47 protein-coding genes and 1 tRNA gene (2 of these 48 cut by a window edge) are annotated in these 57,671 nt (G+C 35.8%); 40 read left to right on the forward strand and 8 right to left on the reverse strand.

All coding sequences use genetic code 11. The features are described 5' to 3' along the window. The 3 genes in view from leuS to holA are tightly spaced (at most 9 nt apart) and all read left to right on the forward strand, a layout consistent with a single transcriptional unit that may run on beyond the window. Positions 1–697, forward strand: partial view of a leucine--tRNA ligase gene (leuS, locus tag LBD46_07285; GenBank protein ID MDR2426959.1) — the final stretch only. Its footprint begins 1,742 nt before the window's first position; the window shows 697 of its 2,439 coding nt (coding positions 1,743–2,439); its start codon lies beyond the left edge, outside the window; the stop codon is at positions 695–697. A 9-nt stretch (positions 698–706) separates the two neighbouring features. Continuing rightward, complete coding sequence (lptE, locus tag LBD46_07290; protein MDR2426960.1) at positions 707–1,261, forward strand: LPS assembly lipoprotein LptE; 555 nt, start codon at positions 707–709, stop codon at positions 1,259–1,261. A 6-nt stretch (positions 1,262–1,267) separates the two neighbouring features. Next, positions 1,268–2,287: a DNA polymerase III subunit delta gene (gene holA / locus LBD46_07295; GenBank protein MDR2426961.1), complete on the forward strand. Its 1,020-nt coding sequence runs from the start codon at positions 1,268–1,270 to the stop codon at positions 2,285–2,287. Positions 2,288–2,483: 196 nt separating this feature from the next. On the opposite strand, the gene rpsT is transcribed toward holA, so the two are convergent. Beyond that, the gene (gene rpsT, locus LBD46_07300; protein MDR2426962.1) at positions 2,484–2,765 is read right to left on the reverse strand and encodes a 30S ribosomal protein S20; all 282 of its coding nucleotides are present in this window, start codon (positions 2,763–2,765) and stop codon (positions 2,484–2,486) included. 140 nt (positions 2,766–2,905) lie between these two features. Between rpsT and alaS the strand changes: the two genes are divergently transcribed. The 25 genes from alaS to LBD46_07425 all read left to right on the forward strand — a co-directional run bounded on the left by alaS (position 2,906) and on the right by LBD46_07425 (position 33,994). After that, on the forward strand, positions 2,906–5,551 hold the full coding sequence (gene alaS, locus LBD46_07305; GenBank protein MDR2426963.1) for an alanine--tRNA ligase: 2,646 nt from the start codon (positions 2,906–2,908) through the stop codon (positions 5,549–5,551). A 43-nt stretch (positions 5,552–5,594) separates the two neighbouring features. After that, entirely contained in the window at positions 5,595–7,517 is a 1,923-nt protein-coding gene (locus LBD46_07310; protein MDR2426964.1) for an SAM-dependent methyltransferase, read from the forward strand. Further along, positions 7,510–8,052, forward strand: a complete 543-nt coding sequence (locus tag LBD46_07315) for a restriction endonuclease subunit S (protein ID MDR2426965.1) — start codon at positions 7,510–7,512, stop codon at positions 8,050–8,052. Before LBD46_07310 ends, LBD46_07315 begins: the two co-directional genes overlap by 8 nt. Beyond that, positions 8,027–8,533 carry a restriction endonuclease subunit S gene (locus LBD46_07320; GenBank protein MDR2426966.1) on the forward strand — a complete coding sequence of 169 codons (507 nt, stop codon included), beginning with the start codon at positions 8,027–8,029 and terminating at the stop codon, positions 8,531–8,533. Before LBD46_07315 ends, LBD46_07320 begins: the two co-directional genes overlap by 26 nt. Before the next feature lie 30 nt (positions 8,534–8,563). Then, positions 8,564–9,106, forward strand: coding sequence for a hypothetical protein (locus LBD46_07325; GenBank protein ID MDR2426967.1), 543 nt, complete (start codon positions 8,564–8,566; stop codon positions 9,104–9,106). Further along, positions 9,106–9,600, forward strand: coding sequence for a peptide deformylase (gene def, locus LBD46_07330; GenBank protein MDR2426968.1), 495 nt, complete (start codon positions 9,106–9,108; stop codon positions 9,598–9,600). The genes LBD46_07325 and def overlap by 1 nt, the downstream gene beginning before the upstream one ends. Positions 9,601–9,632: 32 nt before the next feature. After that, positions 9,633–9,705, forward strand: a tRNA-Arg gene (locus tag LBD46_07335). A 39-nt stretch (positions 9,706–9,744) separates the two neighbouring features. After that, positions 9,745–10,191 (forward strand): D-tyrosyl-tRNA(Tyr) deacylase, encoded by a 447-nt coding sequence (dtd, locus tag LBD46_07340; GenBank protein MDR2426969.1) that lies wholly within the window; start codon positions 9,745–9,747, stop codon positions 10,189–10,191. Then, positions 10,188–11,069, forward strand: coding sequence for a radical SAM protein (locus LBD46_07345; protein ID MDR2426970.1), 882 nt, complete (start codon positions 10,188–10,190; stop codon positions 11,067–11,069). The genes dtd and LBD46_07345 overlap by 4 nt, the downstream gene beginning before the upstream one ends. After that, entirely contained in the window at positions 11,066–11,854 is a 789-nt protein-coding gene (gene amrB / locus LBD46_07350) for an AmmeMemoRadiSam system protein B (GenBank protein MDR2426971.1), read from the forward strand. The genes LBD46_07345 and amrB overlap by 4 nt, the downstream gene beginning before the upstream one ends. A 19-nt stretch (positions 11,855–11,873) precedes the next feature. Then, positions 11,874–12,209, forward strand: coding sequence for a hypothetical protein (locus LBD46_07355; GenBank protein MDR2426972.1), 336 nt, complete (start codon positions 11,874–11,876; stop codon positions 12,207–12,209). Next, a complete protein-coding gene (locus LBD46_07360) occupies positions 12,196–12,879 on the forward strand; it encodes an NAD(P)H-hydrate epimerase (GenBank protein MDR2426973.1) in 684 nt (227 codons plus the stop codon). The genes LBD46_07355 and LBD46_07360 overlap by 14 nt, the downstream gene beginning before the upstream one ends. After that, positions 12,866–14,170 (forward strand): insulinase family protein, encoded by a 1,305-nt coding sequence (locus tag LBD46_07365; GenBank protein MDR2426974.1) that lies wholly within the window; start codon positions 12,866–12,868, stop codon positions 14,168–14,170. The genes LBD46_07360 and LBD46_07365 overlap by 14 nt, the downstream gene beginning before the upstream one ends. A 1-nt stretch (position 14,171) precedes the next feature. Next, positions 14,172–15,461 (forward strand): insulinase family protein, encoded by a 1,290-nt coding sequence (locus tag LBD46_07370; protein MDR2426975.1) that lies wholly within the window; start codon positions 14,172–14,174, stop codon positions 15,459–15,461. Then, positions 15,451–17,064 carry a peptide-binding protein gene (locus tag LBD46_07375; protein MDR2426976.1) on the forward strand — a complete coding sequence of 538 codons (1,614 nt, stop codon included), beginning with the start codon at positions 15,451–15,453 and terminating at the stop codon, positions 17,062–17,064. Before LBD46_07370 ends, LBD46_07375 begins: the two co-directional genes overlap by 11 nt. Positions 17,065–17,066: 2 nt before the next feature. Then, positions 17,067–18,038, forward strand: coding sequence for an ABC transporter permease (locus LBD46_07380; protein MDR2426977.1), 972 nt, complete (start codon positions 17,067–17,069; stop codon positions 18,036–18,038). Further along, on the forward strand, positions 18,035–18,856 hold the full coding sequence (locus LBD46_07385) for an ABC transporter permease (protein ID MDR2426978.1): 822 nt from the start codon (positions 18,035–18,037) through the stop codon (positions 18,854–18,856). The genes LBD46_07380 and LBD46_07385 overlap by 4 nt, the downstream gene beginning before the upstream one ends. Next, positions 18,856–19,632 carry an ABC transporter ATP-binding protein gene (locus LBD46_07390; GenBank protein MDR2426979.1) on the forward strand — a complete coding sequence of 259 codons (777 nt, stop codon included), beginning with the start codon at positions 18,856–18,858 and terminating at the stop codon, positions 19,630–19,632. Before LBD46_07385 ends, LBD46_07390 begins: the two co-directional genes overlap by 1 nt. Next, positions 19,633–20,382 (forward strand): dipeptide/oligopeptide/nickel ABC transporter ATP-binding protein, encoded by a 750-nt coding sequence (locus tag LBD46_07395; protein MDR2426980.1) that lies wholly within the window; start codon positions 19,633–19,635, stop codon positions 20,380–20,382. Position 20,383: 1 nt separating this feature from the next. Then, positions 20,384–21,832: an HD domain-containing protein gene (locus LBD46_07400; protein MDR2426981.1), complete on the forward strand. Its 1,449-nt coding sequence runs from the start codon at positions 20,384–20,386 to the stop codon at positions 21,830–21,832. Between the two features lie 375 nt (positions 21,833–22,207). After that, positions 22,208–30,835 (forward strand): hypothetical protein, encoded by an 8,628-nt coding sequence (locus tag LBD46_07405; GenBank protein ID MDR2426982.1) that lies wholly within the window; start codon positions 22,208–22,210, stop codon positions 30,833–30,835. Positions 30,836–30,922: 87 nt separating this feature from the next. Continuing rightward, the gene (ychF, locus tag LBD46_07410) at positions 30,923–32,020 is read left to right on the forward strand and encodes a redox-regulated ATPase YchF (GenBank protein MDR2426983.1); all 1,098 of its coding nucleotides are present in this window, start codon (positions 30,923–30,925) and stop codon (positions 32,018–32,020) included. A gap of 19 nt (positions 32,021–32,039) precedes the next feature. Then, a complete protein-coding gene (locus LBD46_07415; GenBank protein ID MDR2426984.1) occupies positions 32,040–32,579 on the forward strand; it encodes a nitroreductase family protein in 540 nt (179 codons plus the stop codon). Positions 32,580–32,582: 3 nt separating this feature from the next. Further along, entirely contained in the window at positions 32,583–33,077 is a 495-nt protein-coding gene (locus tag LBD46_07420) for a GNAT family N-acetyltransferase (protein ID MDR2426985.1), read from the forward strand. Positions 33,078–33,094: 17 nt separating this feature from the next. Further along, positions 33,095–33,994, forward strand: a complete 900-nt coding sequence (locus LBD46_07425) for a TerC/Alx family metal homeostasis membrane protein (GenBank protein ID MDR2426986.1) — start codon at positions 33,095–33,097, stop codon at positions 33,992–33,994. Positions 33,995–34,548: 554 nt separating this feature from the next. On the opposite strand, the gene LBD46_07430 is transcribed toward LBD46_07425, so the two are convergent. From LBD46_07430 to LBD46_07455, 6 genes are all read right to left on the reverse strand, one after another. Further along, positions 34,549–35,490 (reverse strand): radical SAM protein, encoded by a 942-nt coding sequence (locus LBD46_07430; protein MDR2426987.1) that lies wholly within the window; start codon positions 35,488–35,490, stop codon positions 34,549–34,551. Between the two features lie 74 nt (positions 35,491–35,564). Further along, complete coding sequence (locus tag LBD46_07435; protein MDR2426988.1) at positions 35,565–36,674, reverse strand: glycosyltransferase; 1,110 nt, start codon at positions 36,672–36,674, stop codon at positions 35,565–35,567. Then, positions 36,628–39,087 (reverse strand): glycosyltransferase, encoded by a 2,460-nt coding sequence (locus tag LBD46_07440; GenBank protein ID MDR2426989.1) that lies wholly within the window; start codon positions 39,085–39,087, stop codon positions 36,628–36,630. The genes LBD46_07435 and LBD46_07440 overlap by 47 nt, the downstream gene beginning before the upstream one ends. 93 nt (positions 39,088–39,180) lie before the next feature. Next, positions 39,181–39,999: a response regulator gene (locus LBD46_07445; GenBank protein ID MDR2426990.1), complete on the reverse strand. Its 819-nt coding sequence runs from the start codon at positions 39,997–39,999 to the stop codon at positions 39,181–39,183. A gap of 860 nt (positions 40,000–40,859) precedes the next feature. Next, positions 40,860–42,611 carry an ABC transporter ATP-binding protein/permease gene (locus LBD46_07450; protein ID MDR2426991.1) on the reverse strand — a complete coding sequence of 584 codons (1,752 nt, stop codon included), beginning with the start codon at positions 42,609–42,611 and terminating at the stop codon, positions 40,860–40,862. Positions 42,612–42,656: 45 nt separating this feature from the next. After that, positions 42,657–44,468: an ABC transporter ATP-binding protein/permease gene (locus LBD46_07455; GenBank protein ID MDR2426992.1), complete on the reverse strand. Its 1,812-nt coding sequence runs from the start codon at positions 44,466–44,468 to the stop codon at positions 42,657–42,659. 257 nt (positions 44,469–44,725) lie between these two features. On the opposite strand from LBD46_07455, the gene LBD46_07460 reads away from it, so the two are divergent. The 12 genes from LBD46_07460 to LBD46_07515 all read left to right on the forward strand — a co-directional run bounded on the left by LBD46_07460 (position 44,726) and on the right by LBD46_07515 (position 57,437). Further along, the gene (locus LBD46_07460) at positions 44,726–45,526 is read left to right on the forward strand and encodes a class I SAM-dependent methyltransferase (protein ID MDR2426993.1); all 801 of its coding nucleotides are present in this window, start codon (positions 44,726–44,728) and stop codon (positions 45,524–45,526) included. A gap of 174 nt (positions 45,527–45,700) precedes the next feature. Continuing rightward, complete coding sequence (locus LBD46_07465; GenBank protein ID MDR2426994.1) at positions 45,701–46,894, forward strand: FTR1 family iron permease; 1,194 nt, start codon at positions 45,701–45,703, stop codon at positions 46,892–46,894. A 62-nt stretch (positions 46,895–46,956) separates the two neighbouring features. After that, positions 46,957–47,565: an iron transporter gene (locus tag LBD46_07470; protein MDR2426995.1), complete on the forward strand. Its 609-nt coding sequence runs from the start codon at positions 46,957–46,959 to the stop codon at positions 47,563–47,565. A 169-nt stretch (positions 47,566–47,734) separates the two neighbouring features. Further along, a complete protein-coding gene (locus LBD46_07475) occupies positions 47,735–49,021 on the forward strand; it encodes a Fe-S-containing protein (GenBank protein ID MDR2426996.1) in 1,287 nt (428 codons plus the stop codon). Then, the gene (locus LBD46_07480; GenBank protein MDR2426997.1) at positions 49,021–50,301 is read left to right on the forward strand and encodes an ABC transporter permease; all 1,281 of its coding nucleotides are present in this window, start codon (positions 49,021–49,023) and stop codon (positions 50,299–50,301) included. Before LBD46_07475 ends, LBD46_07480 begins: the two co-directional genes overlap by 1 nt. 105 nt (positions 50,302–50,406) lie before the next feature. After that, positions 50,407–51,543, forward strand: a complete 1,137-nt coding sequence (locus LBD46_07485) for an ABC transporter permease (protein MDR2426998.1) — start codon at positions 50,407–50,409, stop codon at positions 51,541–51,543. 171 nt (positions 51,544–51,714) lie between these two features. Continuing rightward, positions 51,715–52,380, forward strand: a complete 666-nt coding sequence (locus LBD46_07490) for an ABC transporter ATP-binding protein (GenBank protein MDR2426999.1) — start codon at positions 51,715–51,717, stop codon at positions 52,378–52,380. A 16-nt stretch (positions 52,381–52,396) separates the two neighbouring features. Continuing rightward, positions 52,397–52,837 carry an FMN-binding protein gene (locus LBD46_07495; protein MDR2427000.1) on the forward strand — a complete coding sequence of 147 codons (441 nt, stop codon included), beginning with the start codon at positions 52,397–52,399 and terminating at the stop codon, positions 52,835–52,837. Beyond that, a complete protein-coding gene (locus tag LBD46_07500) occupies positions 52,834–53,826 on the forward strand; it encodes an FAD:protein FMN transferase (GenBank protein ID MDR2427001.1) in 993 nt (330 codons plus the stop codon). The genes LBD46_07495 and LBD46_07500 overlap by 4 nt, the downstream gene beginning before the upstream one ends. Positions 53,827–54,057: 231 nt before the next feature. Beyond that, on the forward strand, positions 54,058–56,070 hold the full coding sequence (locus LBD46_07505) for a TonB-dependent copper receptor (GenBank protein MDR2427002.1): 2,013 nt from the start codon (positions 54,058–54,060) through the stop codon (positions 56,068–56,070). Further along, complete coding sequence (locus LBD46_07510; protein MDR2427003.1) at positions 56,057–56,755, forward strand: TonB family protein; 699 nt, start codon at positions 56,057–56,059, stop codon at positions 56,753–56,755. Before LBD46_07505 ends, LBD46_07510 begins: the two co-directional genes overlap by 14 nt. A gap of 154 nt (positions 56,756–56,909) precedes the next feature. Then, positions 56,910–57,437, forward strand: coding sequence for a restriction endonuclease subunit S (locus tag LBD46_07515; GenBank protein ID MDR2427004.1), 528 nt, complete (start codon positions 56,910–56,912; stop codon positions 57,435–57,437). On the opposite strand, the gene LBD46_07520 is transcribed toward LBD46_07515, so the two are convergent. Then, a protein-coding gene (locus LBD46_07520) for a restriction endonuclease subunit S (GenBank protein ID MDR2427005.1) crosses the window boundary here: on the reverse strand, positions 57,402–57,671 show its 3' portion. It continues 165 nt past the right edge of the window; the window shows 270 of its 435 coding nt (coding positions 166–435); the start codon falls outside the window, past its right edge — the gene reads right to left on this strand; its stop codon occupies positions 57,402–57,404. The genes LBD46_07515 and LBD46_07520 overlap by 36 nt on opposite strands.

Consider the following 57,671-nt stretch of genomic DNA (forward strand, 5'->3'; position numbering starts at 1 on the left):
TAAAGGGAACATAGTAAGTCCAGACGAAATAATCGAAAAATACGGAGCGGACACAGCAAGACTTTTTATTCTTTTTGCGGCTCCTCCGCAAAAACAGCTTGATTGGTCTGTGGACGGCGTCGAAGGCTGCTGGAGATTTATCAACAGAGTGTGGAGACTATATGATTTGGTAGCTGTCAAATCTCAAAATACTGCGTCTGACAAAGATAAAGCCGAGCTGCTGAGAATAACTCATCAAACGATAAAAAAAGTTACAGATGATATAGAAAAAGAATTTCAGTTTAATACGGCCATTTCTTCGGTTATGGAACTTGTAAACGCTTTATACTCCTATAAATATCACGGGAACGACATTGGAGTTTCGCTTCAGGCTTATAAAACCGTCATTTTGCTTTTAGCTCCTTTTACTCCGCATTTATGCGAGGAAATATGGGAAAAGCTTGGCAATAAAGATTTTATTTCTTCTTGTGGATGGCCTGAATTTGATGAAAAGTTTTTGAAGCGGGATATAATCGAACTTCCCGTGCAGATAAACGGAAAACTCAAAGGAAGAATTACGGTTTCTGCTGAATCTGGCGAAGATGAAGTGAAGAAATCTGTTTTATCGGATGAAAGAATATCTCAAAGTCTTAAAGATAAGCAAATCGTTAAGTTCATATATGTAAAAAATAAAATTATTACACTTGTCATAAAATAGGAGGAATATATGAAAAAGATTTTGTTTTGCGCGGTATTCGCATTATTTTTGATGTCATGCGCAGGCGTTTATGACCCGGCTCCGCAAATTTTGCCAGAACACATAAAGAAAGTTTATGTGAAGCCTATAACAAACAATACGAATCAATATGGGCTTGAAGCGAAATTCACAAATGCGGTAGTGGATGAAATTTTAAGAGACGGAAGACTTTCGCTTGTAAATTCTCCCACTGAAGCGGACGGAGTTATAGCTGGAACAATAAAGAAATATATATTACAGCCTTTGACTTATGATGCCAATATGGTAACCGAACAGTATAAACTTTGGATTATAGTAAGTGTTTCTCTTGTGGACAGGGAAAATAATGTTACACTGTGGACCGAACCAAATCTTGAAGGCATACAGATATATCTTGACGCCACAAAAGGATCTATAGGCGAAGGCATGACTGAAGAAGAAGCCAGAGAAATTATATGGGAAAAACTATCCCGCGACATAGTAAAACGCACGATCAAAGGTTTCGGTTCAGTAACAAGCACTTCTGAGAAAAAAGTGCCGAATTAATAAAAAATGGCTTTTACAAAATTTCAAGATTTCAATAAACATACTGCTTTAAAAAACGTTTTTCCTGTATATCTGTTTGCTGGAGAAGAATCTTATCTTATTGATTCCTGTGTTAAGAAAATTAATTCCATTCTTACCGCTGACGATTTAAACAAAGAAGTTTTCTATGCTTCCGATTCGTCTGCAGAAGATATTTTAAATGCTGTTCAGACTCTTCCTTTTTTAAGCGAAAAAAGGATGGTGATAGTAAAAGCGGTTAATAAAATGAAAGCTGCAGATGCGGAAAGGATTTCGGGTTATCTTTCTAATGTTATCGACACGTCCTGCCTGATATTATTATATCCCGACAATTACAAAAAAGAGGGAACTGCCAAAAGAAAAGAATTGATAAACAAATGTGTTTCTTCAGAAAGCTGTGTGGCTGTAGACTGCCGCAAACAATATGAGAATGAAGTAAAAGAGTTTATTAAATCAGAATTTGCCGCAAGGGGAAAGAACGTTTCATATAATGCGATTTCAACAATAATAGATGAAAATGGCGTTGACTTAATGAACATTGAAAATGAAATAGAAAAGCTGTGCATTTATACGGGAAGAGATAAAAAAGTGATTACAGAAGAAGATATAGAACAAATAAGCGGTTATACCAAAGAAGTCAGCATATACGCTTTAGGTTCAGAAATCGAGAGCAAGAACTTGAAAAAGGCCATGTTCATTTTGGAAAAACTTTTTGCGGAAGGCAGCGATGCCGTGATGATATTGTCGCAAATATCGTCGGCGATTAGAAAACTTCTTAATGCTAAAAGCATGATTGAAGAAAAAGGAATGTCAAATGCTGAAACTGCATCAGCGCTGAGAATCCACAACTATTTTGCAAAAGCTTTTTTTTCAAATTTGTCAAAACATAATGTAAAAAGTCTTAAAAACAGCTTAAAAGTGACGTTAAAAGCCGATATAGCAATCAAAACAGGGTCTTCCGATGCGATATCCGCTCTAGAAAAAATCATACTTTCCGTATGCAGATAAAATCAGAAGCTTAAAGACTTGGAAATGTGACATCCAATGCAGCGCAACCTGCCCGTAGTGTTTTAATACTGGATAACAATCTTTCTGAGTTCCTGTCAAGACTGTATGACTAAACTTCTCAGCTTTTTTAAATGCCAAAATAAAAACCCCCGCTTTGCTTAATATAGGCAAAGCGGAATTTTCTATGTGTTTTATTTTATTTTGAAATTCCGGCGACTAATCTTGAAAGTCTTGCTTTTTGATTTGCGGCCGCTTTGTAATGAATTATATTTTTCTTTGCGGCTTTGTCCCATTTCGAAAAAGCTATGTTGAGCTGATCTTGGGCAAGTGTTGTATCTTTATTTTTTACTGCGGTCTCAACTTTTTTTACCATAGTCTTAATTTTGCTCTTTACCGAAGCGTTTCTTGCGGTTCTTTTTTCAGCTTTTCTTGCTTCTTTAAGAGCGGAAGTATGTCTTCCTGTTTTAAGCTTTGCCATTACTTTATTCCTCCAAAAATTATAAAAAATTATATTATTTAAATGATTTAATAATTCTACCTTATTGTTTTTATATAGTCAAATATTTATAAGCTGAGTCGTTTGAGTTGGGTCTTTTTTTTTGCTAGAATCATAATATTATGAATATAAAAAGTATTAGACAATCTGCACAAATCAGGGCAGAATTTTTGCGTTTTTTTCAGGATAAAGGGTGTGTCTCTGTCGCTTCGGATTCCCTTATGCCTTCGGGAGACAAAACTCTACTTTTTACATCTGCCGGAATGGTACAGTTTAAACAGCATTTTTTAGGACAAAGTAAAGATACTTTTACGAAAGCGACCAGTTGTCAAAAATGTTTTAGAACGTCAGACATAGAACAGGTCGGAATTACTACGAGGCATTTGACGTTTTTTGAAATGCTGGGCAATTTTTCGTTCGGCGACTATTTTAAAAAAGAAGCTGTCGAATGGGCATGGGAATTTTTAACGAAAAATATGTCTCTGCCGCAGAACAAACTTTACATAACGATTTATAAAGACGATGATGAAGCGGCCGAAATATGGAAAAAAATAGTTCCAGAGAATAAAATTATGAGGATGGGCGATGATACAAATTTTTGGAATATGGGTGATATCGGGCCCTGTGGACCATGTTCCGAAATTCTTATAGATTTAGGTGCGGAAATGAGCTGCGGAAAGCCTACATGCGGCCCGTCATGCGATTGTGACAGATATCTGGAAATATGGAATCTCGTTTTTACACAGTTCGATAAGCAGGCAGACGGTTCGCTTAAAAACTTGCCTAGAAAAAATATAGATACGGGAATGGGATTGGAAAGGCTTGTTGCGGCGGCTAACGGAAAAAAAAGTGTTTTTGAAACGGATTTGTTTGTGCCGATAATGGAAAAAGCTTCAAAAATTTTAAACGTAAAATATGAGGGCAAAAACATATCTAAATTGAGAATGATAGCAGACCATTCCAGAGCCGTGACATTTTTAATATCCGATGGTATTCTGCCGGCGAATGAAGGAAGAGGTTACGTTTTAAGAAGGATATTGAGAAGAGCCGTGAGGCAGGGAAAGATGTACGGTTATGATAAACCGTTTATAAACGAGCTTGCGGCTGTCGTGTTTAAAATAATGGAACCGGCATACCCGGAATTGTCGTCAAAACTTGCCAATATCAAAGCGATAATAAAAGTCGAAGAGGAAAAGTTTCTCGAAACTCTTGAAGCCGGCTCAGTGCTGCTTTCGGATATGATAAATTCTTATAAAACAAAAGCAATCGCCGCTATAAAAGGAGAAGATGTTTTTAAACTTTATGACACTTACGGGTTTCCTCATGATCTGACAAAAGAAATAGCCGCAGAAAACGGTATGTCCATTGATGAAGAAGGCTTTAAAAACGAACAGAGAAAAGCTCAGGAAAAATCACGCTCGGCGTGGGGCGGTTCAGGAGAAAAAGATATAACTTTTTATTCCATTCTGCATAAAAAGTACGGAGATACGTTTTTTGCAGGATACGACAATTTTGAATTTTCTGGAAAAGTTTTGTCAATAATTAAAAACGGAAAAGAAGTAGGTGAATTAAACGAAGGAGATGAAGGCGAAATTATTCTTTCGCAGACTCCGTTTTACGCCGAATCCGGCGGTCAAAGCGCGGATAAGGGCAAAATATTTATGCCTTCTTTTAACGCTGAAGCTGAAGTGTATGACGTTTTTAAGCCCATAGGAAATTTGTTTGTTCATAAAATAAAAATTTTAAAAAGTTGTTTTAGAAAAGAAATCGAAATTCTTTCTATTATAGACAAAAAGCACCGACTTCAGATTCAGCGTCATCACACAGCGACCCATCTTCTTCATAAAGCTTTAAGAGAATTGTTAGGTGGACATATTACGCAGGCAGGTTCTTTGGTTACGTCGGATTATCTGCGTTTTGATTTTACCCATTTTTCTGCGATAAAAAAAGACGATTTAAAAAAAATCGAGAGCAATATTAACGCCGTAATAAGAGCAGATACTCCAGTATGCATCGCAAATATGACGATAAATGAAGCAAGAAATGCAGGAGCTACGGCATTATTTGGCGAAAAGTACGGCGATATTGTCAGGACGGTTTCTGTAAAAAATGAGGATGGAAACTCAAATTATTCTATGGAACTCTGCGGCGGAACGCATATTTCAAGAACAGGAGAGATAGGATTCTTAAAAATTCTTTCCGAATCTTCCGCAGCAGCAGGTATAAGACGCATAGAAGCAGTTGCGGGAGAAGCAGCCGAACTTTATGTTTCCGAACAGGAACGCAGTTATCAAAAAATATTGGAATTATTTAATGTTTCAAAAACCGATTTAATGATAAAAATACAAAAATATTTTGACGATTATAAAAAGCTTGAACAAGAGCTTAACTCGTTAAAAAGTCTTTTAATATCTAGCGAAATAGATAATTACGTTAAAAACGTAAAAGAAGTCAAAGGTTTCAAATTTTTGTCTTTATCAGTTGGCGGACAAGACGTTAAGTCGCTTAGGGAAATATCCGACAAAATCAAAGAAAAAATCGGCTCTATAATTTTAATAATCGTTTCTATAAACGAAGGCATAGCCTCTTTTATAATTTCAGCAACCCAAGATTACGTTAAAAAAGGAGTAAATGCAGGAAAAATTGCAAAATCTTTTTCATCCGCTATAAACGGTTCCGGAGGTGGAAAACCTGACTTTGCGCAAGGCGGTTCAAAAGACATTACAAAAATTAATGAAGTCATAAAAAACGCCGACAAATACTTATAAATTTAAGCATACCCGATTTAAATATAATTGAATTGGAAATTATATGAACGAAAAAAATATGGATTTTTTTATTGGAAAACTTCTTGAGCAGGCAGGTATTAAATTTGAATACCAGGGGAGTAAAATTAAAGAGATTTCTGAATCTTTGAGAACGGCTTCTAAAAGAAATTCTAAACATGCAGGCAGACCTGAGTTTACTGCAAAAGTCAACGATTTTATTTTAGTAGGTGAGGATAAAGCGACTGTTGATTTACAGGCAAAATATGTTGACGATACCAAACAGCAATTATCTATCCAAATAAAAGATATAACAAAATACGCTGAAAACGGCGCGTTGCATTATGCAAGACATATTGTTGAAAACACTAATTTTAAAAAAGTTTTTGCTTTTGGTTGTTCAGGAGATAAAAGACACTATAAAATCCGACCGATTTTTGTGGATAAAAACGGCAAATATACATTATTAAAAGAAGTTAATAATTTTGAAAATTTTAATTCCGAAAATATAAATCGTTACTATCGCGAACAAGTTTTACGCGAAGAACCAAAAGAAGTCACGGAATTGAAAGATATTTTAAACCGTGCAAAAAGACTGCATGAAGATTTAAGAAATTACGCCCAGCTTAGCGATACGGAAAAACCGTTGGTTGTTTCCGCAATTTTACTTTCACTAAACGAGCATTATGAAGACCAGCAAGGTTTTATAAATACTTTAATATGCGATAAAGTTAAAAGTGACGGACAAAAAATATACGAGGCGGTTTCTTCTCATATGCAGAGAGTGCAGGTAGAACCGCAAGTAAAATTACAACAGGTTCTTGCTCAATTTAATATTATTAAAACCCGCGTTATCTTAAGCGACTATAATAAAAAGCTCGGCAAAACTCCTTTGCGTTATTTTACAGAATATCTAAAAGAATATGTTATCGCTTATACAAAAGCTAATTCGCCAGAGGATGTTTTAGGCAGGTTTTACGGCGAATTTATGAAGTATAGCGGCGGAGATGGGCAAACGTTAGGTGTCGTGCTTACTCCGTCTCATATTACAGAATTGTTTTGTGATTTAGTGGATATTAAAGCAAAGGATATAGTTTTTGATCCATGCTGTGGAACAGGCGGTTTTCTTATAGCTGGACTGCATAAAATGCTTAAACAAGCAAAAACAAAAGAGCAAAAAGAAAATATAAAGAAAAATCAAATATACGGCGTGGAATTAAGGGACGATATGTTTTCTATAGCCACTACAAATATGATTTTAAGAGGTGATGGAAAAAGTAATTTAATATGTGCTGATTTTTTACAACAAGAAACACAAAAATTGCGCAAGAAAAATTTTAGTGTCGGTTTTATGAATCCGCCGTATTCGCAAAGCAAAAATAAAGAAACTGCGCATTTATCTGAAATAAATTTTATTTCTCGCTTGCTCAATAGTATGGCAGACGAAGCTCGTGTAGTAGTTATAGTTCCTCAAAGTGCGATGGTTGGCAAGACAAAAGAAGATAAATTAGTAAAAGTTGAAATTTTAAAACGTCATACATTGCAAGGCGTTATTACTCTTAATAAAAATACTTTTTACCGCATAGGCACAAACGCTTGCATAGCTGTTTTTACAGCTCATAAACCGCACTCGGCTGACGACTATGTAAAATTTATCAACTTTGAAGACGACGGGTTTGAAGTCAATAAACATATAGGATTAATTGAAACGGAAAGAGCCAAAGAAAAGAAACGTCGTTTATTAGAATGTTGGCGGCACAATAAAGACGCAGAAAGCAAGTTTATGGTTAAAACAAAAATTGAAGCTGAAGACGAATGGCTGCACAGTTTTTATTATTTTAACGACGAGATACCAACAGACACCGAATTTGAAAAGACAATGGCCGATTATTTGACTTTTGAGTTTAATATGATAGCTCACGGACGCGGTTATTTGTTTGGGTTTGAAGACAGGATAGAGAATGAATAATTTATCAGATAGAAAATGGAAAGAATTTATTGTTGAAGATTTATTTTGTAATATCTCCAATTCAAAAGCATATCACAAAACTAATCTTTGCGAAACTAAGCGAGGCATCGCTTATATCAGCCGGACAAATTTAAATAATGGATTTGAAGCAATAGTTTCAAATAACAGTTTTAAATCTAATCCAAAAAACTCAATAGTTTTCGGCGCTGAGAACGCTTCTTTTTTTTATGAGCCGTTTGAGTATATTACAGGAAATAAAATGTATGTAATTTCTGATGAGAGAATAAACAAATATAACGGGCTGTTTATTCAAAAAATGCTAAACAAAAGCGTTGAAAATTGTGGTTTTGGTTATGGTAAAGGTTTAATTGGTACAAGAGTGAAGAAACGGTCAATTTGTTTGCCAGTTGACGATAGCGGCGAACCAGACTGGCAGTTTATGACTGATTACATGAAATCCAAAGAACAAAAATTAATCAAACGCTATGAAACATATTTAAGTAAAATAAATGTTGGGGGGGGGGGGGGTAAATAATCGTCCTGTATGGCGCGAATTTCAGATTGGCGGCTTGTTTACTGTTGAGCGAGGCAAAAGGCTTATCAATTCAAATCGCAAAACAGGAAATCTTGCCTATTATTCAGCCGCTGAAAGTAATAATGGGTTAACTGATTTTATAAATAATCCGTTATTTACTACTGCAAATAAGCTTATACACACCACTTTTGGCGATGTATATTATGTAAAAAATAAATTCACGGCAAGCGATGAAATAACAATTCTTGACAATGAAAAACTTAATCGTTATGTCGGTTTATTTTTAAGTAAGGTTATGAATAATAATAAAAATAAATTTGCTTTTGGCTATAAGGCTTTTACAGAACGAGTAAAAAGACAAACAATTCTTATTCCTGTAGATAACAATGGCAACCCAGACTATGCGTATATGGAAAATTATATGCGTAATATAGAAATCAAAAAAATTTCTCAATATGTTAAATTTTTAAAGTATAATTAATAGAGCTGCGGTGTAGTTTAGGAGGTAATTATGTCAAAATACATTTCTTTGACGGCAATAGGCAAAGACAAACCCGGTCTTGTAAGCACGATCGCAAAAGTATTATATGAATATAAATGCAATATAGAAGAGTCAACAATGACGATTCTTCACGGCCAATTCGCGATGATACTTATACTAAGCTTTCCTCAAGATACAAATATAAAGAGTCTATATTCCACACTTCAAAAGTCGGCTAAGTCACTTGGAATGTCTTTCTCGTATACGCCGCTTTTGTCGTTTACGCCGAAAAAACAAAAATCTTCCGCGGCGTATATAATATCTGTTTATGGTGCGGACAAACCGGGTATAGTTTATAATTTAAGTTCTTTTCTTGTACAATATAAAATAAATATCACGGACGTGCAGACAACTTTATCCAAAAGCAAAGGCAAAAAGACTTATATTATGATTATTGAAGTGGAAATTCCCAAAAAGGTATCCGTGGAAAAAATTAAAAATAGACTTTCGGATTTGGCGCAATATCTCAATGTCGCGGTATCGGTCAACCGGGCGGAATCGGCAGAGATATAGTGGCTATTTTAGACATAATAACTATTCCGGATTCTTTGCTTAAACAGGTATCGTTTCCAGTAAACGATATTACCGAAGATATTTGCGAACTTGCGGAAAATATGCGTCTGACCATGCTTGCCCACAAAGGCTGCGTAGGAATTGCCGCCGTTCAGGTAGGCTTTTTGACAAGGATTATAATAGTTGACGTTTCGCTCAGTGAAAAGTCTCATAGAAGTTCAGGAACATTAATCATGATAAATCCACAGATAACTTATTCTTCGGGAAAAATAAGTTCCAGAGAAGGCTGTCTGAGTGTTCCTGACTTTATAGGAAACGTCATGAGAAAAAAGAAAATAGAAGTCGATTATATGGATTTGGACGGACAAAAGAGACATTTAAAAACCGATGGTTATGAAGCGGTCTGCATACAGCACGAAATAGACCATTTGGATGGAAAAGTTTTTCTCGACAGAGTAACATCTTTAAAAACAGATATTTTTAGAAGACAGTGAAAAATATCTGTCTGCAATACATTGATTTTTGTACGCCTATAGCTTAATTGGATAGAGCACCGGCCTCCGGAGCCGGTGATTCCGGTTCAAGTCCGGATAGGCGTGAATTAAAATATATTTGTGTTTGTCTTTTTCAAATTATAAATGAAAACGGTTATTCAGAGAGTTAAAAAAGCTTCTGTTAGAATAGAAAGCGGGGAAAAAAGAGAGATTGCCGAAGGGTTGGTTATTCTGGCTGCTTTCGGAAAAAATGATACGCAGCAAATATGCTGCAAAATTTTTGATAAAATAATGAATCTCAGGATATTTTCAAACGACTGCGGGAAATTTGATTACTCTCTGCATGATATAAAAGGCGATCTTTTAATTATTTCCCAATTCACGCTTTATGGAAATTGTAAAAAAGGCAAAAGACCGGATTTTAATGAAGCAGCTTCTTATGAGCATGGGAAAAAACTTTACGAAAAATTTTTAAGTATCGCAAAAAGTTCGGGACTTAAAGTTGAAAATGGCGAGTTCGGTGCCGATATGCTTGTTGAAATACATAATGACGGTCCTGTTACAATAATCGTAGATTCGGAAAACATATGAATATTGAAGTAAAAATTGAAAAGCTTTACTCCATGATGGATAAATGCGAAATATGTCCCAGAAAATGCGGAGTAAACAGAAACGGCAGACAGACGGGTATTTGCAAAACTGGAAATAAAATTTTAATTTCAAGTTATAATGTTCATATGGGTGAGGAACCGCCCATTACGGGCAAGAATGGTTCGGGTACAATTTTTTTTACGAACTGTACTTTAAAATGTGTTTTTTGTCAGAACTACCCCATAAGCCAGATGGGAAACGGCAAAGAAGTTTCTGTTGTAGAGCTTGCGGATATAATGATTGAACTGCAAAATGAGGGAGTTCATAATATAAATTTTGTTACGCCTACTCATTACAGTCCCCAAATATCTGAAGCGGTTTGCAAGGCAAGAAACAAAGGTTTGAAAGTTCCGATAGTTTTTAATTGCAGCGGTTACGAAAGGGTTGAGGTTATAAAATTGCTTGAAGATATAGTTGACATTTATCTTCCAGACATAAAATATTCAGATAATAAAACGGCGTTAAAATACAGCGGCATAAAAGATTATGTCGAAGTAAACCGTGCGGCACTGAAGGAAATGGTAAGACAGAAAGGTCTTTTAAAAATTAATAATGATGCAATAGCCGAAAGCGGAGTTTTAATCAGGCATATGGTATTGCCGGGAAATGTTGAGAATACAAAAAAATCTTTGGAATTTATAGCTAATGAACTTTCACCGCAGACTTTTATAAGTCTTATGTCTCAATATCACCCTGCTTATAAGTCTTATGATTACAAGGAACTGTCAAGAATTATTACGGCAGATGAATATGAAGAAGCTCTTGTTTGTATTGAAAAATTAAATTTTGAAAATGGTTGGCAACAGGAACAGCAATGAAAAGAACAATGCGTTTTGGAAATTGGTATCCAAACAATGAGGAAGAAATAAAAAGATATATCCCCGAAGTCAAAGACAAAAAAAATGCTGTGGGAATAGTGTCACCTCATGCAGGCTGGATATATTCGGGAAAAACCGCAGGAATTACTTTTGCAAGCTGCGATATTTGCGAAACGTATGTGATACTTTGCCCCAGCCATACCGGACTTGGCAGCGAAATAGCGGTTTATCCTTCGGGAACATGGGAAACGCCTACGGGTGATTTAGAAATTGACTATGAACTTGCAAAACTTATAGTTCAAAATTCAAAGTATGCAGAATTTGACGATACGGCGCATGCTATGGAACATTCCATAGAGGTTCAGCTTCCTTTTATCAAAGCCGTAAATCCCAAAGCCAAAATAGTTCCACTTTGTCTTATAGCGGCTGATTATAATAAATGCGCCGATTTGGCGCAGGCGATTTATAAGGCTTCATGCAGCCACACTGCAAAAATCTGTGTAACTGCTTCTACGGATATGAGTCATTATTCCAACGCCTCAATCGCTAAAATATGCGACGACTATGCGATAAAAGAAATTATGCGGCTTGATGGAAAGAGTTTATTGAAAGTCGTTGAGGAGAAAAATATAAGTATGTGCGGAGTATCTCCGACTGCTTCGATGCTTTTATATTCGAAATTAGCTGGTGCGCAAAAAGCGGAACTTTTAAAATATTCGAATTCCGGAGAAATAACCGGGGATTTCAGCGAAGTTGTTGGTTATGCTGGCATGGTAATTTATTGAGGCGGTAAGGTAAAAAATAATGTTTTGGAAATACGGTGTTGTAATAATGCTTAACACATTTTTGGGTCCAGGAATAGGACAGTTGATGCTCAAGAGATTTAAAAAAGGATTTATAATATTGGCGATAGCTTTGCTTTTGCTTGTAATAATGTCATTAATTTTGATTTTTTCTGTTGATTCTTCATCTGTTCCGTCAGATTTTGCTTCGATGAAAATATTTGCAAAAGAGCTGATAACTCAAAACGCGAGAAAACTTAAATTGATAAATTATGTGCTTATGATATTGTGGGCATATTCCTATGCCGACATAGTTATGAGTATAGTTGAAGAGCGTAACAAAAATGCGGCAAAATAAGAAAAATGATGTCTTTGTTACTGTTAAGCAAATGCGCGATATTGATGACAGGACGTCTGCTGAGTATGGAATTTCTTCGTTGATATTAATGGAAAACGCCGGTCAAGCCACGGCACGCGAAGCGCAAAAGGCGTTAAAAAAAATGAAAAATAGAAATGTTGCAGTTGTCTGTGGCAGTGGAAACAACGGCGGCGATGGATTTGTCGCTGCAAGATATCTGCTTGATAAAGGTTTTAATGTAAGCGTCGTAGTGACGAAATCTCCTGAGTTTTTTAAAGGAGACTGCAAAATAAATTTTGATATTTTGAAAAAACTTAATGCATATATTTCTTTTTCACATGCACATATAAAAAAAGCAGGGCTTATTATCGATGCCGTTTTAGGAACGGGCGTAAGCGGTACGGTTAAAGGTGCTGCGGCAAAAGTTATAAATGCTATAAATAAGGCAAAAGCTTATAAAATTTCCGTTGACATTCCTTCTGGAATGGATGGTGGAAGTGGCGAAATTGCCGGCAGCGTGGTCAATGCTGACAAAACGGTGACTTTTGCTTTTCCTAAGAAAGCTTTTAAAAATAAATCTGCACGGCAGTATACGGGAAAAATCACAGTTGCCGATATAGGTATTCCAAAAATTGTCTCAAAGGAAATAATGGAAAATGAAAAAAATTAAGATAAAAATATTATGTATGATAATGCTCTGCCTAATAGTTACAGGCGGCTGCATTTCAAAAGGAGCAAAAATAGTGAAATATGATAACGGACTTATTTCGATATTAAGAAGCGATAAGAACAATCTTGCCGCTTCCGTTGCGGTTTACGTGAGGGCCGGCGCCGTAGACGAAAAACCGAATCAGGCTGGACTTTCGCATTTTTTGGAACATTTAATGTTTAAAGGCAGCAAGAATTATCAGGGTGACGCACTCAGCCGCAAAGTCGAAAATATGGGTGGCTACATAAATGCGGCGACGTCAAACGAGTTTACGATGTATTATATAGATATACAAAAAGACGGCGTTGAAGAGTCGATAAAAATGCTTGCCGACACAATGCAAAACCCTCTTTTTCCACAAGATGAGATAAATAGAGAAAGAAAGGTCGTTATCGAAGAAATTCAGAGATATTTTGACAGACCTTTTGCCGTATTGCACGAATCGTTTTCTAAAAATGCGTATGAAAAAAGCGCTTTGGGAAATAGTGTTATAGGAAGCGAAGAAATCATAGCGGCGGTTACCAGAGATGAAATTTTTAATTATTATTCCGCTCATTATATACCTCAGAAAATGACAGTCGTAGTATGCGGAAATTTTGACGAAGATAAAATAAACGCTCTTATTGGAGAAACTTTTGGGAAATTTGAAAAAAAGCCTCTTCCCAATGAGCCAATGCTTTTGGAAGAAGCTCATAAAGGTAAAGAATTTGTTAAAAAAAGTAAAGTCGAAGTAGGATATATGATAACAGGTTTTTTAGGAGCTGATGCAAGTTCCGATGATATTTTTACTGCAGATATTGCCATGCACGTTTTGGGCGGCGGCAAATCTTCAAGACTTTACAGGGTTTTAAAAGAAGAAAAACAGCTTGTTTATTCGATAAGTTCTTCTTTCCAGATGATGAGAGGTACAGGATACGCTTACATAAGCGCTGTATTTGATGCGGCAAATTATGAAGAGATAAAAAAAGAGATAGACTCGCAGATACAAAATATCATCGATAACGGCATAACGCGGGAAGAATTGGACAGAGCAAAACTTTCCGTGAAAACAGGATGGAGTTTTTCTTTTGAAAAGCCTTTCAACATAGGTTATGTGTATGGCAGTTGGAATCTTATGGGAAGACCTGAAATTGCGGAAAAATTTTTATTTAAAATGAGCGCTTTAAAAACTTCGGACGCGCAGGAATTCTTAAAAAGATATTATAACAAAGATCGTGTCATAACAGCGGCTATGTTGCCGGAAGGCAAATAGTATGAAAAAAATTATATTTGCAATATCATTGTTTCTAATATCACAAGCCGCTTTTGGAGGACAAATGGAAGATTTTACGCTTAAAAATAACATAAAAGTAATATTTGACAAAACGAATGGAATAGGTGTTGTTTCGATGAAAGTGTTTACGCCTGCCGCCGTCGTGTTGGAAACGAAAGAAAACGCGGGAATATCTTTATTGGCGGCAAATCTCATGGTCAAATCCACAAAAAACCGTTCAAGCGATATTTTAGCGCGTGACGTTGACAATATAGGTGCCGACCTTTCCAATTTAGTAGATTATGATGCGCAATGCATAAGCATAAGCTTTTTATCGGAATATTTTGATGCATCCGCAGAAATTCTTGCTGACGTGATAAAAAACCCAGCTTTTGATGAAAATGAAATATATACTGAAAAAAGAGATATTGCGGCCGTACTTAACGCTAGAAAAGACAGCATATTTAGTACAGCGCTTGATAATTTTACCATTAATTTTTACAAAGACGCTCCATATGCTCTGACGGTTTTAGGAAGTGAAGAAAGTTTAAATAAGATTACGCGCAGTCAGCTTGAAGCATGGCATAAATATTCGTTTAATTCTTCAAATATTTTAATATCAGTTTCAGGAAACATAGATAAAAGAACTCTTAAGAATACGCTTGAAAAATATTTTGGCGATATAGAATCCGGAGAAAAATTTAAAGATGTGGATTTCAATGTGGGCGGTGGAGAAATAAAAACCATCGAAATAAAAGGCAAATTTAATCAGGCGTACATAATGAAAGGTTTTTTAGCGCCTGATTTGAAAGACAAAGATTACATATCTCTGAAGGTTACAGGAGCGGTTCTTGGAGGCAGAATGACAAGCAGGCTTTTTACGGAACTGAGAGAAAAGCTCGGTCTTGCTTATGAAGTCAGCGCAATTTATCCTTCAAGAACGCATAAAAGCTATTTTGTCATTTACATAGGTTTAGATAAAAAGAACATAGATATTACACTTAAAAGAATAGATGAAATATTGGAAGATTTGCGTAATAACGAGGTTGATGCACAGGAGCTGAAAGACACAAAAACGTATATAAAAGGGCTTTACATAATGGACAGACAGACCGTTGACAGAAAATCATATTATTACGGCTGGCGCGAAAGTGTAGGGCAAGGTTATGAGTATGACGATAAATATCTCGAAGAGATGGATAAAGTAAGTGGTAAAGACATTCTGAAAATTGCAAATAAAATATTCTCAAAGGATTCCCTGACTATAATAGTAAGGCCGGATGAAAAATAAATTAATTCCGTTTTTATTGTTGTTTTTGACTGCGTGTTCTTCCGACGGTTTGAATCAGAAACATGAAGCTGTGTCGTCAGATGATACGCCGATTTACGGGGATGCTTTTGTTACCGCCATAGGAAGCGACGCTTCTTTTTTAAATCCCATTCTTGCAACCGACACACCGAGCGGTTACGTCAATTCGATGATATTTAACGGATTGATAAAATATGACGAGAATTTAAATTTAACCTGTGATTTGGCGGAAAGTTTCGAAGTCTCCGAAGACGGACTTGTTATAACGTTCCGCCTGAAAAAAAATGTCAAATGGCATGATGGACGACCTTTTACAGCCAGAGACGTTAAATTTACCTACGACATTCTTATAGATTCCAACACAAAAACTCCTTACTCATCGGATTTTATGCTTATTGAAGAACTTAAAATAGTTGATGATTATACTGTAAAAGTTTATTATGAGCGGCCATTTGCGCCTAACCTTCAGAGCTGGGGAATGTCTATCGTGCCGGAACACGTTTTTAGAGGAATGGATTTTAATGAAGCTGCGGCCAACAGAAAACCCATAGGAACCGGGCCGTATAAATTTGAATCGTGGCAGACGGATCAAAAAATTGTTCTTACGGCAAATCCGGATTATTTTGAAGGCAGACCGTACATAAACAAATATATCATAAGAATAGTGCCTGACTCTTCGGTACAGTTTCTTGAACTCAGAAATGAGTCTCTTGATTTTGCAGGTTTGACGCCAGACCAATGGAATGCATATGACAGTTTTTTTAAACGTTATGACAAATACAGATACCCGACTTTTGCTTTTTCATTTTTGGGATTTAACCGTCTGCGTAAACCGTTTGGCGATAAAAGTTTTTTAAAAGCTGTCGGAATTGCAATAAATAAAAAAGATGTTATAGATGGAGTGCTTTTGGGAACTGGAACGGAAATAAACGGCATTTATCCTCCGCAAAGCTGGGCGTATAAAGATCTTCCGAAAAGCGAGTATAATCCGCAGAAAGCTTTGGAAATCCTAAATTCTATCGGATTTAAAGATGTTAATGGCGATGGGTATCTTGAATATAAAGGCAAGCCGTTTGATTTTACAATAACTACGAATCAGGGAAACAAACAAAGAGAGTTAAGTGCTGAAATCATTCAGCAGCATTTAAAAAAGATAGGCTTAAAAGTTAATATAAGAATTATAGAGTTTAGCACTTTTATAAACCAGTATATAGCCAAAAGAGAGTTTGATGCTGTTATTATAGGCTGGAGCACTACTCTTGACCCTGACCAGTATTTGCTTTGGCATTCAGGACAAACCGCTCCCAGACAATATAATTTTCTTTCATATAATAATGCAAGAGTCGACAAACTTCTGGAAGACGCCAGAACGACGTTTGACTTTGAAAAAAGAAAAAAAATGTATCATGAAATACAAGAGATTATGTACGAAGACCCTCCCTGCGTGTTTTTATATTGTTCTGACAGCTTGACAGCGTTGCATAAAAGGTTTCGCGGCGTGAAAGATTTTCCCATAGGTGTGGGCTACAATTTTATAGAATGGTGGACGCCAAAAAATGAAACAAAATATACATTTCGGGAATAACAATGTTCAATTATTTGATTAAACGTTTAATATACTCACTTCCGATTTTTTTAGGTATTACGATAATTACTTTTACAGTAATGTATACGACTCCTGGAAAACCGACGGATATGATTGCCGACTTTAATATTAAAGTTACAGCGGAAGCCAAAGAAAGACTTGTGAAACTTTACGGTCTTGACAAACCGCTGCACGAGCAGTATTGGAACTGGCTTAAACGCGTAGCCGTTCTTGATTTTGGAAACTCCTTTAAAGACGGAAGGGCTGCTTCCGAGAAAATTTTGGAAAGACTTCCAGCTACGGTTTTATTAAACGTTTTATCGATAATTGTAATGCTTGTCATCGCAGTGCCGATAGGCGTATATTCGGCCGTAAAACGATATTCGCTGTTTGACAGAATATTGACGGTTATCATTTTTGTGTGTTTTTCCGTGCCGGCTTTCTGGATTGCTTTGCTTCTTATGATAGTCGTCGGTTTGTGGCTCGGATGGCTGCCGATTTCTGGTTTGATTTCTTTTAATTTCGAAAATCTTTCATTTTTTTGCAAACTATGGGATTTGGCAAAACATCTGATTCTTCCTTTAATAGTTTCGACGCTCGGTTCTTTTGCCGTTCTTTCAAGGTATATACGTTCAGGAATGCTTGATGTGTTGAAGCAGGATTATATTAAAACGGCTTATGCAAAAGGTTTAAGCAAAAAGCAGGTTATTTTTAATCACGCGTTAAAAAACGTTTTGCTGCCGCTCATAACTATAATAGGGTTGTCGATTCCGGGTTTGATAGGCGGCAGTTTTATTATAGAAACAATTTTTTCCTATCCCGGAATGGGAAGGCTCGGATATGATGCCATTGTGGCAAGAGATTATCCTGTGATTATGGGTATTGGAGTAATATCGGCATTTTTAACACTTCTCGGAAATATTGTTGCGGACGTTTTATATTCCGTGGCGGACCCGAGGATAAGATACAAATGAAAAAAATATTGAAAAACAAGCCTGCGTTTTATGCCTTGATTTTGATTTTAATAATCATTATCGCGGCTGTTTTTGCTCCGTTTATTGTCCGCTGCGATCCTTCCGCACAGGATTTGTCAAACAGGCTTGCAGCTCCTTCGTCTGCACATTTGCTCGGAACGGATGATTTGGGCAGAGACGTGTTTTCCAGAATGGTTTATGGAGCCAGAGTATCAATATCCGTAGGGTTTTTTGCAGTGCTGATAACACTTTTTATAGGCGTTGTTTTAGGAATGATTTCCGGATATTTCGGCGGCTGGACTGACTCGATAATAATGCGTTTTACAGACATTATGCTTTGTTTTCCGACATTTTTTTTAATACTTATAGTAATAGCGTTTTTTGAGCCCAGCATTGTCAATGTTATGATTGTAATAGGGATAACTTCGTGGCCAGGACTTGCAAGAATAGTGCGCGCTGAAGTTCTGTCCGTAAGAGAACGGGAATTTGTTCTGGCTTCAAAAATGCTTGCAGTAAGCAAAATACGGCTGCTGTTTGTTCATATTCTCCCTAATGTAGTTTCCCCGATAATAGTTTATGCGGCAATAGGTATAGGTGGTGCAGTGTTGACTGAGTCCGGCCTTTCATTTTTAGGGCTTGGCGTGCAGCCTCCGATGTCTTCATGGGGACAGATTCTCATGCAGGGTAAAGATTACATATATGTGGCGTGGTGGCTTTCTTTGTTTCCAGGAATTATGATTTTACTTACAGTTTTGTCTTTTAACATGATAGGCGAATCCTTAAGAGATATTCTTGACCCGAAGGACAATAAAATATAATGGCTATCCTTTCCGTCAAAAATTTAAGCGTGGATTATAAAGCTTCTTTCGGTATTGTAAATGCCATAAAAAACGTGAGTTTTGATGTTGAAAAAGGTGAATCTTTTGTCATTGTAGGACGTTCTGGAAGCGGAAAAAGTACGGCTGCATCGGCTATAATGGATTTGACTGAATTTGACGGCGGAGAAATTAAATCTGGAAATATAATTTACGATGGCAAAGATCTTCTAAAATTGAGTTTTGGCAAAAAAAGACGGATAAGAGGAAAAAAAATATCGATGATTTTTCAAGACCCACAATCGTATTTGAATCCCGTTATAAGAATAGGAAAACAAATTTTTGAAGCTTATGAAACGCATAACCCCGGAGCTTTAAAAGGAGAAATCCGCAGAAAATCTGAAGAAGTTTTGAAGAAAGTCAAACTTGAAGACAGCGCGAGAATATTTGACTCTTATCCCCATCAATTGTCCGGAGGTCAAAAGCAGAGAATTTTGATAGCTATGGCGATAGTAAATAACCCCGAAATTTTGATAGCGGACGAGCCTACCACCGGTCTTGACGCCGCAGTACAAAAACAAATACTTGAATTAATTATGGAACTTAAAAACGGCATGGGACTTACGCTTATAATGATAACGCATAATATGCTTATAGCGAAAAAATATTCAGATAAGTTAGCAGTTATGCACAACGGTGAAATTGTCGAGTCAGGAAAAACGAACGAAATTTTTACAAATCCGCGTCACGAATACACGAAATTGTTAATAGGATATTAAATGCTTTTAGAAGTCATTAATTTGTCAAAAAAGTATGTTTCAAAAGAACTTTTTAAAGAGAATAATTTTCTTGCTCTTGACACTGTGGGTTTTTCTTTAAGCAAGGGGGAATATTTGTCTGTCATAGGCAGTTCCGGCTGTGGCAAAACTACACTTGGTAAAATCATCGCAGGTCTTTTGGAATATGATGCTGGAAGCGTTAAATATTTTGACAAAGATATAAAAGATTATTCGGTGACGGAACTTTCAGCGAAAGTGCAGATGATTTTCCAAAATCCGTATGCATCTTTAAATCCAAAATTGAGAATAAAATCGTCTCTTTCGGAAGCTTTAAACGATAAACAAAAAGAAAATGCCGAAGAAATTATATGCAAAGTTTTGGAAAGCGTCGGCTTGGATGTCAGAATTTTAAACAATTACCCTCATCAGTTTTCCGGAGGACAGAGGCAGAGAATTGCGGTTGCGCGTATATTGCTTAAAAATCCCCAACTTATAATAGCCGACGAACCTTTTGCGTCTCTTGACATTTATTCTCAAACTCAGATACTTGAAATTTTTAAAAACATAGAAAAAACATCTAAAACTTCCATGATATTGATTACACATGATATTGCGGCTGCGTCTCGTTTTGCCGAAAGAATGATTATTATGAAGAACGGGAAAATCGTCAAAGATTCTTCTTTCGAAAAGATTTTTAATGAAAAAGAAAATAAATACATATCAGATTTAATATCGGCAATGGAACTGTAAAATGGAGAATTTAATTAAAGCGCTTATATATTGTTCAAAAGGTTATGAAGTTTACGTGGTCGGCGGATTTGCCAGAGATTTGTATCTGAAACGCCGTCACAAAGATATTGATTTGGCTATCAGTAAAAGCGCTGAAAAGTTTTCAAAGAGAGCCGCTGCTTTTCTCGGAGCTAAGCTGGTCGTTCTTGATGATTTAAACAAAGTTTACAGAATAGTATTAAAAGATAAAAATGTGGCGGCGAATATTGATGTCTCTCTTTTTGACGGAAAAACAATAGAAGAAGATTTAAATAACAGGGATTTTACCATAAATGCGGTGGCTTTTAATATTGCTGATTTTAAAGATTATAAGAGCAAAATGATATTTGCTGATAAAAAATGTATTGCAGATTTAAAAAATAAAACAATCAACACTGTTTCAAAAAATATATTTAAAAAAGATCCTTTAAGGATGCTTCGCGCATTCAGGTTTGCAGCGGAGACGGGGTTTAGGATAACTCAGGAAACTTTAAAATTGATAAAGTTAAACACAAAACTCATAAAAAAATCGGCTGTGGAGAGAATAAAAAATGAGTTTTTCAGAATTTTATCCGCATCAAACGCTGCGGATATTTTGAAAATTATGGATAAAAGCGGGCTTCTTTCGGAGTTGTTTTGTGAAATTTCAAAAATGAAAAAGGCTTCTAAAAAATATTATTATCATCCGCGGGGATTATTTCAGCATTCATTTGAAACGATGGAAGCTGCGGAAAATATAATAAACAATCTAGAAAAATATTTTCCAGACAATTTTAAAGAGCTTGAAGAACACTTTTCTCGCAGGGAAACTTATTCTGAAAATGTTTCAAAAGTAAGCCTTTTAAAATTTTCCGCATTATTCCATGACATTGCAAAGCCTGAAACTGCCAAAAAAGAAGACAAAAAAATGCGTTTTTTCGGTCATGAACAGAAGGGAGCGGTAAAAATTGAAAAGATGATGAAAGCGTTAAAAATGGGCAAAAAAGAAATTTCCGATACCAAATTCCTCGTTGAAAATCATATGAGACCTTCGACTCTTACAAAAAACAATATAGTTACGAAAAAAGCGGCTTTGAAATTTTTTAGAGATATCGGAGAGAACACCCCAGATTTGCTTTTGCTTTCGATGGCAGACTGGCATTCTTATAAAAGATTGAAAGTTTTTGTTCCATCGGAATTGAAAATGCAGGAAAAGTCGGTGCGCAGGCTTATCCATGAATATTATGAAATAAAAAACGCCAAGCCTTTACCAAAACTTATCGACGGCAATATAGTAATGAAAAAGTTCAAATTAAAGCCAGGTCCATGGCTTAGAGATATTATTGAATTTGTCGCGCTGGCACAGCAGAACGGCAAGATTTCAAATAAAAAAGAAGCTCTAAATCTGATTTCTTTAAAAATTGTTTCCGTCAAAAAGAAATATAAAATTTAAATTTTCCTACCATTATAATGATTAAATATAAATATTCAGAAAGGAATAGTGAATATTTTACATTTGCTTTCGCAGACAACTTCAAGTCTTGTGTTAGTATGTTGAATCGTTTTAGTGAAAAAATACTTACAAAAAAGGCAATAATAAGTTATAATTATAATTAAATACACATTTTTGTATCGGTTGATTCGGTTGATGCAGTTAAACGAAATGCTTTTTTGGATAATTTGAATACTCAAAATCTCTCTCCTCTCATAAAAGATTCATCTGTGGACACGTTTTATTTTCTTTTTAATGCTTTTGTTTTCTTTCATATATAAATATCAAATTTAAGTCTCTCTATAAGTGAAAAATGTTTCTTCTTTTTGGAAAAATATGAGAAAGACTATTTTAATCAAAAAATTTTTAATAAAAACGACGGCTTTATTCGCAGCCGTAAGTCTTTTGCTCTGCGTTATACCTGCTGTGGAAGCAAAAGCGTCATACGTCGATAAGTTTTCAGTGCCATCGTATTCCGGAAAGATAACAGCTGCCGAATATTACGGCGGCAATGAAATAGTAATAAATATACAAGATCTGCATTGCCATGCACAGGCACAGAGAAATATAGCAAAGATAATCGGTTATTTAGATGAGAAGTATGGACTTGAAAACGTGTATCTTGAAGGCGCCTTCGGAGAAGTAGATACAACAGCGTTATATTTGCTAAAGAGAGATGATACAGGAAAAGGAATATTGGAAACGCTCATAGATTCTGGATATATGAGCGGAAGTGAATATTATGCCGCAGTCAACGGAAAAAATAATTTTATACGAGGGATAGAAAATAGGGAGTTGTATTTAGAGAATATCGGTTTGTACAATGAAATAATAGAGGCGATTTCCGAAGTTGAAAGCATATGCAAAGATATGGTCATAGAGATAAAAGGAGTGAAGACAGAATACTCAAATCCTGATATAAGAAATTATGAAAGATTGATAAAAAGATATGAGAAAAGAAAAATAAGTACAAAGAGGTATTATGGAAAGACAGCTGAAATTGCAGCGATAAATGGTATAAATTTGGATGATTATAAAAATATAAAAGATTACGTAGAATTGACTGCACTTTCTGAAAAGTTAAACGGCGAAAAAATATCGAAGCAATTTAAAAAGTTTGCCGAAGTATTGAAAGCAAAAATAGCTTACGGGCAGTATTTTTATTTATTGTCAAGAAGCAATAATTTTGTGAATTTGGAAGATATATCGGAAGAATTGAGCGATATATCGCAAAAGTACGGCATATTTGAAGAATATAAGTTTGAAGAATTGGAAAGATTTTTTGCGTATATGCAAAGAAGCAGAGAGTTTAATCCAGTATTATTTACTAAAGAAGAAGAGAAGTTGAGAGAAAAGATATATGAGGAGTTGGGAAGAACAAGATATGAAAGAGAAGTATCGTTTTTGCATGAATTTATTCCCAAAATAAAAGGCTATTTTACAGCTGAGATAACTGCGGAAGATTTGGCCGGTTTTAAAGAAGGATTTAAGAAATTCAGAGATATATGGAGATCATATTTTTCTGAGAACAAAGCAAAAAAATTGGACAAATATGCGCAGTTGCTGGAAAGGTATCATGAAAATAATTTAAGAAGAGACAAAATATTTGTTGACAGAGCAGGCTTACAAGATAATAAAGCCGCGAAAAATGCAAAGATCGGAAACGAAGCGTTAATAGATATAGAAAGGGCTGGAAAAAAGAATATAAAAGTAATCGTGACAGGAGGTTTTCACAGCGCTGGTTTGGAAAAAATGCTTAAAGAAAAGAAAATAACGCATCTGATAATAACGCCGAAAATAACTAAAGAAGTGCCATATGCGCATGAAATATATCTGGAAACGATAAAGAGCTACAAAGAGATAAAAAAGAACACGATAAACATACAGGCGTTTTCGCAGCTGAAAATAGATTTGGCATTGCCTAAGCTGATAGGCGTGGCATTATTTGTATTAAAAGAAGAAAGTGACGTACAGAAAGAAGAAGGTATAAAAAGATTTATAAAAGAAAATTTTCTGAAAGAAAGAAAAGAAGATGCTCAAAGAGGAGAAATATTGACTGAAAGCTTTAAGATAACGGAACAAGGTCGTAAATATATATTTGCGATAGAAGGCCGCAGCTATGAAGCCGTTATGGAAGAAGATGGAGTGAGGGTAATAGAAATTATGGAATCGAACGCTAAAAGAAAAATTTTAACTGCCGAAGATAATAGAAAATATATAAAAGAAGCAAAAAATTTGTTATTTATATTCAGAAATTTTATGAAAGATAAAACTGGCAAAGTTTATAAAGCTGCAGCTCTTGTAATAGGTCCTGTTGCCGAAGAGTTTGTTTTTAGAAGCCTGCCTTTTTTTATTCCTCTGTTTTTAATCGGATCTCCTTTGGCTTTACCTATATCTATTGCCGTGTCATTGATTTCGGGGTTGATATTTTTCCCTGCCTTTCACGAAATTATTGACAGATTATACTCAGATGGGATAGGTGATGTGAGAACTTTTAAACGTATGATCCCGGATTCTTTTAAATTAACGGCTTTATATCTTGCTCCGGCGATTCCTCTTGCTTTATTGGCCTCACCTGCAGCTGCCGCAGCTATAGCGCTTGCCTTTTCGGTAATTGCGCATATCGTAAATAATGTTGCCGTGTATTTCAGATGGCATAGAGGAATAATGTTGAGCATTTTTGCTAAAGATGCTGTTTCTCCTGATGACAGATATGGACAGAAGATAAAAAAAGCGGTTAAAGAGTTGAGATATCTTAAAAATAGAGAATTTAGAAATAATGGCAAAGACTGGCAGCTTAATGGTGAAATAAAAGCTGAGTATGAAACTATTTTGGCCGATTTAGAAAATGCCGTAATGTTAAACGGTGAAGAAAGATTGGGATTTGTATCGGAATACTTACAAAATTTACTTGCTTTAACCGTTTCAAAAATTAAAATGGACAATAATTTTTATCCTCAGTTTATGTCATTTTTATCGGACGCAGTTTCCGAAATCGGAACCGAAATACACATCGAAAATGGCATGACCATATCCGATAAATATTCCGAAGAAATGACAAAAGCCCTGATTATGCAGCTCGAACAATTTCTCGCAGAGTTTGATTACAGATATGATAAAGATAAACAAAATACGCTTGACGAAATACGTTCGCAATTATCGTCTTTAAACGGTTTATCAGATAATAATGAACTTTATCAACTCCTTAATAAAATATTTTTAGAGAGAAAAGTCGTTTCCGAAACGTTATTGCATGCTATAATAGCTCTTTCAATAGTCGTGAAAGACAATAAAGACGGTAAACCATTTTTTCAAAATATTTTTTCGTTGCTTAAACGAGAAATGGATGAGATAGCCCAATCTTATAAGATGAAAAGTCCCGATAATAGTATTAAAAAAAGAGTTCATTCCATTAGTACTTATGTGCATGGGGCCGCAGCCAAAGCTTATTCGGTAAGCGCAGAATGCGCTATGGCGCTGTTAACACATTTATATGATTTGGGGCTTTCCTACATAGGCAATTATGGCCTTACAGAAATGGCAAGAAATTATAGCAGCTACAGAGATTATGAAAAATTTTATAATGCCGTCGTAAAAGATAAAAATATCGACATTGATATTGTTTCATATATTACGGAAGCCGTAGATGCGCTGGATAAAATTTTGGTCACAGATAAAGAATTAAACACTTGGAAAGAAAGAATTACCGATGATATGCGAAATCTTTCAAAAACGGCAAATGAGTTTTTCTTTCCTCTTGTAGATATGTTGTCGGCAGAGATGATAGCCGTTTCTAACCGGATGCAGCTTGAAGGTGATGAACAATGGCGTTTGGCCGCTGCTGTCGTTATTACTCTGTTGACAAAGATTGTAGAAAAAACGAATAGTCCAACATCTCAGAAAACGACCGAAGGGTTAAATAAAATCATGAACAATATTAATTATGAAGAAGATTTATTTAAAAAAATTAAATCTTTTTTTCTGCTTGAGATATCTTTAAATGCCAACGAAGCAAGTCATGAATATTTATATAGAAAGATTTTGGAAATATCTAAAAAACAAGAAATTCCCAAAAGCGAAGTTTTAAAGCTTCTTGAGGAACTCGCAGTCGCTTTGTTTTACAGTTCAGGCAAAAATTTTGATGTTGAGAGAAATATATTTAAAGATTTTGGGGTGAACGCGGAAACCGTAACTCTTATTATCAATGCTTTGCAAAATAATAAAAAGCGTCCTCCTTCAAGATATAAGATACATCTTCCGACGCGTCCCGAATATTCATGGTCAAGAGAAGAAGACAACATTTCTTATTCTGAAGAACTTGTGGATTTATTGGTTAAATCTGCGGATATAATAGATACGGTAAGTTTTACGACATGGCTTGTTTCTTCTTCCGAAAAAGAAGGAAAAGAAACTGCATTGGCTGTAGTTGATAAAATGTTTGCCATAGCCGAAGATATTTCGGTAAATAAAGAAAAACGCATAGAAACGGCCGATATGATAGCAAATATAATGACGTACTGTTATTCTTATATGTCTGATTCGAGTGTACTAAGAATTAATTCGATATTTAATTCATTAGGAATGCCGGCTTATATTGTCCAGCCGGGCATTTACATAAGTCCGTTTAAATTGGAAGAATACGAAAAAAAGGAAGAAAAGAAAAGCCTAAGGCAGCGGGATTCAACTTCTCATAATGACAGATTTAACATTATATCACTGCTTTCACATCTTCCGGAAGGTATTGTTCCTCTGCAATCTATCAGACAAAAAAATCCGCTATATTTTTCTTCTAAAGGAAATACAGATGCTTCTGATAAGGATGTCGCAAAACTTATATCTGAATTCGAGAATTTTAAAGAAATTTTAAAATTTAACGCTCTGGCATTACAAAAAATGTCGACTATTAATGCTGACAGTTCAAAAAAAGATTTGTATGACGTGCTTCAAATAGTTGAGAAAATGATTGTCGGATTGGAAAAAATAAATCCTCATCATGGACGAGAATTGAGAGATGCTCTTACACGTATAAAAGAAACTATTGTCGTTAAAGAGAATATAACCTCTGATTTTATAAACAGTCAGTTGAAGCTGCGCAATTGGAATGAAAGGGAAATATACAAAATAGATAATATACATGTTCTCATAAACGCCGTACATCAGATCTCAATCAACGATTTTAAGCATAACATAAAGTCAAACGGTATTATATCGGATAAAATACGTGTTGTAAAAGCGTCGAGGCAGGATTATGCGATCGGCGGACATGATTTGTCAGATTTCGGAAAGATAAATAAAAATATAGCTGATTTGTTTATTAAGCTTGCCTCAAAAGAATTACACATAGATGATTTTATTTTTAAAGACGATATTCTTATATGGAGTACAAGATTATTTGCCCACAGTGTAGATATATTTTTTAATTTCGGCGAAACTGACAGAGGAATTGCAATACACTATCACGAAGGTGGAAGAAGTCTCCAGTATATGTTAAGAGTCGATTATTTTGCAGATGCTCTTAGAAAACTCGGTTTTAGAGTTGACGCCGATTTGAAGATAGATTCCCATCTTGCTGGAGCCTGTGGCTTAGAGGCGGTTTTAAATAAAGATTCGGGGTTAAACGATTCAAAGGATTTGGTATATATTGCGTATATGGCAATAATGCTTTTTAAGCATTCTACCAATCTTGATATTCAGCTCGAAGGAGTATACGACAAGCTTAATGAAGAGTCGTATAATATGGGAAAGAAAGAATTAATAAAAAAATTTATGTCTGACGAAATATGGTACGGCTACAATTATAATTCAAACGGCCGGACGGCTTTTGGATTTGACTATTTGTCTCCAGAATTAACTAATACTCCGGATAATCCAGGCTTTAAAGGTGTCAGAGAATATTTAAACAGGATTCTTGTTTATCTGAGACTTGATGAGATACCAGAATTAAAAGAATATTACATCAATCAAAATATACTGGATGAATATTTTAATAGACCTCTGGAAAGAGCTTATATACAGGGTAAAATAATTATAAACGAAAGAAACGAATTGATTCCAAATGAAAATTATAATGAATTCGAACCGTTTAAAAGCATTTTATTAACCAAAGAATTCATTCGAGGTGGAGATAATGATTCTGCTGAGCAATACGATATGCTTATGCAGGCAAGATTAATGAATTTAGCCGGCAAGATGAATTTTAATTACAAACAAACGGGATTGATAGGAAAGCTTGCAGTTGTAAATGGTTTCTATAAGGTTTCAGAAGGGTATCTGTCCTTGAAAGGATTGATGAGTCATCCTACTGGAAGAATGAAATATGCCGTTTCTGAAGTTATCAACTATGACGGAGAAAGAAAAAAACTTAACCATGCCGAGTTGGCTTCTTTTTTAGAAAAACATGGATATGGACCATTAGTTAGTGATGGCGAAAGCGAAGTAGTCGGTAGAAGAGAAAGGATAGGTTTTTCTCAGTCTATTATGGAGGAGAAAATTGTGCGTATTGAGAGTCCTGAAATTTTAGCTGTAGCAACGTCGATGGGAAATGGAACGTATGTATCTGGAGACATAACTTTTGAGAAAGAAAATGCCGAAAATAAAATACTTGTAGTGCCTTATACTACTCCAAATGATATAGAAGCAATAGAAAAAGTGAGAGCCGTCATAACTACCGGCGGTGGAGTTTTAAGCCATGCGGCGATTATCACCAGAGAATTCAGAAAGCCGTCCGTTACTTTAAATAAAGACGCTTTATTGTATAATGGAAAGCTTCACACGATTTACTACGAACTTTATGGAAAGCCATTGACTTTATCAAATGACGTAGAAGCGATAGAAGTAAAAGAAAGCCATGTGTCACTTTCTTCCGGAGACAAAGTGCTTGTAAATGGCGAAACAGGAAGCATTTTATTATTCAATGATGTTGACAATAAAATTTTGAATGAGATCCAAGAATATATTGACGAAAACAATGAGAAAGCTTTTAAAAAGTTTCTTTTAAAGTATGCGGATCATAAACATATAGGCCGTTTTGTAGAATATGTATATTTTCAGGTTATAGGAGATGTGAGACTCAATAATATAATGTTTACTCTAATTGATAGAGAAATGCCTAAAGTCATAAAAGATAAAGTAGGAGATCTCAACGCAACTTATGTACAGAAAAAACTAAATATGATTAGGGATTCTTTACTGAATTTAACACACTCTGGTGATACTGACATAAATATAGTTTATATAATGGTGGAAAACCTCGCAAATAAACTGAACTCAATAAAAACTACGGACAGCATAAAAGACATGTTCATATTGTCGATGAAATCTGAATTAAACCGGATGAGAAAGCAGATAAATAACAGATATCTTGAATATATGAAAGAAAAAATAAATTATGTTTCTGACTTTATTTCCAAAACCGATTTGTCCCCTCAGGATGTAAACGAAGCCGTTAAAATGCTTTCGCTTGCCAGTGTGTACAATTATTTTACTTTTCGCAGTGGACAAGATGAAGTACTTATTAAAACAGGATCGGAGCTGGCAAATCTTTTAAATGAAATGAGCAAAAAAGTTTCTTTTTATCAGAATGCCGAAAAAATATCTTTGGAAAATGAGGTACTTAATTTTGAACATATATTTGAAAAAGATGTGCATAAATTCGGTTCAAAAACCACGGAGCTTGCTTCTATTACCAGAGGATTGGAAAACGAAAAAGGGGTTTCCGTTCCCAAAGGCGTCGGAATAAGTAAAAACGTATTTGAAATATATTTTGAACTTGCGGATAGGAGCGAGCGATATAAAGAGCTTAAACGTTTATTTGAAAGTTCAATAATAAATAAAGATGACACTGCTGCAAAAACTGCCGCTATGTCGATTAAGTCATTGATAGACGAGATAAGAGTGGATAAAACGGCCTTGGAAAAAATAGACAAAGACATAAAAATGAAGATTGACGGTATGCTTGATAAAAATAAAAAGTATTCGGTGCGGACTTCTGGAATCGGAGAAGATGGAGAAAGTATGGCTTTTGCCGGAATGGGAGAAACAAACCTGAACGTTTCTTATGAATTTATATTTAAAAACGTGGAAGAGTGTTGGAAATCTTTTTATTCCGACAGAAGCATTAAATATATGATAGAAAACGCTGTGATTGTGAATCCTGCTGTTATTATTCAGGAAATGGCAGATGTAAAAAAAGCGGGCGTGGCTTTCAGCAGGGACAAATACGGCAATACTATTATAGAAATAGTTTACGGACTTGGAGAGGGACTTGTATCCGGAAGAATAACACCCGATAGTATAACAGTTGATAATAACAGCAGGGAAGTTATAGAATATTCCGTTGTAGATAAACATTATATGATAACTCCTCTGAAAAGCGGAGAAGGTACCGAATTGGCACAAGTTTCCAAAGGAGTTAAAGCCAGAGCTTTAAATGCGGGAGAAATAAAATTGCTCACTGATATAATTATGCGTCTTGAAAAAAGCGCGGGATATCCTGTAGATATAGAATTTGCTTTAGGAACCGACGGACAGCTTTATATTTTGCAAAGAAGAGCAATAACAGATTTCAAGACGTCCACAGTCGTAAATACGGATAAAGAAATAGCACTCATAAGCGCAAGCGGGAACTCAGAGCATTCTGTCTGTATTGGACATCCATCTTTAGAAGATATTTCCGTAGAGGTATATTATTCGAAAGTTTCAGAAAATACGCTTGTATTAAGCGTGGATGAAAAATATAAAGATCTTTGTAGAAATCAGGATTTCCTTTTAACTTTGTCGGAAAGGATAGGCAATGATCCGGTCATAAGAAAAAGAATAAATTCTTTGACGGGTTCCAAATGGGAAATAGCCGAAGGCATTTCTCCAGACATAGACCTTTCATATCACGATTTTTCGGATGAAGTCGCCACTGCGAAAAATAAACTTTTGGTTTTACCCATTAAAGATTTATTGTCTGCCGCATAGACAGATGCTTATTTCTTCGGCGCGTAAAATATTTTTGCGCGCTTTTTGCTATAATAAAACAAATACAAATTATATGAAAGAGGAAATATGAAACTTGGCATTGTCGGACTTCCCAATGTAGGTAAATCGACTTTATTTAATGCAATTACGAAAGCGGGCGCAGAAACGGCAAATTATCCATTCTGCACTATAGATCCGAATATAGGCGTTGTTGCTGTCCCCGATGAAAGATTGGACTTTCTCGAAAAACTTTACAAATCCAAAAAAAAAGTACCTGCGGCAGTCGAATTTGTGGATATTGCAGGTCTTGTGAAAGGCGCTTCAAAAGGGGAAGGATTGGGCAATCAGTTTTTGGCTCATATAAGAGAGACCGCAGCCATTGTGCATGTCGTAAGATGTTTTGAAAGTGGAGACATTACGCATGTCATGGGTGGAGTGGACCCTTTAAGGGATATTGACATTATTGATACCGAACTTATTCTTGCTGATATGGAAGCCGTAACAAAAAAACTCGAAAGACTTGAAAAAGGCATTAGGCTTAATGATAAAAAAATATTGGCTGAAAGAGAACTTGCCGTAAAAGTAAAAGCTCATCTCGAAGCGGGAAACCCTGCAAGAACTTTGGAACTTTCCGAGGATGAAAAAATAATTTTAAGAGATTTTTTTCTTATAACGCAAAAGCCTGTTTTGTATGCGTGTAATGTTTCTGAAAACGATCTTCCGCAAATGCGTAATCGTGGAGTTGAAAGTGTTGGAGAAAAAGCCGAAAAAGAACAGTCTCAGTCCATACCAATATGTGCAAAAATAGAAGCGGAACTCTCGGAGTTATCCGATAGTGATCAGAAAGCTTTTTTAAAAGATTTGGGGCTTGAAGAACCCGGACTCAAGCGTTTGGTAAAAGCAGGATATTTTCTTTTGGGGCTTACCACATTTTTGACAGCAGGTGAGGACGAAACACGTGCTTGGACTATAAAAAAAGGGTTTCTTGCGCCGCAGGCCGCCGGAGTCATACATACGGATTTTGAAAGAGGTTTTATCAGAGCTGAAGTTATGAGTTATGATGATTTATACAGACTTGGCAGCGAAAAAGCCGTAAAAGACGCCGGCCTTTTGAGAAGCGAAGGCAAAGATTATATTGTCAAAGACGGCGATATTATAGAATTTAGGTTTAACGTTACAAAATAAATTTATGCGGAGTAATTAAATGAAAAGTTTAGATGAAATAATTAAAAACCGCAAAAGTGTAAGAAAATATCTGAATAAACCCGTAGAAAAAGAAAAAATTATGCAAATGCTTGAAGCAGCACGACTTGCACCTTCAGCTTGCAATGCGCAGCCATGGAAATTTGTCGTCGTGGCAAATGCTGAGTTAAAAGAGGATATTTTTAATGAGGGATTAAACAATCTTATTGTTACGAACAAATGGGCGGATTCCGCTCCCGTAATAATAGTTGTGTGCAGCCAAACAAAATTTATCGTGCACAATGTCGCCGAAAAAATTCAGGATGTCAACTACCATCTTATAGATTTGGGGATAGCCTGTGAACATCTTGTATTGAAAGCCGAAGAACTTGGTTTGGGAACATGCTATATCGGATGGTTCAGAGGTAAAGAAATTAAGAAAATTTTAAATCTGCCATTTTCTTATAAAATCGAATGCCTGATTACTTTAGGCTATGGCGACGAACCCGTTCAAAAAGAAGCTGTCAGAAAATCTTTAGAAGAAATAGCGGAGTTTAAATAAAGAATGGAAATCATACCTGTAGAAACTCAGGAATTGATAGATATAACCGAAAAAATAGCTTACGAAATATGGCGTGAACATTATGCCTCGATTATTACCGATGAACAGATAGAGTATATGCTTGAAAATTTTCAGTCTGCCGAGGTTATTGCGAAACAAATATCGATGCAAAATTATAAATATTTTCTTATGAAAAGTCAGGAAGGTTCTTTTGAGGGATATTTTGCCATAGCTGCGGACAAAGAGCATATTTTTTTAAGTAAAATTTACGTACGCAAAAGCAGAAGAGGAAAAGGTTACGGGAAAAAAGCCGTTTTCTTTATAAAAGATTTTGCTGAGGAAAATAATTTTAAAAGCATCTTTCTTACCGTTAACAAAAATAATATAAATTCAATCGAAACCTATAAAAAAATCGGATTTTATATAGAGGAAGAAATAAAGCAGGATATAGGAAACGGTTTTTTTATGGACGATTATAAAATGCGGCTTGTGGTATAAAGGATCATCATTTGATTATGTGGATACTTTTCTGGGTTGTTGTCTCTGCGGCTTTGTTTGCGGATCTTGTAGTTTTAAACAGACATAGCGGAAACGTAAGCATGAAAGAAGCTGCCGTCATGGTATGCGCTTGGGTCGGGCTGGCTTTGTCTTTCGGTGTGGTTGTTTATTTTGCATTTACCCCGGAGAAAGCTTTAGAATATATTACAAGCTATATAATCGAATACTCACTTTCTGTGGATAATATGTTCGTGTTTCTTATGATTTTTTCTTATTTTTCCGTGCCAAAACATCATCAGCCGAAAGTTTTAATATACGGAATCATGGGTGCAGTTTTGCTGAGATTTTTATTTGTTTTTATAGGTGTGCAGCTTATAAATCTTTTCAGCTGGGTAATATATGTTTTTGGGACGATTCTAATCTTGACCTCGGTAAAAATGATTGTAAAAAAAGATGAAGACATTGATCCGTCAAAAAATATAGCGTATAAAATTTTGAAAAAAATATATCCTTTCAAAACAGATCACAGTACGAACAAATTTTTTTTAAAAGAAAACGGAGTTTTATACGCCACGCCTATGCTTGCTTCTGTGGCGGTAGTTGAGATGAGCGACATAATATTTGCCATAGATTCCATTCCGGCTGTTTTGTCAATATCGAGGGACACTTTTATAATATATACTTCAAATATTTTTGCAATTATAGGATTGAGATCTTTATATTTTTTGCTTTCAAATCTTGCCTCGCAGTTTAAATTTTTACAATATGGAGTTGCGGTCATATTGTTTTTTGTCGGTATTAAAATGGTAATTTCTCATTTTTGGCATATACCTACGCCTTTATCTCTTGCTGTAATTGTAATCATACTGGCCGCATCTATAATTATTTCAAAAATATTTGATAAAAGACCTTTATAAGTTTTGTTTTTTCCTGTTTATCCAGAGTATCATTATAAATTCCAAACTTGAAATTACAGATAGAATCCGTAGAGAATGTCTGTCTAAGAAAAAGGGTTTATCATTGTTGTGAAAAAGATGAGTTGAAATGGCAGTATACAGCGTTTTTTCCAAAAGATGCAAATATTGACAATATATCTGAAAATCAAAATCAGCAAATAGAGCATTAGCTTAACAGCAGAGCAAGAAAAAGTATTGGCTTCAAAACTCCTCATGAGGTTTTTAATTCTGCTGTATTACCAACTTGATTCCGACTGAAGCAAAAGAATTTTATGGGTAGCTAAAAAGGTTAAAGTTGGGAAAAGTTTGGCGATGACAACGATAAAAAGTATGACAGATTGAAATAGAGACATAAGAAGCAGGATGCGGCCAATCAAAGCCCCTCTTTTACAACTTTCCATAGTCTAAGCTACAATGGCTGCTATTTTGCCAAGCCTTCAAACAACTGTTGCTGCACAGTTGTCTGTCTCCCATATTGTCATATTATTTTTATAAATAGATTGGCATTCAATTTTTTATTTTTTCGTATCATCATTAACAGTCCATTCTAAAATTTCTTTCTTTGAAGTTTTCCATGGATGGTTGAAAGAACGTTTTTGTATATTGCAGTATTTGCAAAAAGGTATGGGTTTAGCCAAAAAGTCTAATATTTCATCGATTTTATTGACTTTATATATATCTATGCCGTCCCTTTCGCTTGAAGGAACATTGGTGTTGAAATATTTATTAAAATGTTCAATATTCGGCGCTATAGAACAAGTGTATATTTTTCCTTTTTTAAGCATGATACAATTGTTTGCATGAAAACAGTATGCAAAATTTTCGGCACAGTTTCCTTTGCCTTCTAAATCCAAAGGTATATGATATGATGTTTTTGTTTTCTCCACGGTGCATCCGTATGGAATGAAATTAACATGGTATTTGTCTGCGGTATTTTCTATTCTTTCTATATTTATATCAATAGGATATACTGTGTTTTCTATTTGTATATTGTTTTCTTTACATTCAATCCAAAATTTATCTGGTTGATGATTAAGTAAAATACCATTTGTCACCAGCACTATTGAAGTTTTTGGGAAATAGTTTCTTGTCATTTTAAAAAAATCAGATACATTCGGGTGTAAAAGTGGTTCCCCTCCCATAAGAGCTATTCTGTTTACTTTACTTTCAGTCAACTCTGAAATTCTTTTTATGTCTTTTTCAAAGTCTTCAATTTTTAAATATCCGCCTTCTGCCAACGGAGAAAAATGATCACAGCCCCAGCATTTGAGATTGCATTCATCAACTAAATGTACTAAAAAACTCTTCAGATATGGCAGTGGTATTATTTTATGTATGATATTTATTATTTCTTTTTTATATCTTTGTTCTTGTTCTGCCGACTTTGAGTTTATCCATTGCTTTTGCTCTTTACATTCATCTTTTATTAAATTTATTTGATTGTTAAAAAATGCCATAAGCTTTTCTTTCAATTCTAAGATTTCATTCTTTAATATATAGTTTTCATATTTAACATCTTTGCATTCCTTGGTTAATCTGACAATTTCTTTTTTACATCCATCGTCTGATACTTAAATTGTATTTTAATGCCTAAGATTCGAAAAATTTTTTTAGAATCTTTACTGTCAATTGAAAATATTTTTCTGATAAAGTTTCTTATTTTTTTCATTCTGCAAAAATTAATATAGCCTTTTATATCCTTATTAATTAAAAATATAAAATAAGGTTTATTGTAATTTTTTAAGAATTCATCTTTATATTTACACTTATGAAATTCTTCAATAAAACAGTTTACATAGGATTGTTGAGAATCGTTTGTGAATTCTTTTATTTTTATAATTTGATGGAAAGTGTCATCATAACGCCAGATTACTCTATTAAATGCTTCAAGATAGTTACTTATTGTTTTTGTATTTATTGAATTTATAAAATTCACAACAATTTTATTTGCTAAAACAATACTTTTAGCCCTTTTAACAGAAAAAATGCTGAGCTGATTTTCTACATTCCTTCTATAGTAGTAATATGTATCGACTACGGGAATAATTTTTTTTGCTGCAAAGGATGTTCGCGCTGTGAAAGGAATATCTTCAGCCCTCAAAATCGTTTTGTCAAAATAATCACCGTCGCCAAATACACTTTTTAACAAATCGCGTCTGTATATAGAATTCCAAACGATTACAGAATGTTCGTTTACGCCGAGATATTTATTTTCAAAAAATCTGCGTTTAAATAAAGGAACTATATATGCGTCAACATATCTATTGCCAAAACACTCTTTATATGGCGCACGTGCGATATCAGCGCTGGCGGCATTTGCGGCGCTATATAATGTCTCAAGAAAGTTCAAGTCAACCCAATCGTCTCCATCAATAAAACTGATATATTCTCCTGCTGCTTTTTTTAATCCGCTGTTTCTTGCCGAAGGAAGTCCGTAGTTTTGCGTGTTAATTATTTTAATACGGCTGTCTTTAGATGCATACTGCTCTAAAATCATAGGAGAATTATCGGTAGAACCATCATTGACGCATATAATTTCAATATCTTTTAGAGTTTGATTTGTTATGCTATCTAAACAATGTGCTAAATATTTTTCAATATTGTAAATTGGAATAATTACCGACACTTTGCATGCATGCATTGTTAACCCTTATACGCGTGATACTATTATTTTGCTTATTAAACTCTAATAAATATTCAAATTCTTCTTCGGAAACAATTAAACATTTTCCATTATTTTTTAGAACTCTGCATAATTCCATATAAAAGAAATCTTCATATTTTACTTCATTATTAATATCGACAAAAATAAAATCGTATGTATTTTCTGGTTTTGTAATATTGTAATCAAAACGTTGATAGAAATGATGATTTGAATATATTTTTTGTCTAACGTTGTATACTTGTCTTGTATCGGTGGTATAAATATCTATAATATTTTTGTTATGCTCGATTTCGCAAAGCCATTGAGACGGATTATCGGTAAGTAAAGCAATTCGATTACATAAAGAATTCAACAGATTAACTAAATTTTCTTTATTTCTAAATTGGAACTCATATCTCTTTGTTTCAAGAGAATTAATAAAAGACTTGACTCTGCTTGCTACATTTTTAGGCTTTATAGAATACATACAAACAGGTTCATTGAAGCCGCGCGGGCATCTTTGCTGCCAGTGTTTTAACAGATGCGAACATGCATTTCTACAAGCGGTTGATTCAATATTGATATTCTCACAATATCCAAAAATATCGGAAGAAGTAGGTCCAAACATAATGCATGATTTGCCGCCTAAAGCATTTTTTAAGTGTACCAGCCCTCCTTCAGAATCAATATGCAATAAAGAATATTTCAATAAAACATTAAGTTCATCAAAAGAAGTTTTTGAAAGCAAGTTAATATCTACCCCTTCAATTAAACCGTAATCGTTATTTGCTCCAAGCTGCACAAGTTTTATATCGGGATATTTTTTCTTTAGTGATTTAGCCAATTTATTATAATATTCAAGTGGCCACATTTTTATATGTCCGTTTTCAAATATGCTATCGACTGCGCGTGATAGGGTTATATATTGTTTTAATTTATATTTTTCTAATACTGCAAAGGCGTCTAAATCCCATGAAATATAAGGTTTGGTATTTGTATCGTAAGAGAAAATATCATGTATATCGAAATGCCCTCTTCTGTTTTTCCCAAATAAGGCGGCAAAATTTGCAATAATAGAATAATTCATATTAGAGAGAGATTTTACTATTTTTACGGTTTCATCAATATACCCAGCCAAAAGAGGTGCTTTGGCTTTTATTTTAGTGTTATTATATTTTTTGACTATATAAAGTCTGTCATTAAGCAAAACTAAGTCATATTTTTTATAATTTGGTTTCTGGATATAAGGTGCTGTCATATCAAAAAGTGGATTTCTAGCAAATGCTGCATAACTGCGTGTAAAATAATCAATAGTTATATTTGGAATTTGTTTTTTTACTTCGCTCCAAAAAGCCGTTTCCATTAAACAGTCGCCGAATCCCTGATTATTTAAAATGGCAATCCTTATTGTGGAATCAAACTGCATTTTTTTAAAAAACTTAAACTGAATACCAAATAGGGTGAATACAATATGATAATCGGAATTCGACTTGACCGATAAAATCGTTTCAAAAAAAACATTAATAATGAATCGTCTGAACTTTCTATAAAAAACTGTATTGACATACTTACGATCAATTATTAATCGTATTTTAATCAGTTTGAAAAAAAATTGCCATATGCGTATGCTGGACAATTTAGGAATAAATTCTTTTACAAATCTGTCAAATGTGAGATAGTGCAGTTTCCATAAATCGTGTTGCTTTGAGGTTTGTAGATTATAAGTCAGTCCTTCCAAAAGATGCAAAATTTTTTCATTCGTCCATTCTATACTCTTATATCCGTTTCTATATCTGTAAACCACGTCTTTGATTGCATAAAACTCTTTAGCTTTTATCATTGTGTTTATAAAAAAAGGAGGGTCTTGAAAACGTTTTAAATCAGGGAAAAAAATATTATTTCTAATAAGAAAATCTCTATTATAAATAAACCTGTGATATCCGTAATCAAATTGATAATCGGAATATTGTATTTTTTCATTTTTTGTAAAAGTGTATTTAACGTAATTATTATGATAGACGTAATTTATATTGCCGTGTTTATCTATAGTACTGAAAGAACCTCCGCAGATTTGTACGTCATTTTTAACGGCATTATCATATAGTTTTTCCAAGATTGTATTCTCGGGATAGAAATCATCGGGGTCCATAAAAATGACAAATTCTCCTACGGACATTTTTATTCCGTTATTTCGCGCAGCTCCCGCGCCTTTGTTTTTCTGTGTAAATAATTTTATTCTTTTATCTTTTTCGGCATATATTTTTATTAAAACGAGTGTGTTGTCCATTGAGCCGTCGTCAATACAAATGATTTCTATATCCTTCAAAGATTGTCTTAAAATGCTGTCAAGACATTCGGATAAATATTCTTCCATATTATATATGGGAATTATAACGGAAACTTTTATCATATTCCATTTTCCTTTCTTGGTATAGTTTAAAAATCTATTATTGTTAAAACCTTAATACTCAAAAATTCTTAATAGTGTCCATAATATTTTTTCCTAAGATTTTTGGCTCTTTATAAGTTCGGCTGTCAAATCGAGCGTTTTGTTTATCACTTTTGTAATTTTCTCAATATAGCACCGAAGGTCTTGTCCAAGCTTTGCCTTTGATTCTATTTCTTCTGACAATTCCTTCAAGGCGGAAAACCCTAAACTTGCCGCAATTCCTTTTATGGTATGAGCGCTAAAAGCTGCCGTTTTAAAATCTTTGTTGTTTATATTATCTATTAACATATCAAGCAGCTTTTTTCCTTCAAAACTACCTAAAAGCTGCAAGTAAAGCTCTTTATCATTCATAACCCTTTCAAGACCTTCTTTAAAGTTTATATAAGGAAACAAAGACAAGTAGTCCAGCTCATTGCAGTGTGGTGCTTTATCGTTGCTTTCCGGCATATATTTTCTGAACGTAACAAACATGCTGTCCATATCAATAGGTTTTCCGATATGGCTGTTCATTCCCGCGTTGAGACATTCTTGTATGTCTTCGTTAAAAATGTTTGCCGTTAAAGCTATTATAGGAATATTTTTTGCTTTTCCAAAATCTAAAGAACGGATTTTTCTGGTGGCTTCCAAGCCGTCCATTTTCGGCATTTGCACATCCATAAGAATTAATCCGTATCTGTCGGGATTTTCTTTGAACATATTTACGGCTTCTATTCCATTAACGGCAAAATCAATTCTTACTTTTGTGTTCTGTAAAAAAGCTTTAATTATTTCCCTGTTAATTTCCGTATCCTCGGCCACAAGAATATATTTTCCTTCATAATCGGGTTTTTTGTTAGACTTTCCGTCTGCTGCCGTATTTTTTGTATTTAACATCGGTGCTCCAAAAAATTTTATTAAATGGAAAGAAGCAAAGGTTTCTCTTAGGACTTATCTACTCGGCGCTTCTTATGTTAGCGTTATTATATATAATTTCAAAAATAATCTTTTTATGATACATTGATTTTTACAACCACACAAACCGTTTGCATATATTTTTATTGTATATAAATCTAAAAGATTAGTCCAAGTTTTTGCAAAGGTAGTTGCGTTTTCAAAGCCTGATGGGCATTTTAAGCTGTTATGTCTGTAAATGTGCTTTTATTTTATCTATTATATAAAATAGTCTATATTTTTGTAAATGATGATATTACTGTTAAGTTAATAACTTATGATGGCGGAAAACACAGGGCATATTGAAATAAACCGCTCTCAAAACCGTTCCTTTCTGTTGCTCAAAAATGCTTTTGCACTAAACAAACCTAACTTTAAATACCCTAATTCTTTGTAGCAGCAGGCAAACTTTTTGCCTGCAAAAAAAATGCTTGACAATAATTAAAAAAATAGTCGAATTTACCTCAGGCGGCAGCGGAGTAAAAGGCGAGGTCTGCAAGATTTTGCAGGCCTTTGGTTTGCCTGCGATAACAAATATACCTTATTAGTATTGCAGTGATATTTTTGCTCAATGCAAGCGGCTCATCGGCAAAACATATTGGCGCGCTTGCGCCGTTTTTTTAAATTGTTTTACATCGCTGAAATCTACATAACCCCGCCTGCGCTTATGTATTGAGCTTTTCACTGATATCAATAGGCTTGTCCACATAATGCTGCAATCAAATAAAAGAGAAGAAATATTGATGATGGAAGTTAAACTAACAGCAGGTTTTTACAAGAAAAACAAACCGCGCAAGCGCAATCTAAACTGCCGTCATGCTCCAGCCTAGATTTTCTTGTTGAATTTTATAAAGTCTTGCAAAAAGTCCGCCTTTTTCAAGCAGAGTTTTTGCATCGCCTTCTTCTATAAGACGCCCATTGTCAATAACCGCTATTTTGTCAACGCCAAGCACAGTGCGCAGCCTGTGAGCTATGATTATAACCGTTTTGTTTTTTACAAGTTCTGAAACGGCTTCTTGTATTTCCGCTTCGTTTTCAGGGTCAAGGGACGCGGTCGCTTCGTCTAAGAGTAAAATCGGAGCGTTTTTTAAAAAAGCGCGGGCAATGGAAATGCGCTGCCTTTCGCCTCCAGATAATGTCGAGCCGTTTTCGCCGATAAGAGTATCATATCGTTTTGGCAGTTTATCTATAAAAGTTTGGCAGCGCGCTGCTTTTGCCGCGGCAAATGTTTCTTCATCGGTCGCGCCTTCTTTTCCTATGCGGATATTGTTTATAATCGTATCGTTAAACAAAACTACGTCTTGAAATACAAAACTTATATGGCGCATTAGTGCTTCAGGTTCAACGTTTCTTATATCTATGCCGCCGATGCGAATTTCTCCTTCTCTTGCGTCCCAGAAACGGGCAATTAAACGCGACAATGTGCTTTTTCCGCTGCCCGAAGGTCCGACAAAAGCGGTAATGCCGCCCTGCTTTATCGAAAGATTTAAATTTTTTATAACGTCTTTGTCGCCGTAGGCAAAACTTACGTTGTTTAGCTCTATATTGAAATTTTCAAACTTACAGTTTGTTTCTCCCGTCATAATTGGTTCGTGTCTTACCTGCTGCATACGTTTAGTAGAGATTAAAAAATAAAAAAATTCCGGAAGCAGCGTAAGAATGACAATCAGCGGGGAATAAATTTTTGCGCTGATAATGATAAAGATAAGAAAAGCTATAACGCTAAGATTTCCCTGCGTTAAAAGAAATACTCCGACAAGAACGACAAGCCCGATGCCAGTTTGCAAAATCATTGACGCAAGAACGATAAAAGCGCCTGCGATGCCTTCAAATTTTATCGCTTCATTTTTCATATTTTTGAGCGCTTCGTTGAGCGCAAAGGATTTTTCTCCATAAAGCCCAAACGCCTTGACAGCTTTAATGCCTTCAAAATATTCCTGTATATGCCCAGACGCCGCAAGTTTAATGCCGACTATGCGTTCCCCAAAAAATTCCTGTATTTTCCTGCTTCCAATTACAATAAAAAACGAAATCGGCAAAGCGGCAAACAAAGCTAAAGCCATACGCCAATCGTAAAAAGCTAAAAGCGCGCAGATTATTATATCAGAAACGATAGTCCCGCAAAGTATCGGCGCAACATGGCTCATCACGTGTTCTATTACCGCACAGTCTGCCATAATATTTGTAGTCAGCTGTGCAATGTCTTTTCTATTAAAAAAACTCAAAGGCAGCCGCCTAATGCGTTCGGCTGTTTCAATTCTTATTTTTTCCGCTTCGGCGTATGCGACCGTATATGTTTTGCCATACTCACTGCGATATGCAAGACAATATAAAACCGCGCCAAACAGCCCAAACCCAAACAGCAGCCAAAGCCTTGTTTTGTCTAAAGACGCCGCGCCGTCTAAAAATGGATTGAGCAGCGTTATTATCGTTTGAATAATTACTACAAAAGGTATTGTCAGCGAAAGGTTTGAAAGAGCGTTTGATTTTACTGCCCGCTTAAAATCCTTATAACCTTCGTCAGAAAGTCCAAGCTCGTTTTTAATATTAAGCATTTGCTTCTCCTCCATTTTTATTTGTCTTTTGATCTCGATAAATTTTTAAACATTTATTTTCCAGTTCATTGCGCGGTTGTATCGTTTCCACATACGGGCGTAGCAGCCGTCGAAATTTACCAATTGTTCGTGTTTGCCTTCCTGTAGGATGCGCCCATTTTCTATAACTAATATTTTATCTGCGTTTCGCACTGTGGAAAGACGATGCGCAATAATGATTACGGTTTTATTTTTCATTAAATTATCAAAAGCTTTATGTATATTTTGTTCATTTTCAGGGTCGGCAAACGCAGTCGCTTCATCAAGAACTATTATGGGAGCATTTTTTAAAATGGTTCTTGCAATGGCAATGCGCTGATGCTGTCCGCCTGAAAGATGAATATTGTTTGCACCTATAACCGTGTCATAGCCTTGAGGCAGCTTTTGCACAAATTCATCGCACATTGCCGCTTTTGCAGCTTCTATCGCTTTATCGCGGGAAGCGTTTTTATCGCCTATTAAAATATTGTCCAAAACGCTTTGCTTAAACAGAAAGACGTCTTGAAACACGAAACTTACTATAGACATTAAGTAATCGCTTGACATATCTGCAATATTTACATTTCCTATTTTTACAGTTCCGCTTGAAACTTCGTAAAAACGAGCTATAAGATGAGCTATGGTAGACTTTCCGCTGCCCGAAGGTCCGACAAGAGCGGTTATTTCGCCTTGATTTGCTGTAAAACTTATATTTTCTATGGCTGGGGTTTGACAATCGCCGCTGTAAGAAAAACTGACATTCTCAAAAGACAGTCCGTATTGCAAAACGGTTTTAGGGGAAATTGTCTCAATCAAAGGCGCAATGTCAAAAATTTTGTCCATGCGTTCAATGCCGTTAAGTATAATTTTGCCGTTTTGCGAAACATAAAGCAGTTTTAAAAAAGGCGTCGGAAGAGAAACGGAAAAAATAAGATAAAATACTGCGGCAAACGCAAATTCCCAATAATTTGAAACGCCGCCCGAAATTAAAATGATAGCGGGAATTAAAAACAGATAGACGTTATTGACTACAACCATAAAAAGTTCCATATATATTTCGTATTCTTTAGTATAGCCGATGCAAAAATCGCCGTAAGCTTTAATCATTGCGTAAAATTTGCGAAAACTGTATATGGTTTGGTTAAAGGCTTTAACTACGGAAATACCGCGCACATATTCCACTGCCGCACTGTTCATATCTTCAAGAGAACTTTGATATTTACTCACAAATATTTGCGCTCGTTTATTGCCAAACGCCGTCGCTTGAATCCCATAAATAAATAAAATGGGTATAAAACTTGCAATCCCCAGCCGCCAATCAAAAGAAAACAGGATAATGAGCGTGATAATGGGCATAGCAAAAGAACCTGCGATATCCGGAAGCTGATGCGCTATAAATCCTTCAAGTTTTTCAATATTTTCATCTACAATTTTTCTCAGTTTGCCCGTAGAATTTCGCGTGTGAAAACCTAATGGCAATAAACCAATATGGCAAATGAATTCAAGTTTAAGATGATAAATAGTATTAAACGCCGCCAAATGAGAAAACATTAGGGCGATAAAATTAAGAAAAATTGCCGACGCAGCTCCACCAAAAGCAATCCACCCCAATTTTATCATATACGATGTATTTAGGCTGTCAAAATCAGATAAATGCGCTGCTATTTCGTGTATAAGATAATAAACGGCAATAAACGGCGTAAAAGAAACGGCAACGCTTATCACAGAAAGCGCGCAAGAGGCAATGACCAAAACTTTATTGCGCAATGCCAGCTCCCAAAGCCGCGCCATGCCTGTTTTGCGCTGTGTGAAGTTTGTATTTTCTTTTTGATTTTTCATAATAAACTCTGTTTTTTCATAGATGCTTTAAGATTAAAAAGCAGCGGCAAAGTTGATAATTATTATTTGTTATATTTGTATAAATATGTTATATTAATCTAAATATTGTGTCAAGATGATATTTTTATGGCTGTGTTAAAAGTTAATACCGTAATGATTAGATATGTTAAATATTTTGGGTTTGATAAATTTAATAATTAAAAATATCGTACAATATATATGGATATTCTTAAAAATGCAAAGGATATATAATAATCATGCGTAAATTGCAAGGCGTATCCGATACATTATTTATTCCCTTGGCGGCGCGCATATTTGTGTCAAAAAAATTCCCTGAATATTTTTTTGATGAAAAAGCCTTATTGCTGGAAAAATATATTCCAGACGATACCATACAAAAAAAGTCGTCTGAATATTCGCTTATGGCTTCTGTTGCCAGATACTATAATCTTGACTCAATGGTAAGGGCATTTATCAAAGAAAATGGTAAAAGCAATATCGTCTATCTTGGTGCTGGATTTGAAACGGCATATTATCGTTTAAATGAACAAACTGCAATTTTTTATGAAATTGATCTTCCCGACGTAATTTCTGCAAGACGTATGATATTAGGAGAACAAACAAATGAACTGTTAATTGCCTGTAATATATTTGACATGGAATGGACAAAACAAATCGATAAATCAATTTCAACGCTGCTTGTCGTTTCCGGTGTTTTCCAATATTTCAAAGAGAATGAGGTTATCCAATTTATTAATGATGTAAAAAAGAATTTTTCAAATGTTGAATTAATATTTGATGCAGCTAATGCAACAGGTATTAAATACGCAAATAAGTATGTAAAAAAGACTGGAAATACTGATGCGCTTATGTATTTTTACATTGATGACAGTATAGAATTTTCAAAAAAAATCGAAACAAAATTGATAGAGGAACGTGTTTTTTTTACTGATGCAAGGAAAATTCTGGCAAAGAAACTGGGATTATATACCCGAATCGCAATGAAGATCGTTGATGATAAAAAAAGGGCTGTTTTATTACACCTTAGAATAAATTAACTTAAAAGCAGTAACAGCTGCGCATTTCTTTATCCTGTCCGCCAAACCGCCGCATACAGACAAAGAATTTGACAAACTGAAAAAAAAGATTTATATTAATCTAAGTTTTTTATAGAAACGTAATAAATACCTGTTTCTAAATTGCAAAGAAATAATAATTAAGGAGTTATGACAGTGTGTAAATTTTTTAAGGTTTTTATAATGTTTACGCTTTTATTTTCTTTTGTTTGCCCTGCAGTTTTTGGAGCGCATAAGACATGGAATGACGTTGTTGACGAAATGGAAAGTGTCGCTAAAGAATCATACAGCAAATATGCCGCAGGAGATAAAAAAGCTGCAAAAGATGCAGTAGATAAAGCATATTTTGGCTATTATGAAAAACTCGGTTTTGAAAAAACCGTTATGGCATACATTTCCGGATCGCGCGCTGCACAAGTCGAATATCAGTTCAGTTTTATAAAAAAAGCCATCAATGCCGGTAAACCAAATAAAGAAGTAAAAGAATCTTTAGATAAATTGGTTACTTTTTTAAGGGAAGACGCAAACAAGCTTGACGGGAAAAAAGAAAGTGCTTTAAGCATTTTTCTTGCTTCGCTTTTGATTATAACAAGAGAAGGTTTTGAAGCCATTATTATTGTAGGCGCGATTATAGCTTATCTGCGCAAAAGTGGAAATAGAGATAAAACGCGTTCGGTTTACGCAGGTGCACTTATTGCTCTTGCAGCAAGTGTCGTTATGGCATTTATTTTAAATCGTATTTCCGGGCTTAGCGGTGCAAACCAAGAAATTATAGAAGGTTTTACAATGTTGCTTGCCGTAGTAGTCTTATTTTATGTCAGCAATTGGATGGTATCAAAGTCTGGAGCACGGCAATGGGGAAGCTATATTGAAAAAAAAATTCAAGGCTCTATCACCAAAGGTGGTTTGTTTTCTCTTGCTTTTGCGGCTTTTCTTGCTGTGTTTCGCGAAGGAGCTGAAACGATTTTGTTTTATCAGGCGCTTCTTGCAAATACCGAAACTTATTTTAATATGTTGTGGTTAGGGCTTGGCATAGGCTGTATTGCACTTGTGTTCATTTATATATTAATAAATGTTTTGAGCATTAAGTTGCCTCTCAAACCATTTTTTCTTGGAACAAGCATTTTGTTGTTTATAATGTCAATTTCTTTTACTGGATCGGGAATTAAAGAATTACAGGAAGGAAATGTCATCAGTGTTACACCGATACATTTTATAGGGTCAGTGGACATACTAGGAATTTATCCTACGTTTGAAACGCTCATCCCTCAAGTTTTTCTTTTAATACTTGCGATTATATTGTTTGCAGTGCATATACGTAAAATGAAAAGACAAAATATGGCACAATAAACAATAAAAATAAATAGCGCGATCTTAAAAAAGATCCGAAAATAAAAGGAGGAGTTTGTTTTATGAACAGAAAGACAGCAGTATTTTTCGTTATGATGTTATGTCTGTTGTTTGTCGGAACATTTGCAGCATGTTCCAAAGGAAGTGATAGTTCTTCTACTAAAGCCGCTCCGGCAGCTAAAGCCGAAGCGCCCGGAGAAACCGCAGGGTTTGAAGAGTTTCCATTAGGTGATGATATTGAACTTGGACCTCTCAATGTCGCAGGCGTTTACTTCCAGCCTGTAGATATGGAGCCGGCGGGCAATAGTCTTCCTGCCTCTCAAGCCGATGTTCACCTTGAAGCTGACATATCGGCGTTGGAAGGAAACACTCTCGGCTATGGTGCAGGCGATTTCGTTCCAAATCTCACAGTCAGATACGAAATTGAAGACAGCGCAGGTAAAGTTAGCAAAGGCAGTTTTATGCCAATGAGTGCAAGCGACGGTCCGCATTACGGAGCTAATGTGAAAATCGGCAAAGCAGGCACGTATAAAATACGTTTCATTATTGAAAATCCTGAATCTCAAGGTTACTTGCTTCATGTCGATAAGGCTACGGGCGTTGAAGGCAGATTCTGGAAAGAACCTCTTGTTGCGGAATGGACATTTGATTGGATTCCGAGAACTTGGTAAATTAAAAAGGTATTTCGGATTTGTTAATAAAAATAGTATTGAGAATTCCGCCTTTATGGCGGGGTTCTCAATATTAAAAATGTGTCAGCAAATGATTTTCAATTATTCTTAAACCATAAAATCCGACGTATTTTTATAAGGAATAATTTAGATAATTTGCCCAAATTACATGGCAAATTTTCTATGTTTTTATTCTACGATGATTAAATCTTTTATATACATAATACAAATTCTTTTATCGCCGGCATTATTTACTGCGCTGATATATGCGGTCTTACATACATCGCAAACTTGTGAGTCCTCGCGCAAAAAGTATTATGCCTGTGCCTGTTTTACGGGCGTATTTTGCGCTTTTATATTTGCGATGATACAGCGCAACACTGCTGGACTTAACAGAGAATATTTTAATATCGCAGTTTTAAGCGCGAACATTTTAAGCATAGTTTGCTTTATTGCGTTTCTATGGGGATTTTTAAAAAAGAAGTCTCCAAAATTTTACGAAACAGCATACAATTTTTCTTATGCGGTTTTAACGGCGTCCATATTCTTATACGTTTTCCCCGACGTTTTTTTATACCCTTTCAGTTTCGTTATGACCGGCGAAAGCGTCGTAAGCACAGATTTTCTTTTTAAGTTTGCAGGATATTGCGGCGGCGGTCTTATAATTTTTTTAACGGCTTTAGCTTTGTTTAAAGCTTTTTCATCTTTATCGTCCAAATCCGCCTGGATTTTATTTACAGCTCTTTTCGCGTTGGCAATAGCTCAAAGTTCAGTTTCTCTTTTGCAGTTTTTGCTTGCGCGCCGCATTATCTCGGTTTCAAGACATCTTTTTCATATGCTGCTTCCCGTTATAAATAATCAAATATTTTTTCTCTACGCTATTTTGACAATAACCGTTCCCGTAGGTTTTTTTCTGTTTAAAAAAGGTTTGGTTCTTAGAGGTCAATATTCGAACCCCGCCCAGCTTAGAAAAATGAAAGTTAAAGCACGCGGTCATAAATACTGGAGTGCTGTTTTGATAATAGGATACGTTTTGTCGGTATTAAGTCTTACAGCTTTAAAAGCTTACGACGAGCGGGCTGTAGAGCTTTCCCCCGCCGAACCTATGACAATAAGCGAAGATACCGTTATTATTCCAATACAAAATATAGATGATGGACATTTACATCGTTTTGCATATTACACACAAGAGGGGATAGAAGTGCGTTTTATAGTTATAAAGAAAAACGATATAGCTTATGGAGTAGGACTTGACGCCTGCGATATATGCGGCGAAACGGGATATTATGAACGCGACAACGAAGTTATATGCAAACTCTGCGATGTGGTAATGAACAAGTCCACAATAGGGTTTAAAGGCGGATGTAATCCCGTACCTCTTGCGTATGCGCGGCGCGGGTCAAATATGATAATACAAATATCAGATTTGGAAAAAGAAAAAGGAAGGTTTAGATAATGTTTTTTAGAATGGTCAAAGGAGCGCTTTTTCGTCAAAAAGGGAAAATGCTGATGATAGCGTTTACTGTAGCTTTGGGCGTTTCTCTTGCTGTGGCTATGCTCAATGTGATGTTTGACGCCGGTGATAAAGTCAACAGAGAACTTAAAACTTATGGAGCAAACATAAACGTCATTCCAAAAGGCGCTTCGCTTTTGAACGATATTTATGGGCTTGGTGAAGGTTCGGGCGTTTCGGATAAATACCTCAACGAGATCGAACTCGGAAATATAAAAACTATTTTTTGGGCGTTTAACATAGTAGATTTTACTCCTTACCTTGAAATGTCTGCAAAATTAAAAGGCGGCAGGCAGGTAAAAATTTCTGGCACGTGGTTTTCTCATCATTTGGAACTGCCTACGGGTGAAGCTCTTGATACAGGTATGACAGCGATGAAAAAATGGTGGAAGATTCAAGGTGACTGGCTTTCGGACGATGATGAAAATTATCTTATGATAGAAGCGGATACCGCTCAAAAAAATAATATAGAGCTTGGCGGCAGCGTTGAAATATTTTACGGTGGAAAAATTTATAATTTTGTAGTCAAAGGAATATTTGATTCAGGGAGCGATGAAGACGCTCAGATATATCTGCCGCTTAAAAAAGCTCAAGAAATTACCGGAAAAACAGGGCTTGTAAGCCGCGTTGAAGTAAGCGCATTAACTACGCCTGACAATGAACTTTCCAAAAGAGCGGCACAAAACCCCAATAGCCTTTCAATAAAAGAGTGGGAAACGTGGTACTGCACGGCTTACGTAAGCGCTATATGTTACCAGATAGACGAAGTAATAACTGACAGCGTTTCAAAACCCATAAGGCGGGTGGCGCAGTCAGAAGGAGCGATACTTGAAAAAACAGAACTGCTTATGCTTCTTATCACAATATTAAGTCTTGCGGGCGCGGTGCTTGGAATTTCAAATCTCGTAACGGCAAGTGTTATGGAACGCAGCGCGGAGATAGGTTTGCTTAAAGCCATAGGCGCATACGACGTCCACGTTTCGCTGCTTGTCATCACAGAAATAGCGATTGCTGGAATGATAGGAGCGTTTGCGGGCTATTTTGTGGGGATAGGTTTTGCACAAATTATAGGTCATTCAGTTTTTGGTTCAGCAATTAATATTAAGCCTGCGGTTATACCGCTGGTTGTTTTTCTTGTATTTGCGGTAATTGCCGCAGGGAGTTTTCCCGCTGTTAGATTTTTACTTGCGCTGCGGCCTGCCGAAGTTTTGCACGGAAGGTGACTTTGCCGCCGTTTTAATAACACATAAGATGAGAAATAAAAAATATGCTTTTTATTTGAAGCGGCTGCGTCGTTTGCTTCATTAGCAAGACCAAAAAGGTAAAAAATGAAAAAATACGCTTTTTATTTAAAAATGATAACAAGTTCGCTGATACGCCGCCGTTCAAGGATGTTTACGGCATTGCTTGCAGTATCGCTTGGTGCGGCAGTTCTTTCCGGGCTTGTTACTATATATTACGACATACCGCGGCAGATGGGGCAGGAATTCCGCTCATACGGTGCAAACCTCGTCTTTATAGCCTCTGGTGAAAAATCTTATTTTTACGGCGACGCATTAAAAAAAGCCGTTTCATATCTGCCAGTAAAAGACATAGTAGGCATTGCGCCTTACCGCTATAAGACAATAAAAATAAATGAACAGCCTTTTATGGCGGCAGGTACCGATTTAAATCAGGCAAAAAAAACAAGCCCTTACTGGTATGTTTCAGGCAAATGGCCGCAAAAAAATGGAGAGACTCTTATCGGGCAGGAAGTAGCGGATTTGATACGTCTTAAAATCGGAAGCACTTTTTCCATAGTTGGAACTGCTGCAGACAATAAACCGTTTAAACGCGATTTTACGGTGTCTGCCATAGTGCAGACTGGAGGCAGCGAAGAGGCTTTTATTTTTATGTCTCTCAAAGATTTTGAAGATATGGCGGGTGGACAAAATGCTTTGGACATAGCTGAATGCAGCGTTTCTGTTTCATTGGAAGAACTTGATGCAATAATAAAAACCGTAAACGAAAATGTAGAAGATATAACGGCACGACCTGTAAAACGCATAAGCGAATCCGAAGGAGCGGTGCTCACAAAATTACAGGCTCTTATTTATCTTGTTACGGCAATTATTTTAATTTTGACGATGATATGCGTAGCCACGACTATGATGGCCGTAGTTGCAGAGCGGCGCAAAGAAATAGGTCTCAAAAAAGCGCTCGGAGCTACAAATAGAATTATAGCAGTCGAGTTTTTAGGCGAAGACGTATTTTTGGGAGTTTTCGGAGGATTTTTAGGCGCGGTTGCGGGTTTTATCTTTGCGCAGGCGGTAAGTGTCAACGTATTTGCACGCTCTATAACATTTCAGCCGCTTCTTGTCCCTGTCACAATATTGGCTTCAATAATAATAACCGCTATAGCCTGTTTTATACCGGTGAGAAGCGCCTCCGAAGTTGACCCAGCTGTCGTTCTGAGGGGAGAATAGTGACGCAGTTTTGCGCTAGCGCGACTAAACGGCATTTGTCTTTTTTCGCAGCCTGCGGCATCCAAACCGCAATCTCGACGTTGCCGCCAATAAAAGAGGTGGCAACAAAGCTGACGGAGTATTTGTCGTTGCCATTATTGTAGTTTTACAGATATCAAAGGAGAAAAAATAATGAATTTGCTTGAGCTTAAAGATATTTCAAAAATATACGGCGATGTAAAAGCGTTGCAAAATATAAATTTGTCCGTAGCTTGCGGCGAGTGGCTTGCGATTATGGGTCCTTCGGGTTCGGGCAAAACTACGATGATGAACATTATAGGCTGTATGGACAAGCCGACGCATGGAAGCGTTATTTTGGATGATATCGATATTTCAAAAGAAACTGCCAAAACCCTTACTGCTGTGCGCCGCGATAAAATAGGACTTATTTTCCAGCAGTTTCATCTTATCAATTATCTTACTGCTTTAGAAAACGTTATGACTGCCCAATATTATCACAGTATGCAAGATGAAAAAGAAGCGCTTGAAGCTCTTGCGCGCGTGGGTCTTGCCAACAGAGCAAAACATTTGCCAAGCCAGCTTTCTGGCGGCGAGCAGCAGAGGGTGTGTATAGCGCGCGCTCTTATAAATTATCCAAAGCTTATACTTGCTGACGAGCCTACGGGAAATTTAGATGAAACTAATGAAAAAATAGTTTTGGATATTTTTAAAACTCTTCACAAGGAAGGAAGCACAATAATAGTGGTGACGCATGACCCAGAGGTGGCCGAAAACGCTCAAAGAACTGTTATGCTTGAACACGGAAAAATTTCAAAAATAAATATCAATCAAAAATGAACGGAGGAAATAAAATATGATAAAAAAACGCGCCGCTGCATACGCTTTTGCAATATTGTTTTTTTTGTCTGTATCCAAAACTGTTTTCGGAGCTTCGGCTTACAAATATGCCGACGGCATATATAAAGGTCTAAGCGGAAAAGACGACAGAGGAGCTTATGGAGAAGTTTCAATAACTTTTAATAAAGGCAAAATTTCAGATTGTATCTTTGTGACATATCAAAAAGACGGCAAAATAAAAAACGAAGATTACGGCAAAGTAAACGGAGAAATATCTAACCGCGAATATTACGATAAAGCACAGCTTGCCGTTGACGCTATGGAACAATACGCACAGCAGCTTGTGGAAGTTCAAAAATTATCTAAAGTAGATGTCATAGCGGGTGCGACTGTAGCCCATGAACAGTTTTTAGATGCCGTAGAAGACGCCTTCAGACAAGCAAAAAAAGCAAAATGAACGTTCCAAGCAATACAGCGCAAAACCATACGAAAATATTTTTTGCTATGGGCACGGCGGTGAGTTTGACAATTTACACAGACGCTCCCGACGAACAGATTTTAGATGAATCCGAAAACATAGTAAAACATTTGGAATCACTTTTTAGCACAATGAGACAAGACAGCGATATTTCGCGCATAAATATTGCCGCGGGGCTTTGGTGTACAGTTCATACGGATACTGATGAAATACTTCAAAAAGCCATTTATTTCGCACAAAAGACGGACGGCGCATACGAACCCGCAATTTTTTCTCTGGTGCGGTTATGGGATATAAAATCCAAAATAGGAAAAAAAGAAACACTTACGATTCCCAATGAAAAATCCATACGCGAAGTTCTTTGTAAATGTGATTGGCACAATATTGAGACGGACGGCAATAAACGCTATCGCATGTTAAACGGTGCGGAAATAGATCTGGGAGCTGCGGCAAAAGGCTTTACGTCAGAAAAAATATGCAAATTCTTCTCCTTAAAAAATATCAATTCGGCAATGGTGTCGCTTGGGAATTCATCTATAGCTTTTATGGGAACAAAACCTGATGGTAGTTTATGGAAAGCTGGATTAAAAGTTCCCGGTGCCTTGGGAAACGAATATTTTGCAGTTGTAAGCCTTAAAGATAAATTTTTATCCGTAAGCGGCGGATATGAGCGCTATTTCGTAAAAGACGGCAAACGCTATCACCACATATTTGACAAAAAAACGGGCTATCCTACAGAAAGCGGACTTGAAAGCGTAACCGTAATTTCAGATGACGCCGCGCTTAGCGAAGCCTATTCTACGGCACTATTTGTAATGGGTCCTGAGACGGCATTAGATTTTTATAAACAAAACGACGGTTTTGAGGCTGTTTTTGTCACATCTTCAAAGCACGTCTACTGCACGGACGGGCTTAAAAGTAATTTTGAATTCTGCGGTAAGCCTTACGGATACCTCTATCGCGGTTGAGATATTTATTAAACATATATGTAATAAAAAATTAGCTTGATAAATAAAATAAACTTTTCTATAATTATTAAAAATAAAACATATATAATTACTATGAATAATTTTAATCTATTACAAATTATTTTTATACTTTTTTCAGAAAAAGTCATCTCATTATATGCACAAATGTGAGGGTAATTTTTTGTTATTTTCAGTTCAGTTTCACAAAATAAATTACGAAGGATAGTTAAAATGAGCATAAACAAATATAAAAAAACAATATTTTTTTTAGTTGCGGTAGTTATTTTTGTACGTGGCTCGCTTTTTGGTGTACAGGAAATTTCGGTTGAACAGATAACAGTAACGGCAGCACCTTTAGAATCGGCTTTGGAAATAGGCTTAGACCCTAAAAAACCAAAACAGCCTGTTCCCGCAGCTGATGCTGCGGATTATCTTAAAAGCGTGCCGGGTTTTTCTGCTATACGTTCTGGCGGAGCAAACGGAGACAGCGTTTTTAGGGGAATGTTCGGCTCGCGCATTAATATTTTGACGGACGGCGGAAATGTCTTAGGCGGCTGTCCCAGCAGAATGGATTCTCCTTCATCTTATATATCTCCGGAGTCTTACGATTCGGTCAGCGTAATAAAAGGACCTCAAACAGTCCTTTATGGAGGCGGCGCTTCTGCGGCGACTGTCAGATTCGAAAGAAAACCTGAAAAGTTTGAGCAGGGCGATAAGCCTTTTAGAATAAAAGCGAGCGCTCTTGCAGGTTCGTTTGAGCGCATAGGGAGTTCGCTCGATGCAGCTGCAGGAAATGAAAAACTATATTTTAGAGTTACGGGAAATTACGATAAATCTTCGGATTATAAAGACGGCGGAGGAAACATAGTTCCTTCAAAATGGGAAAAGTGGAACACAGACGTATTTTTTGGCTGGACGCCCGATAAAGACACACTTTTAGAAATCGGCGCAGGAACAGGAGACGGTTATGCGCGCTATGCCGGGCGGGGTATGGACGGCAGCCAATTTAAAAGAGAAAGTTTTAGCGCAAAATTTTCAAAAAAGAATATAGGAAAAAATATAGATGGCGGGACATTAGACGAATTTGAATTTCAAAGCTATTATAATTATTCCGACCACATAATGGACAATTATACTTTAAGAACCCCTTCGGGGATGATGCCAATGCCTATGCTTAGCAATCCTTCGCGCGCGGTTTATGGAGCGAGAGCGGCTTTTACGTTCAATATTGAACAAAGCGTTTTTATAAACGGCATTGACGTTCAGTTTGATGAACATAAAGGCAGGACGGATAAAAACAAACCTTTCATAAAAGACATAGATTATAACAAATATGGAATTTTCAGCCAACTGCAAATGGATTTAGATGAGCTAAATAAAATAGTGTCAGGTGTGCGTTTTGATTTTGCACAGGCGGGCGATTTCCGTTCGGCAAGTAAAACCGACGGAGATACAAAAAACGCTTTCTTGCCAAGCGTTTTTGCGCGTTTTGAAGAAACAGTGGGAAACACTCCTTTTTCATGGTATGCTGGCATAGGGCACAGCCAGCGTTTCCCTGACTATTGGGAACTTAGCCAAACAAGAATGAAAGACGGTTCCAAAAATACTTTTGAAGACTTAAATCCTGAAAAAACCACGCAGCTTGACGTCGGCGCACATTACAAAACCGAAAAAATAAACATTTGGCTTTCGGCATACGCGGGAATAATAAAAGATTATATTCTTTTCAATTATATTACTATGGCTATGTCGGAGAATAAATACGTTCAAAATGTGGATGCGGGAATTTGCGGATATGAAATAGGAGCAGAATATGTTTTTACGCAATATTTAAAATTTGACTCTGCCCTTGCTTATTCCTTCGGGGAAAATACTACTGACAACCGACCTTTGCCGCAAATTCCGCCTTTAGAAGCAAGATTTGGCTTAAATTACGAGACGCAAAAATGGCAGACAGGCTTACTGTGGCGCGCAGCGGCAAAACAAAACAGAATAGCAGCTGGACAAGGCAATGTGGTCGGTAAAGATTTTGCAGAAAGTGAAGCATTTAACGTTTTATCCTTAAACGTTTCGATAGAACTTACAAGTTATACGCGCCTGAGTTTAGGCATAGACAATATTTTTGATGTAAAATATTACGAACATCTCAATATGGCAGGAAATGCGGGTTTTGGTTTTTCGGCAAACGAACAAATCAACGAGCCGGGAAGAATGTTTTGGGGAAAAATCAATGTCAGTTTTTAATCTTATAAATGTCTCACTTGTAAAAGGGCTTGCGGTTTCCATAGGAATGCATGCGGCTTTTTTTGGAGCGATGGTTTCCAACAATGGTTCAGACTTGCAGCAGGATAAACCCTCTTACATAGAAGTTAGTTTTGAGCCGGGCGGGCTTAATCAGGATATTATTTGTCCGCCGTCGGTTCCACCACAAGCTCAAAGGGAACAAGAGTTGCAAAAAAAAGCAGAAGACGATACACAAATACAAATAAAATCTGAAGCAACGATCGCTGTTCTTTCAGAAAAACAAAATGAAAGTTCCTCCATTTCTTATGATGAACTACAGCAACAGCATCCAAATTCAAAAGATATGCAGACTATGGACTGCTGCAGGCCTTCAAACATCAACATTAAATACGAGATAGATGGTTCGGCAGGAAGCGGACAGGGACTAAAAATTTTGCGTGCGCCAAAACCTTTTTATCCTCAAGAATCGCGTAAAATCAAAGAAGAAGGAGAAGTTGTAGTAGCGGTTGTTGTTTCACCTGAAGGAAAAATACAGTCAGTAAGTGTAGCTGTTTCAAGCGGTTTTTCAAGGCTGGATGAAGCCGCCCTAAAAGCCGCAAGAAAAATAAGATTTTCCGCAGACGTGGAAAATCCTTCCTTTGAGTCCGTAGTACTGCGTGTTCCATACAAATTCGAAATATTATAAAAAGACACCATCCCGTCTTTTTACAAAAAACTTTTAAACTGCCATTTAAAGATTATGACTTCAAGCCTGACAACTAATAACATATAGTAATTTACATTATGAGAAGTTCACGGACGGGAAAGTAAAATGTATACAAGATGAGATACCATTTGAGATACCGAAAGGCTGGGCATTTGAAAAATTAGGAAATATTTGCGATATTGCACGCGGAGGCTCGCCGCGTCCTATAAAAAATCATTTAACTGCTTCAAATAACGGCGTCAATTTGATAAAAATTGGAGATACAAAACGAGGATACAAATATATTACAGCAACTAAAGAAAAAATTTTGCCTTCTGCAGTAAAGTATTCTCGCTATGTTAAAAGAGGAGATTTTTTATTAACAAATTCTATGAGTTTTGGACATCCTTATATATTAAAAATAGACGGTTGTATCCATGACGGATGGCTTGTAATTAGTCATATTGAAAATATTTTTGATTATGATTTTTTATATTATGCGCTAAGTTCGGATACAGTATATAAATTATTGACTTCTTTAGCAGTCGGTTCAACAGTTAAAAACTTAAAAGCAGACACTATAAAATCTATTTGCTTTCTAATCCCGCCTTTAGAAGAACAAAAAAGAATAGCTAAAAAAATAGAATCAATTTTTAACCAGTTGAAGTTCTTTGAAGATTAAATTAAGTTTTTCTACAATTTTTGTTTGTTCTTGTAATGTAGGTAAAGGGATTAAAATAGTTTGTAATTTTTTAATAGAAACACCACCTATAATGCCTGAAATGTTTTTGCCAAATAAATTAAGAAAATATTTTGATTGAATAAAATAATATAAAAACAGACTATTTATTAGTATAGGATGTAAAACACATAACTTATTGCCAAAACATATTTTTTCTTTTACTACAGCAACCTT

The sequence above is a fragment of the Candidatus Endomicrobium procryptotermitis genome (assembly GCA_031279415.1).
Classification (GTDB): Bacteria; Elusimicrobiota; Endomicrobiia; order Endomicrobiales; family Endomicrobiaceae; genus Endomicrobium_B; species Endomicrobium_B procryptotermitis.

What these genes read in the sequence shown, in the direction of transcription:
- LBD46_07430 (MDR2426987.1), bottom strand. Translation starts at nt 35,490, where the DNA reads ATGGCATTTTTTAACAATCAAATAAATTTAATAAAAGATGAATGTAAA.
- LBD46_07345 (MDR2426970.1), top strand. Translation starts at nt 10,188, where the DNA reads ATGAATATTGAAGTAAAAATTGAAAAGCTTTACTCCATGATGGATAAA.
- alaS (MDR2426963.1), top strand. Translation starts at nt 2,906, where the DNA reads ATGAATATAAAAAGTATTAGACAATCTGCACAAATCAGGGCAGAATTT.
- LBD46_07445 (MDR2426990.1), bottom strand. Translation starts at nt 39,999, where the DNA reads ATGTTAAATACAAAAAATACGGCAGCAGACGGAAAGTCTAACAAAAAA.
- LBD46_07360 (MDR2426973.1), top strand. Translation starts at nt 12,196, where the DNA reads ATGCGGCAAAATAAGAAAAATGATGTCTTTGTTACTGTTAAGCAAATG.
- LBD46_07310 (MDR2426964.1), top strand. Translation starts at nt 5,595, where the DNA reads ATGAACGAAAAAAATATGGATTTTTTTATTGGAAAACTTCTTGAGCAG.
- LBD46_07475 (MDR2426996.1), top strand. Translation starts at nt 47,735, where the DNA reads ATGGCAAATTTTCTATGTTTTTATTCTACGATGATTAAATCTTTTATA.
- LBD46_07365 (MDR2426974.1), top strand. Translation starts at nt 12,866, where the DNA reads ATGAAAAAAATTAAGATAAAAATATTATGTATGATAATGCTCTGCCTA.
- LBD46_07405 (MDR2426982.1), top strand. Translation starts at nt 22,208, where the DNA reads ATGAGAAAGACTATTTTAATCAAAAAATTTTTAATAAAAACGACGGCT.
- LBD46_07480 (MDR2426997.1), top strand. Translation starts at nt 49,021, where the DNA reads ATGTTTTTTAGAATGGTCAAAGGAGCGCTTTTTCGTCAAAAAGGGAAA.
- LBD46_07455 (MDR2426992.1), bottom strand. Translation starts at nt 44,468, where the DNA reads ATGAAAAATCAAAAAGAAAATACAAACTTCACACAGCGCAAAACAGGC.
- LBD46_07495 (MDR2427000.1), top strand. Translation starts at nt 52,397, where the DNA reads ATGATAAAAAAACGCGCCGCTGCATACGCTTTTGCAATATTGTTTTTT.
- LBD46_07460 (MDR2426993.1), top strand. Translation starts at nt 44,726, where the DNA reads ATGCGTAAATTGCAAGGCGTATCCGATACATTATTTATTCCCTTGGCG.
- LBD46_07415 (MDR2426984.1), top strand. Translation starts at nt 32,040, where the DNA reads ATGAAAAGTTTAGATGAAATAATTAAAAACCGCAAAAGTGTAAGAAAA.
- LBD46_07485 (MDR2426998.1), top strand. Translation starts at nt 50,407, where the DNA reads ATGAAAAAATACGCTTTTTATTTAAAAATGATAACAAGTTCGCTGATA.
- LBD46_07500 (MDR2427001.1), top strand. Translation starts at nt 52,834, where the DNA reads ATGAACGTTCCAAGCAATACAGCGCAAAACCATACGAAAATATTTTTT.
- LBD46_07390 (MDR2426979.1), top strand. Translation starts at nt 18,856, where the DNA reads ATGGCTATCCTTTCCGTCAAAAATTTAAGCGTGGATTATAAAGCTTCT.
- LBD46_07435 (MDR2426988.1), bottom strand. Translation starts at nt 36,674, where the DNA reads ATGCATGCATGCAAAGTGTCGGTAATTATTCCAATTTACAATATTGAA.
- LBD46_07470 (MDR2426995.1), top strand. Translation starts at nt 46,957, where the DNA reads ATGAACAGAAAGACAGCAGTATTTTTCGTTATGATGTTATGTCTGTTG.
- LBD46_07440 (MDR2426989.1), bottom strand. Translation starts at nt 39,087, where the DNA reads ATGATAAAAGTTTCCGTTATAATTCCCATATATAATATGGAAGAATAT.
- LBD46_07320 (MDR2426966.1), top strand. Translation starts at nt 8,027, where the DNA reads ATGTTGGGGGGGGGGGGGGTAAATAATCGTCCTGTATGGCGCGAATTT.
- LBD46_07510 (MDR2427003.1), top strand. Translation starts at nt 56,057, where the DNA reads ATGTCAGTTTTTAATCTTATAAATGTCTCACTTGTAAAAGGGCTTGCG.
- amrB (MDR2426971.1), top strand. Translation starts at nt 11,066, where the DNA reads ATGAAAAGAACAATGCGTTTTGGAAATTGGTATCCAAACAATGAGGAA.
- holA (MDR2426961.1), top strand. Translation starts at nt 1,268, where the DNA reads ATGGCTTTTACAAAATTTCAAGATTTCAATAAACATACTGCTTTAAAA.
- dtd (MDR2426969.1), top strand. Translation starts at nt 9,745, where the DNA reads ATGAAAACGGTTATTCAGAGAGTTAAAAAAGCTTCTGTTAGAATAGAA.
- LBD46_07400 (MDR2426981.1), top strand. Translation starts at nt 20,384, where the DNA reads ATGGAGAATTTAATTAAAGCGCTTATATATTGTTCAAAAGGTTATGAA.
- LBD46_07380 (MDR2426977.1), top strand. Translation starts at nt 17,067, where the DNA reads ATGTTCAATTATTTGATTAAACGTTTAATATACTCACTTCCGATTTTT.
- LBD46_07490 (MDR2426999.1), top strand. Translation starts at nt 51,715, where the DNA reads ATGAATTTGCTTGAGCTTAAAGATATTTCAAAAATATACGGCGATGTA.
- LBD46_07385 (MDR2426978.1), top strand. Translation starts at nt 18,035, where the DNA reads ATGAAAAAAATATTGAAAAACAAGCCTGCGTTTTATGCCTTGATTTTG.
- LBD46_07425 (MDR2426986.1), top strand. Translation starts at nt 33,095, where the DNA reads ATGTGGATACTTTTCTGGGTTGTTGTCTCTGCGGCTTTGTTTGCGGAT.
- LBD46_07370 (MDR2426975.1), top strand. Translation starts at nt 14,172, where the DNA reads ATGAAAAAAATTATATTTGCAATATCATTGTTTCTAATATCACAAGCC.
- lptE (MDR2426960.1), top strand. Translation starts at nt 707, where the DNA reads ATGAAAAAGATTTTGTTTTGCGCGGTATTCGCATTATTTTTGATGTCA.
- rpsT (MDR2426962.1), bottom strand. Translation starts at nt 2,765, where the DNA reads ATGGCAAAGCTTAAAACAGGAAGACATACTTCCGCTCTTAAAGAAGCA.
- LBD46_07450 (MDR2426991.1), bottom strand. Translation starts at nt 42,611, where the DNA reads ATGCTTAATATTAAAAACGAGCTTGGACTTTCTGACGAAGGTTATAAG.
- LBD46_07395 (MDR2426980.1), top strand. Translation starts at nt 19,633, where the DNA reads ATGCTTTTAGAAGTCATTAATTTGTCAAAAAAGTATGTTTCAAAAGAA.
- LBD46_07325 (MDR2426967.1), top strand. Translation starts at nt 8,564, where the DNA reads ATGTCAAAATACATTTCTTTGACGGCAATAGGCAAAGACAAACCCGGT.
- ychF (MDR2426983.1), top strand. Translation starts at nt 30,923, where the DNA reads ATGAAACTTGGCATTGTCGGACTTCCCAATGTAGGTAAATCGACTTTA.
- LBD46_07505 (MDR2427002.1), top strand. Translation starts at nt 54,058, where the DNA reads ATGAGCATAAACAAATATAAAAAAACAATATTTTTTTTAGTTGCGGTA.
- LBD46_07375 (MDR2426976.1), top strand. Translation starts at nt 15,451, where the DNA reads ATGAAAAATAAATTAATTCCGTTTTTATTGTTGTTTTTGACTGCGTGT.
- LBD46_07355 (MDR2426972.1), top strand. Translation starts at nt 11,874, where the DNA reads ATGTTTTGGAAATACGGTGTTGTAATAATGCTTAACACATTTTTGGGT.
- LBD46_07315 (MDR2426965.1), top strand. Translation starts at nt 7,510, where the DNA reads ATGAATAATTTATCAGATAGAAAATGGAAAGAATTTATTGTTGAAGAT.
- LBD46_07420 (MDR2426985.1), top strand. Translation starts at nt 32,583, where the DNA reads ATGGAAATCATACCTGTAGAAACTCAGGAATTGATAGATATAACCGAA.